Genomic DNA, 57084 nt, shown 5'->3' with positions numbered 1-57084 from the left:
GACGATCGCCATCTTTTTGCCTGCCTTTTTACTGGTTGCCGGGACGCTGCCATTCTGGGAGGCACTTCGCCAAAAGCGTGGCATACAGGGTGCTTTGGCAGGAGTGAATGCAGCTGTCGTGGGGATATTGTTAGCGGCGCTTTATGACCCGATCTGGGTCAGCTCGATTCTGGTTCCTGCTGATTTTGTGCTTGCTGCAATTTTATTTACGATGCTTGCCTATTGGAAAACCCCACCTTGGGTAATTGTGCCAATTGGGGCTTTAGGCGGTATTTTCATAAATAGCTAAATACCATAGTTTTTCATCTGGCTTTTGCCATATGGATCGCTTATATTGTAGTCACGTGACAAAATGACAAAGTGCCCGGATCGGGCGGGGGTAGGAGAGCAATGGGCTTTGAGTTTGTTTTGATCATCATCGGAATTAACATTCTGTATGTATCCTTTTTTACATTACGTTTGTTAATGGTGATCAAAGGTTATCGCGTGATGGCATCCATTTTGGCTATGGTAGAAGTTTTTGTTTATTTGAAAGGATTGGCAATTGTTCTGGATAACCTGGACAATTGGGTGAATCTTGCCGCGTATTGCATCGGTTGGGGAATGGGTGTCTTCATCGGCAGTAAGATCGAGGAGTACTTGGCCTTGGGTTATGTGACGCTGCAGGTGGTTGTAGACTCTGTTGATCTGGAAGTTCCCGTGAAGCTGCGTGAGCAAGGCTTTGGCGTAACCTCCTGGGTTGCGGAAGGCCGCGACGGACACCGCTTGATGATGCAGGTACTGACCAAACGGACGAATGAAAAAAAACTGTGGAAGCTCATTAATGAGATAGCGCCCAAAGCATTTGTTATCTCCTTTGAGGCAAAGCAATTAAAAGGCGGATTCTGGGTTAACCGCCTCCGTTAATAAAAGTAGATAGCAGCCAGCTCTCCTTTTTGGTAAGGATGAGAGCTGGCTGTTTTTTGTTTGTCACTCCTCCGTGCTTGTCCGATTTTGATGAATCCAAACGGCAATCTGGAGGGCGACGGCGTCCTTGAATAGCTGCGGGTCATAGCCAGTCAGCTCCTTGATTCTTGCTAATCGGTAGAGGAGGGTATTTCGATGGATGAACAGCGATTTAGCTGTTTCGGTAATGCTGAGATTGTTTGCGAAAAAGGCTTCTGCGGTCTCGATAAATTTTGGAGTGAGGTGGGCAAAAAGGCGTTGTATATATTTTTGCTTCACATCCGGGTCCATTCGGTCAATGAGTGCAAGCGTTTCAATATCCGCGTAAGCAGTCACCCCTTGTTTTCTGTCTCCGAGCAGCAGGGCTAATTTGGCCTCATCCCGAGATCTCCAAATATTTCGCTGTTCTATGACGGGTGCGCCCAAGCCGATATGAAATTGGATGCCCACATGCTGGAGAAATGCACCTACCTTCCCCAGCTTTCGCTTAAGCACTTGCTCGGGGGTAGCCGAGGAAAGAATGAACAATCGATTTACTTTGAAAAAGCCTACCAGCATGTGCTGTGCGTCGAGCAGCTCTTCAATTTTTTGAATCAGCTCCTGATTTGGGAGAGGATTTTCTTTGATTTGAATCAGGGACACTTGAAAGGGAGATTTCAATTTTACATTCAATAGATTTAATCTTTGCTCCACAGCGTCATAGTTTGGCCCTGATTTCACCAGCTCTTCGAAAATGAATTCCTTCATTCGCTGCTTCCATTCGATCTGGGATGCGAGAAAAGACTGATTGATCATCATCTCTGTAATCATTTTGACCAGCTCGCCGAATTCGAGGATTTCCTCTGGGCGGCCAGTAATGCCGATGACGCCAATGATTTGGTCCTGAAATTGAATGGGCAGGTTTATGCCTGGTCGTGCACCTTTGTACTGCTCCTGATTGTCTCTGGTAATCAGCAGCGGCATTTTTGTTCGAATCACATCCGAGGCACCCTCATGAATTTGGTTCACACGCGCTTGATCGCCGGATGCGATGATGGTGCCGGTGTGGTCCATGATATTGATATTGCGGTTTAAGCGGTTCATGGTTTCGCGGACGATTTCCTGTGCGATTTTCTCAGTCAGCATGGAACCATGCCTCTTTTCTAGGTTTTTATTTATCATATACAAAAAAATCAGCCGGTTGTAGCTGTATTTTTGTATGACGTGAACGATGAATTTCAGTTTTCGCCAGCCTATAATGATGAAAAGGTAGAAATGTAAGCGCTTTACAAAGGAGTGGTTGTAGAGAGTGAAGATAGTCATCGCGCCCGACTCATTCAAAGGAAGTTTGTCCGCACCCGAAGCAGCTAGTGCAATAGAAGCAGGGATAAAAAAGGTGATGCCGGACGCGCAAACGGTTTTGGTGCCGGTAGCGGACGGTGGAGAAGGTACAATGGAGAGCCTGATTGCCTCCACTAAGGGACGGAAAGTAGAGGTAGACGTGACCGGGCCGATGCATGTGCCAGTAAAAGCGGCTTATGGCATTTTAGGAGACCAGGTGACGTGTGTGATTGAAATGGCCAGTGCTTCCGGATTGATTCTGGTTAAACCAGAAGAGAGAAATCCTTTGGTCAGCACTACATATGGCACCGGAGAATTAATCAAGCGGGCGCTGGATGATGGCTGCCGACGGTTTATCGTAGGTCTCGGTGGAAGTGCTACGAATGACGGCGGAATCGGTATGCTGCAGGCTCTCGGGATGAGATTGCTTGATGCGGATGGCAATTCGGTCGGCTTTGGGGGCGGGGAGCTCCATCGCATTCAGCAAATTGATGATCAGCATTTTGATCCAAGAATCGCTGAGTCCACCATTTTGATTGCATCCGATGTACAGAATCCTTTGATTGGACCGAATGGAGCCTCTCACGTCTTTGGTCCGCAAAAAGGAGCGACTGCGGAAATCGTGGAAGCATTGGATCGCTCTCTAAGCAAGTGGGCAGATCTGGTGCAGGCGAAAACAGGGATCTCGCTTCACGACTTGCCGGGCGCAGGTGCAGCAGGTGGAATCGGAGGTGCTTTCCAAGCCTTTTTTCCATCCACGATGAAGCGAGGCATCGATATCGTCATCGAGTACACAGGGCTGGGAGAAAAAATGCAGGATGCTGCCATCGTATTCACCGGAGAAGGACAGATTGATTTTCAGACCGCTTCTGGGAAAACGCCGATGGGTGTAGCGCAGGAAGCACAAAAAAGGGGTATTCCCGTGTTCGTTCTGGCAGGATCAGTCGGCAAAGGGACAGATACGCTGTACGAATTCGGAATCCATAGCATCACTAGTATCATGAGTGGGCCAATGACTCTGCAGGAGGCCATGAACCGAGCTTCTGAGCTCTTGACGAAAACGGTTGAGCAGGTGCTGAGAACCTATCTCGCGGGCTGTCGTTCCAAATAAAAAAAGAAACAGGGGGGTTGCTGCATGCAAATAAAGAAGGCGATTGAAAAAGTGCCCGGTGGGTTAATGGTGGTTCCGTTGTTGTTTGGAGCCTTGTTAAACACGGTTGACCAAATGCATATTCCGGTTGTGATGGACGCGTTACAGGCGATTGGCGTCGCGCCAACCAAAGATGGACATTACGAGTTATTGCGGATTGGCGGATTTGCCGAGGCTCTCTTTAAAAACAGTGCGATTGCTCTCATTGCCTTATTCCTTTTCTGTTGTGGAAGCCAAATGAATCTGCGTGTCGGTGGTAAAGCTTTGAAAAAAGGAGCCCTGCTGACAGCATCCAAATACTTCACGGGTGTCGGTGTCGGTTTCTTGTGGGGATACCTTTCCGGTGATATGATGAACGGATTCCTCGGGTTATCAGCGCTTGCGATTATCGCCGCAATGACCAATGGAAATGGCGGTATGTACGCGGCTCTCACCTCGCAGTACGGTAACCGTTCGGATGTTGGGGCAGTTGCGGTTCTCTCATTGAATGACGGTCCCTTCTTTACCTTGATGGCACTCGGAATGCTTGGCGCCAATTTCCCTGTAATTGCATTTATCGCTGTATTATTGCCGATTGGTATTGGAATGCTGCTCGGTAACCTCGATCAAGACATTCGTGAGTTCCTGAAACCAGGTGAATTTTTGCCAGTACCGTTCTTCGCATTTGCACTTGGTGCCGGAATGGATTTTGCCACTTTCCTCAAAATGGAGGTTCTTCTTGCAGGACTTGCTCTTGGTCTGATGACTACGATTTTGACAGGCTTTACTGGTATAATTGTATTCAAAATCTTCCGTGAAAAAAGTCAGATTGCTCCTATTTCGGAAGCATCTACAGCTGGTAACGCCGTAGGTACACCAGCAGCGATTGCAGCGGCAGCGGCGGTAGCTTCGGGCTCAGGAATGATGTCCGCCGCAGATGCCCAAGCTTATCAAGATCTCGTACAGATCGCTACGGCCCAAATCTCGATTTCTACTCTGACAACGGCTATTCTTTGCCCGGTCGCTGTCATTATCATAGATAACTGGCAGAAAAAGAGAGGGATCGACGGAAAACAGGAGGATCTTACACCGGGAAAACCGATCAATGTGTAGCGAGTAATTTCGTTTGGAAAAGGAGAATGGAATGAAAACGACTCTGCTTTATGGAAAAGAAGGATTGACGATAGATGTGCCGGATGACTCCTTGATCGTTGAACCGAAAAACTTGCCAGGTCTGGAGAACGAAGAGGAAGCGGTAAGACAAGCACTCCAGGCTCCGATCGGTACTCAGCCACTGCGTGACATGGTAAAGGGTACAGACAAGGTAGCGATCGTCATCAGCGACATCACACGTCCTACTCCCAATCATAAGCTGGTTCCATGGATTTTAAAGGAGCTGTCGCATGTTCCGCTGGAAAATTTCGTGGTGATTAACGGGACAGGCACTCACCGGGACCAGACGCGGGAAGAATTCGTGCAGATGCTGGGCGAATGGGTGGTGGACAATGTGCGCGTCATCAACCATCACTGCCACGAAAAAGAAGAACTGGTCAAGGTAGGAGAAAGCCGCTTCGGTTGTGACGCTTATTTAAACAAGGAATACGTCGAGGCGGATTTTAAAATCGTGACCGGATTTATCGAGCCGCATTTCTTTGCCGGATTTTCAGGTGGACCCAAAGGGATTATGCCTGGAATCGCTGGGATTGAGACCATCATGACCTTTCACAACGCCCGGATGATTGGTGACCCGCTGGCAACGTGGGGAAATATGGAGAACAATCCCGTGCAGGATATGGCCCGCGAAGTCAATCGGATGTGCAAGCCCGACTTTATGTTGAATGTTACTTTGAATCGCGAAAAAGAAATAACCGCTGTTTTTGCAGGTGAGCTGTTCGAAGCCCACGATCAGGGCTGTGCATTTGCAAAAGAGCATGCCATGATTCGCTGCGACCACCGCTTTGATGTAGTTATCACGTCAAATTCCGGCTATCCGTTGGACCAGAATCTGTATCAAGCGGTAAAAGGCATGAGTGCTGCACATAAAATTGTCAAAAAAGGCGGAACGATTATTTGCGCTGCGGAGTGCTCGGACGGACTTCCCAACCATGGCAATTACGCCAGCATCTTGACAATGCGTAAGACTCCGCAAGAAATTTTGGACATGATCAATGATCCTTCCTTTAAAATCTTCGACCAATGGCAGGTGCAGAAGCAGGCAGTTATTCAAGTGTGGGCAGATGTGCATGTGTATTCCAGCTTGTCTGATGAAACCGTAGAGCTGGCCATGTTTACACCCACGCGCGACATTACGGAAAACCTGAACGAGCTGAAGAAAAAGTACGGCGAGCAAATGACAGTGGCCGTTCTTCCGCTTGGCCCGCTAACAATACCTTATGTAGAGGAGTAAGATCAGTCTGTCCAGTGTGGCAGAAAGGAGGGGGATTATACGGTGCATGAACAAAAAGTGGAGACGCTACGAAGCTTGCTCAGACAAATGGAAAGAGTCGTTGTAGCTTTTTCCGGTGGAGTAGACAGCACGTTTCTGGTGAGGGTAGCAGTAGATACTTTGGGGGCAGAGAACGTACTCGCAGTGACCGCAGATTCGGAAACGTATCCGACATCAGAGCTAGCAGAAGCAAGAGAGCTGGCGAGGCAGATCGGGGTTCCCCATCAGGTGATCGAGACCTCCGAGCTGTCCATCCCGGGATATGCGGAGAATACGCACGATCGGTGCTACTTTTGCAAGAAAAGCTTGTTCGAGCATCTGCTTCCCATTCTGGAGCGGCAAGGCTATCGGAATCTCGCCTATGGTCTGATTGCCGATGACATGAGTGATCACAGACCAGGGACTCGTGCAGCTCAAGAACTCGGTGTGCGAGCACCATTGCAGGAGGCAGGTCTCTATAAAGAAGAAATCCGTGAGCTCTCGCGCGAGCTGGGCCTCTCTACGTGGAAAAAGCCATCGTTTGCGTGCCTGTCATCACGGATCAGCTACGGTGAGCAAATCACGTTGGAAAAGCTGATAAAGGTCGATCGCTCTGAGGCGTATTTAAAAGGGCTGGGAATCCGGCAGGTGCGTGTGCGTACACACGGTGAAATTGCACGAATCGAAGTCGAGTCTGTAGATATACCGATCGTTCTCCAGCATAAGGAAGAGATAACGAATCAACTCAAAACGTATGGGTATTCCTACGTGACGATGGATTTGCTTGGCTACAAGAGCGGTAGCATGAATCTGGGTGTAGCGAAGACGGGTGCGTGAGATCGTTTTAAAAAATGAAGCTGTTCCTTGGCAGATCAAAACTGCCAGAGGGGCAGCTTTTTTGTTCTCGTAACGTGGCTGCAGTGAGGAGAAGCAGATTTCCATGCTCAGCTCCGGTCTACGTCCTACATGGGAGTGAAACTGTCCGCTCCGAGCCGATTCGCGGGGGATCGTAAAAGTGGTAGTCGCTTCGCAGACTATTCAGGGTTACGATCCTGTTGCCCACGAATCGGCTCTCCGCTAAGTAGGACTTCGCGAGTCGCTCCGCCTGGAAACATGCTTCTCTGGCGGGAGTTACTCATGTTACGTGGCTGCGGTGGGGAGAAGCCTGTTTCCATTCTTCGCTCCGGTCTACGTCCTGCGAGGAAGTGTTGACTGTCCGCTCCGAGCCGATTCGCGGGGGATCGTAAAAGTGGTAGCCGCTACGCAGAGTATTCAGGGTTACGCTCCTGTTGCCCGCGAATCGCCTCTCCGCTGAGTAGGACTTCGCGAGTCGCTCCGCCTGGAAACATGCTTCTCTGGCAAGCTATATCTGCTGCGTCGAGAAATTCACAAAAGAAAAAGCATACATCAATAGAAAGCTCGCAGAGAAAAAGGGAGAAACAAGCGAAGCTCTTTGGAACACCTACCAAGGCGCAGTGGAAAAAGAGAAACACGTTCTTAGCGTCCAACTTTGAGAAGCGTTATGAACCGACCACTTTTGGACGCGGGTTTCGCTTTTGCAATGGAGCCGATTAGGGATGACCCGAGAAAGTGTTCCAAGAAGCTGGAGCGTTTTCTCCCTCTTTCTTCTCACCACTACAGCTCGATTAAGGATATCTTTCATCGTAGCTTTACCAAAACAGTCTTCCAAAAACACGACCAAATCCAAAGCTCGCAGAGAAAAAGGGAGAAAGCAGCGAAGCTCTTTGGAACACCTACCAAGGCGCAGTGGAAAAAGAGAAACACGCCCTTAGCGTCCAACTTTGAGAAACTACTGGAACCGACCACTTTTGGACGCGGGTTTCGCTTTTGGAATGGAGCCGGCCAGGGATGACCCGAGAGAGTGTTCCAAGAAGCTGGAGCGCTTTCTCCCTTTTTCTCCCCAACGCTACAGCTCGATTAAGGATATCTTTCATCGTAGCTTTACCAAAACAGTCTTCCAAAAACACGACCAAATCCAAAGCTCGCAGAGAAAAAGGGAGAAAGCAGCGAAGCTCTTTGGAACACCTACCAAGGCGCAGTGGAAAAAGAGAAACACGCCCTTAGCGTCCAACTTTGAGAAGCCTCTTGAACCGACCACTTTTGGACGCGGGTTTCGCTTTTAGAATGGAGCCGGCCAGGAATGACCCGAGAGAGTGTTCCAAGAAGCTGGAGCGTTTTCTCCCTTTTTCTCCCCACCGCTACAGCTTGAATGAAGAGATCAGTAGGAAAAATCCCCCATTTTCGCAAGAATTTCATGCAATAACCCCTATTATTAGAAAATTGTAAAGAAAAATAATATTTTCTTTAGTCTTTTTCAGTAGTTTTGGGTAGAGCGTTCATACGATACAAATTAGGAAAGAGAGCAAGGGGGAATCTGGTTGATTAGTTTTCATCAAGTGAACAAGCATTATGGCAACTTTCATGTCCTGAGGAACATCGACCTGCATATCAACCAGGGAGAAGTCGTCGTGGTTATTGGCCCGTCTGGTTCAGGAAAAAGTACGATGGTTCGCTGCATCAACAGATTGGAAACGGTTACAAGTGGGGAGCTCGTCGTTGACAATGTACAGGTGAACGACAAAAACACGGATATTAACAAGCTACGCCGCAACATCGGCATGGTTTTTCAACACTTCAATCTCTATCCGCATAAAACCGTAATGGAAAACATCACGCTCGCGCCCGTCAAGGTACTCGGCGTCTCCCAAAAGGAAGCGGACGAAACAGCTCTGTACTATTTGGAAAAGGTAGGGATTCCTGAAAAGGCAGACATGTACCCTACACAGCTTTCCGGTGGACAGCAGCAGCGTGTAGCAATTGCGCGCGGACTGGCGATGCGGCCGAAAATCATGCTTTTTGATGAGCCGACCTCCGCACTTGACCCAGAGACAATCGGAGAAGTGCTGGATGTCATGAAGAAGCTGGCGCAAGAAGGTATGACGATGGTCGTCGTGACGCACGAGATGGGCTTTGCCCGGGAAGTGGCCGATCGCATCGTCTTCATGGACCAAGGCCGAATTTTGGAAGAAGCGACGCCGGATCAGTTCTTTGCCAATCCGAGTGAAGAGCGTGCGCGTTTGTTCTTGAGCCGCATTTTGAACCACTAGAATCTAAAACAAAGAAAGAAAAGGGGTATTCAGATGAAAGCAAACAAGGTATGGAAGAAAGTAGCTGGAATGGGATTGGTGCTCATGCTGAGCGCAACTGCACTAGCAGGCTGTGGAGGCGGTAAGACCTCAGAAGGAGCAGCGCCAGGCGGTCAGTCTACTGGAGCAGCCGGTGCAGGTACAATTGCCAAAATGAAGGAAAGAGACAAATTTGTTGTCGGTGTAAAGTATGACTTGAATCTGTTTGGACTGAAGGACCCGGCAACTGGAAACGTAGAAGGTCTTGATATTGATATTGCCAAGGCAATCGCTAAAAAGGTGCTCGGGGATGAAAATAAAATTGAGCTGAAAGAAGTAACCTCCAAAACGCGGATTCCGATGCTGAAAAACGGCGAAATTGATGCGATTATTGCTACGATGACGATTACGGAAGAGCGCAAAAAGGAAGTTGATTTCTCTGATGTGTACTTCCTGGCTGGTCAATCCTTGCTCGTGAAAAAGGATAGCAGCATCAATGGCATTAAAGACCTGAAAAAAGGAATGAAGGTCGTGACAGCCAAAGGCTCTACTTCCGCTAAAAACATTCGTGCGAGTGCACCGGATGCAGAAATTCTTGAATTCGAAAACTACGCAGAAGCCTTCACAGCGCTAAAAGCTGGTCAAGGTGATGCGCTCACTACAGATAACGCTCTCTTGTACGGAATGGCAAAACAAGATCCGAACTACCGTGTAACAGAAGAAACCTTTACAGAAGAACCATACGGAATTGCGATCAGCAAAGGCGATGCAGAATTCGTAAAAACAGTAAACGAGCTGTTGAAAGAAATGAAAGAAAACGGCGAATACGACAAGATTTATGAAAAATGGATTGGAGAAAAGCCGAAAAAATAATGCTGTTCGACTCCATTACGGATGAGCGGTTGTAATTACCGCTCATTCCCTTATTTTCTTACGCCAGAGGGGGTTCGTAACAGAGATGATTGATTTTTCAATCTTGATTGATCACTGGGATATGTATCTGGAGGGGTTTGGAAATACCTTGAAAGCGAGCCTGCTCGCACTGATTGGCAGCTTCGTTTTAGGAACGATCTTTGCTATCTTCCGCATTTCTCCGATTCGCCCACTCAACTGGATAGGTGCTGCATTCGTGGAATTTATACGTAACATTCCATTGATTCTCGTAGTCTTTCTCTTTTTCGTGGGACTACCATCCATCGGAATTGTGCTAAATCCATTTCTTGCAGGAACAATGGGCCTAACTGTATATACCGCCGCCTTTATTGCGGAGACCATACGCGCTGGAATCCAGGCCGTTCCCAAAGGACAGACGGAGGCTGCACGCTCCTCGGGTCTGACTTACTTGCAAACGATGCGCTACGTTATATTGCCACAGGCGATTAAAGTGGTCATTCCTCCCATGGGAAACCAGTTTATCAATCTGGTCAAAAACTCGTCCGTTTTGGGTGTAATTGCTGGTCTCGATCTGATGTACTTCGGTGATCTGATTGCAGCCGATACTTTTATTACGTTTGATGTGTACATTTTCGTGGGTCTTTTCTATCTAATTCTAACCCTTCCGTTAAGCTCGTTCGTAAGCTACTTGGAACGACGCTTGGCGAAAGGTCGCTAATAAGGAGGGGACACCATGGACTTCATCGGGGCATATACGCCAAGTCACTTGACCTTTCTCCTAGAAGGTTTTTGGATCACCTTGCAGGTGGCATTTCTGTCGATTGTATTTAGTTTTGCGATTGCGATAGTGGTTGGGGTGCTTCGCTACGCGCGCATTCCGGTCGTCTCTCGTATTCTCGCTACAGTAGTTGAACTGGTTCGTAATCTGCCGCTTCTCTTGATCATTTTCTTCACGTATTTTGCTCTGCCAGAAGTGGGCATCAAGCTCGATAAATTTTATGCTGCGGTTTTGGCATTGGTCATTTTTGAGGCTGCGATGCTGTCCGAGATAGTGCGCAGCGGATTAAACTCGGTGGAAAAGGGACAAATTGAAGCCGCTCGTTCCTCAGGACTCAACTATGTACAAACTCTCTGGCATGTCGTGCTTCCACAAGCGCTCCGCCGGATGGTACCACCCATCGTTAGCCAGTTTATCTCGTTATTAAAGGATACTTCGTTGGCGGTCATTATTGCTCTGCCTGAGTTAATGAACCATGCACAGATTATCAACGGACGCAATGTCAATTACGTTATTCCGACGTTCTTGCTCGTGGCGGTCATGTACTTTGTGGTCAACTATGCGTTGTCGATTGTTTCCAAGCGTTTGGAAAATAAGCACGCATAAATTTTTTCTGTGAAAAACGTCTCAACGTTTTTCATAAAAGTAGATGTGACCGCTTGTGGTCAAACACTTTTGTCCCCCGACGAGAGGGGAAAACGGTCATAACCGTTTTGTGCAGATCTCCAATTCTTTGTAAAATAGGAATGGGAGATCTTTTCTTTTCCTTGAGAAAAGGGTTGATTTTGCTAGCCGGATAAGGGAAAAGTATAAGAACGAAGGCTTTTGCTATTGGGTTTGGCGGTAAGCCAGGTTTTTCTCAGAAAGGGGCTATTATGCGCGAGCGTTTATTGATACTATGTGTCATTATGCTGGCATCGGCTTTTTTCGGGGAGATGAAGGTGAATCCCTTTGGGGGTTCTTTTCGCTTCTCTCTAGGAATTGCCGCTTTCTTTTTCGGATTGCTCTGGTTTCAATCCGTACCGGTACTCCTGACAGGCTTTTTAACGGGGACGTTTATTCTCGGGTTTCGCGTAGGGATCGATGTTCTCATCGATTATCGAACGTGGGCAGAAAGCTTTTTTGTACATTTGCCCTCTGCCTTTTATTATTTCAGCTTTTCGCTCTTAATTTATTTCGTTCGCGCGAGAAAGTATTTGGAATATCCTTTATTAGTAGGCTTGATCGGGGCATCGGTAGATTTCCTTTCCAATATCGTGGAGCTTCAAGTACGTCAAATTTTTAGTGATAACCCAATGCTTACTTGGGAGAGCGCTTTCATGCTCCTCTTTTTTGGTGCTCTGCGCAGCTTTTTTGTGGTGGGTCTTTACAACAGTGTCTCGATAAGGCAGGTCAGAGCCGTAGGAGCGGTGCGTCAGGAGGAGCTGGAGCGTCTGCGCATGATCAATACCGAATTGTACGAAGAGGCCTTTTACTTGCGAAAATCGATGACGCAGCTCGAAGAAATTACCCGAGAAAGCTATCAGCTATACAGTCGGCTGCGAGAATCGGAGCATGCGGAATCGCCTACAGCGCTCACGATTGCAGAGCATGTACACGAGGTGAAAAAGGACTCGCAACGAATGCTCGCTGGATTGTCCAATCTCATGGACCAGGAAGACTTGTCTCCCCATCTGCCGGTAGCTGAGCTGTGTGGACTGGTGATCAGAGCGAACCAAAAATACGCAGAAATGCTGGACAAGGAAATTGAGTTCACCTGGAATTGTCAGGTGAAGCTATCGACGAGCCAAATCTACGCGTTGCTCTCTGTACTGAATAATCTGGTAGCCAATGCCGTAGAGGCAATCGATAAAGCGGGAAGTGTGGAATTGTTCGTCAAGCTGGATCATCGTAATATAGTATTTCACGTACTGGACAGTGGGCCGGGGATTCCCCGTGAGGAAAGAGAATGGGTTTTCCAGCCTGGATATACGACGAAATACGATGCGCAAGGAAATTCATCTACAGGAATTGGACTCACGCATGCCAGAGGGATTGTCCAAAGTCTGCAGGGCAGCTTGCATATTTTGCACGATCGGGAAGGCATGACGCATTTTGAGGTGCAAATTCCAACCGATCAACTGCTCAGAAAGGAGGTCGTGTCGTGATCCGTTTTTTTCTGATTGAAGACGATGCGGTCGTGAGAAGAATGTTGGAGCGAATTATTCAGGATAGCGGTCTGGGAGAGATTGTAGGTCAGGCAAGTGATGGGAATCAGGTGTCGATCGATCAGTTATTTGGGGTCGACGTGATTATCATCGATCTTTTGATGCCTGAGCTGGACGGTATTCAGACGATTAAAAAGCTGCAAACAGAAGGCTTTGCGGGCAGATTCATCATGGTGTCGCAGGTGGAAAACAAAGAGATGATTGGTGAAGCGTACCTGCAAGGCATTGATACCTTTATCCAAAAGCCAATCAATCGACTGGAAGTCATGTCTGTCCTCAAGCGGGTAGCGGACTACTTGTCTTTGGAGGCGTCGCTACACACCATTCGCAAGTCACTGCAGATTTTAGATATCAAAGGAAAACAGGAGCCAGCTGATTTTGGCTCGAAGCCTGCTTCTTTTTCAGAGCAGGATGGCTTGGCACAAAGGGCACAGCAGCTCCTGCTCCAGCTGGGAATCGCGAGTGAAGCGGGAGCTCCTGATCTGGTATTGATTATCCAATGGCTGGGTCAAGAGGAGCGCAGGGGAGATCAGCTTCGCGATATTCAGCTAAAGGAGCTGTACTCGCAGATTTTGCTGAAGCTGCATGGTACTTTGGACGAGCAGTCGATGGGAAAAGAAGTCCGTGCGATGGAGCAGAGGATCAGACGAATGGTGCTGCAAGCATTCAACCACTTGTCCTCACTAGGGTTAACCGACTATGCCAACCCTACCTTCGAGCATTTTGCTCCGCGCCTATTTGATTTTCAAGAAATTCGCCAGCGCATGCAGGAGCTTGAGGCGGGCGAAAAAACAACGAAATGCCGGATTAGCGTACGAAAGTTTTTATCTGTCTTTTTTATGGAAGCAAAAGGATAAGCAATCATACCCGAATACAAAAAAGGAAAAAACAGACCGCATGCATGTGTATCAATACGGTTTGCTTTTTCCTTTTTTATTGGCTCTGTTATTATTTGATTGTTGATTTTCATTATTCAATGGAAAGGCAGGATTATTCAGTGGGAGACTCACATAGGCGAGGTTCGCACCGGCATCCTTAGATCTGTGAATTTATGCCCATTCCAAGCAGATTGACACGACCACACAATGCGTTTTATTATTAAGTATGTCCTTAATTAAGGAGGTTCTTAATTGGTTGCCAGAGACACACTCAGCCTCATCTTTGCTGCGCTCGCCGATCCGACGCGCCGAAACATCCTGTCAAGGCTGTCACAGGGGGCCACTACAGTCGGGGAGGTCGCCGAGCATTTCGAGATAAGCGCACCCGCGATCTCCCAACACCTCAAAGTGCTTGAGCGAGCAGGGCTGATCGAACGCACAGCAAAAGCCCAATGGCGGACCCTGACGATGCGCACTGAGCCTCTCAATGAGGCATTGGCCTGGGTCGAGAAGCACCGCCGCGAGTGGAACCAGCACTTCGACGCATTGGAATTGCACCTCAAGTCTATGACTAAAAAGGAGGAACACTGAACATGACCACTGCACCGGAGTTCACCATCACCCGCACTCTGAACGCCCGCCGCGAGCTCGTATGGCGCGCCTGGACCGAGAACAAGGAACTCGCCGCCTGGCTACCTTCGACACCCCTGGAGTCAATCTCCTTCGACGTCCGCAAAGGCGGACGCTACCGCTACACAATGGTTAATAAGGAAACCGGCCAGGAGTATCGCACTGGAGGAGTGTTCCTTGACGTCATTCCTTTTGAACGGCTCGTCTTTACTTGGGGTGACCCCGATGCTCCCATCGAGGACTCCCCTGTCGTGACCCTAACCCTCACCGCACAGGGCGATCGCACCGAGATGATCTTCCATCTACGCGGATTCGCTGGTCACCCCGGCGATCAGTATGTGTACGACGGCTGGTCTAATACACTCGACAATCTGTCGACGCTCCTTCGTGACCAAAAGTAATACACAGTAACAAGAGCAGCAAAAATGAATGGGTTTTTTTACTTTTTTCGTACATTAACGCATCTACTTCTGACTTGCAGATACCAGGATAGCCTGCCTTGAGCCCGGCCGTTGATGGGTTTCGCCCCACTCGCACATGACTTCCATTACAGGTACCAATGTCTTGCCATATTCACTTAACGAATATTCCACTTTCGGGGGGACCGATGGATAAACCGTCCGTGTCACCAGCTGGTCGTTCTCCAGCTCCCGCAAATGCTGCGCCAGCATCTTCTGCGTCACCTCGGGAATCAGCTTCTCCAGCTCGCTGAACCGCTTGGTGGAGTCTAACAAAAGCCATAAGATCGCAGGCTTCCACTTCCCGCCGAGCACGTGAATCACCGTTTCAATAGGACATTTTCTCTCCATTGCTGCCTCTGCGCCAGCTTCCATTCAATCCCTCCTTGCTCAAGCTTACTTTCAAGTAAGTACCCTACATTAAAGTGGGTTCTTACCAAGATTTTAGGTCGGTGCTAAGCTTAAGTCAATCCAGCAAGTGAAAATTTGGAAATCACCAGGAAGAGGGAATGAACGATGAAAATTATTGTTTTCGGAGCAACGGGAAATACGGGAAGAAGGGTACTTGCCCAAGGCGTTAATAGGGGGCATGAAATGACCGCCTTCGTGCGCAATCCCGAGAAGCTTTATGAGCAGCAAGGCGAGCAGATTACGGGGCAAGTGAAGGTGATCTCGAAGGACATCATGGATCCGGAAAGCGTCTACGAAGCTCTCTCGCAGCAAGACGCCGCTATTATCGCAGCCGGTCATGCCGCCCAAGGAGAAGAATTTGTTCGTATCGTGGATAACATCGTCAGCCAGTGTGAAAATATCACACGGTTTTCCGGACGGGTATGGCTAATGGGAGGCGCCGGGCTGCTCGACATTCCTTATACCGATCTGATCGGAAATAATTTGCCCGGGTTCCCGCCCATGTACCAAACTCACAACCGGAATCTGGATCGGCTGCGTCAGACCAAGCTCGATTGGTCCGTCATGTGTCCGGGAACGATGGTCAAATCGGCCGATCTTCCGTCGTCCGTTCGTTTGCATGTGAGCACAGACATTTTGCCCGTGCCTGTTCCAGAGACCATCAAGGACTTCTCCGAAGCCGAAGTTGCCGGCCACCTGTTCAGCCGATTTAAGGAGTTGGATGTCGCTTACGAGGATGTAGCGAACTTTATGCTGAACCACCTTGAGCTTGCAGGGCCGTTTAAAGGCAAAAGAGTCGGTCTCGCTTACCAAAGCGAGCTGCCGGTAAGCTGAGCGCGGAAGGAGACGACCTTGTATGTTCGGATTGCTGCTCGTTTTGCATATACTCTCGACGATTGCTTTCATGGGCTCTGCTTTCCTCATCCCTGCCATTCGCCGGTCCGCGAAAACTGCCAGCCAGCTTCGCTTTGTCTTCGATATCACGGCCAAGCTTTCCTGGCTTCCTAAAATAGGCGGAGCCGCTCTGATCGCGACCGGGATTGGGCTCATGATCATAACCGGCATGGGACTGTCCCAGATGTGGCTGAATGTGTCCATCCTGTTGTCGCTGCTCATGGTGGTCGCGATTGGGGCACTCATCGAACCTCGTTTGAAAAAAGTCACGAAGCTCGTGGCGGCAAGCCGTGGGGATGAGGTTCCTGCCGAGTTCTCCCACGCGATGAAAAAGATCGCGCCGCTAGAGTCGGCGGCGCAGCTGCTGATGATTGCAGTTATCGTGCTGATGGTCATCAAGCCGTTATAGGGGGGCAGATAAAGCAATCTTATTAATCTGGGAGCTTACCTTCAATTTTCCAGCCGCTTGAAGATAAATGGAAAAGGTATCTAATAATCTTGCCGTCAGTATTCTCGATTGCAACCAATAAACCATCTGGCCTAGGCAATATATGAAGGATTTCGCTATCTGGGAAAATACAGGTGGTTATAGGGGTTAATATCGGTACTAACATATTTTCTAACCATATTCTCTCTCGATACCAAAGTGGGGCAGGAATGGGCGGAGGATACCCAGTGACAGGTACTCCGAGGTCATTTGCCATTTGTTTGGGATTACAAGAAAGCTTGCGTCTTGCACCAATGGCTGCAACGAAGCGAAGGCAAAACTCGACGGTAGTGATTACTTCATCGTATTTCAAAGTGCCGTTAGCATAACGAATTTCTACTGTCTTGTTATCGAACCATGCAGCAATGTTGATACCACACCGATGGGATTGAGGACGCCCTCTATGTCGAAGAGCCGCATCCCCAGGGGCGGAAAGATACTGATCCCTCATTTCCCAGGTGACAGGAGGGCAGTATACCAGCCGATCTTCACTCGTATTAAATAAGTATTTCACTGATTCTTGATATTGCAACGCAGCATCGATAAAATCGGGAATTGCTTCTTCCCCCCAAGGCTCCATGCTAACGTGGACGTGAAGTCCGCAATTCCAATTTATCCTCGCTTCTGTCGCAATGAGCCTCAACAACATCTCGTTGATTTGTTCCCGATCTTCCCACTGAATGGGGGGAGTTTGAAGTTCGCTGCCCGACTCTTCGCCGGTATCATCAATTTGCAGTTCATCCAAAGCCATTGTCCAGCCTGGTAAGAGCTCGACTACCTCGGGTTTACCCCCAACAAATTCAATTTCGACGCCAAAGTAAAGGTCTTTCCAATCCATAATAAAGGGCTTCATAATCCGCCAACCTCCCTGTTTGTGATTGTCACGTTTTTTAGGGGAGAAGGCGGCGGAGCACGGGATTAACGAGGGACTTTTTTTCTTGTCAAGGAAAACGCCTCCTGAATAACAGTTTAGAGTATATAGATATTATAATCCGACATGAATTGGGATCACAAACCTGTCTAGTTCGATAGTGGAACAAACACAAGTGAAGCTGCCAGTAATCATTCGGCAGCTTCGTTATGCATTGAGGGAACCATTCCTCCACATCGGTAAAACCAAATTTCACATTTTACTATACTGTGACTTATCTTTGTTATCATGAACTGTGACAAGATGTTAATCGTTTGGAAGGAATTAGTAATTCTTGATAAAATAAATATGAAGACGATCAGGTAATAAATTTGTACACATAAGGAGATAAAACTATGGCAAAAAACAAATTACTAAGAATGGACAATGTTGGCATCGTTGTAGAATCCCTTGATGACGCAATCTCTTTCTTCGAGGAGATTGGCTTGAAGCTCGAAGGGCGAGCTACTGTCGAAGGGGAATGGGCTGGTCGCGTAACCGGGCTGGGTTCACAGTGTGTAGAGATTGCAATGATGGTTACCCCAGATGGCCACAGCCGACTTGAACTTTCGCGATTTCTCACCCCACCTACTATATCAGATCACCGAACTGCTCCTGTAAATGCCCTCGGTTATCTACGCGTCATGTTCACCGTTGAAGACATTGACGAAATGGTATCCAGACTCACTAAGTATGGTGCTCAGCTCGTTGGCGAAGTGGTTCAGTACGAGGACTCGTATCGGCTCTGCTACATTCGTGGAATTGAAGGACTTCTAATCGGTTTGGCGGAACAACTCGGTAATAAATAAGTGACGTTTAAAAGAAGACTAAACTGAAAAATAGTCGGGTGCATCATATAAACACCGCATTCACGCTCCGGGTCTGGGCGACCCTCGGTTCCGGAAACAAGGAACGAGGAAGTAATTGCCGGGACACATCCGCACCGACTAACCGCGGCCTGCAGCAAGCTGCCTTAACTCGGTGGGACTTCGTGATGCATGAACTTTAACGGAAATCAATGTAAAACCAAATTAAAGGGACTCAACTAACGGAGTTCAATAGTTCAGTAAAAGGTAAAAAACCCACATGTAGTTTGTGGGTTTTATTTTGGTTAAAAATCAACAACAACGTTTAACAGAGCCATATATTTAAACCTGTGCCTTCGAAAAAAGCTCCGAAAATGCACCGTACAATCCTGTACCTCCGTACTGCTGCTGATAGTCCTCGATTGGGCTGTCTCGAACGATTTGCCCATTCATCAAAAAGATGGCGCGATCTGCGATGGCATCGGCTACCTGCAGCTGATGCGTAGAAAAGATGACCGTCTGGCCTGCGAGCTTGATTTCCCGCACCAGATCCACAAATCCATCCATCCAATACGGATCGAGCCCATTCGTTGGCTCGTCGAGGATGATGAGCGCAGGCTTAGCCAAAATCGCTTGAGCAAACAAAAGGCGCTGCTGCATTCCTTTGGAAAACTGGGAAACGCGTTTGTTGCGATGCTCGTGTAGCCCTACTGCCGCCAGCACGTTTTCTGCTTCTTCTGCGGAACGACTGCGTAGCGAGGCGTAAAATTGTATCGTTTCACTGGCAGTGAGCCCTTGGGAAAAAGTAAAATGATCGGGCATATAACCGATTTGCTGCAAGTAATCGACGCGCTGCTCGTTCCAATTCAGACCATTGAGCTGAATCGTTCCGGAGGTAGGACGCAAAATCCCGACGATCATCCGCAAAATCGTGCTTTTTCCTGCACCATTACCGCCGCACAAAGCGACGACCTCTCCTGGCTCAATCCGCAGACTAAAAGGATGCACGATCGTTTTCCCCTGGATCGCTTTTTCTACCTGGTTAATCTCCAGTCCAAATACGTCCACGTTTCTCACCTTCTTTCCCATGCTTTGATGGCGATATAGAGTGTGACGCCAATCCAGGCCAGGCAAAGTGCAACGAAGCACATATCTCCCAGCGGGGAATCGACCCAGTACATCCACTTGTAGTACTCAGGCCCAAAAATCGAGCCACCCCCAAGCCGGGCAACAGAGAAGACACGGACGAACTCTGCCGGATTCAGCAGGGTGACGATTTGAAGAATGGGCTTGATCCACGTGTACGGAACAAAGCTGAGCAGGGAAATGAGCAGCGTAGGCCAAGCTAAAATGTAGAAAAACCAGATGCTAACGCCCATCGTCAAAGCCTGCCAACGGTTCCGACTCAGTGCCCCGATCAACAATGCAATCCCGAGAAACAACAGAATAATACAGAGCGAAAAGACGAATAGAAACAACAGGGTTGTGGCCGAAAAGCTTTTCCCGAGCAATGCGCCAGCAAGCCCGGAAAGTCCGTAGCCAAAGGAAACGATCGAAATGAGGACGACCGCTTGCCCGAGGTATTTCCCCAGCAAAAAAGAAGAGGTGGTCATCGCATATGTGGACAATAGCTGCCAGCTTCCTTCCTCCTTTTCTGCGGTGAGAGAAAAGGAGGAGAGGAGCATCGTCATCAGGGGCAGCAGGTACAAAATCAGGTTAAGCATCGTACCGGTCGTATACGTGTAGCCTTGCATATAGGATTGTGACTGGATGACGAGCAGTCCGAGACTAAACAGGGAGAACAGGGCCATAAACGAGTATGACCACGGATTGCGGAAGCCTACCTTCACTTCCCGTTTGGCAATCAGATTGATGTGCACGTTCTCCACGTCCTTATACTAGTGTTTTGATTGAGCGCTGCTGTCTGCCGCTGGTGTGCTCTCAGCGTGACCGTCAGTAGAATGTCCATCCGATTGTTGTCCTTCGCCAGAGTGACCGCTCTGCTGGTGCCCACCAGTGGAATGGCCGTCCTTGTTCATATGATCGCTCATGCTGCGTTCCCACGTATGTGCTTTCAGGTCTGTGACAACACCCTTTTTCTGCTCTTGCACGAATGATTCTGCTGCTGCTTTATCTTTAAAGGAGTAGATGCCATAGCTCATAGGAGTTTTGAACGTTGCGTCATAGGCGAAGGCAGCCTGATCTGCTTTCGTCCATTCAGCTGTATAGTAATCACGAACAAACTGGACATCGACTGTTTCTGTGCCATTTTTCTCGGTCCATTCATGCATGCAGCCGATATCATCGAATTTCAGAACCTTTCCATCCTTGAGAACGATTTGGGTGGCATTGTGGTCGTTTGGAACGTGCATGTGACAAATATCACATTTGTCTACACCCTCAGCAATCTCGGCTGGCTGTGCTTCCTGTTTGCCGCAGCCCATCATCATGAGGCTAATTCCTACAATTGCACCTAATGTTGTTATCCATTTTTTCATTGCTTTCTCACTCCTGTATAAATAATTGAACTGCTCCCGAGCAATAAGAGTGCTCCTAAAATACCTGTCAACCAGCTACTGCCTCCACCGACATCATGAGCCTGAGAGTCGGGTGGACTCATCAGTGGAGCGGCATCGCGAATGGTCGTGCCCGTCCCGTTGGTAAAGAGTCCTTCGAGAAAAACGAAGCCCGGTGCCTGGAAAAACAACTGGTAGGGAGGAACAGCATCCGTCAAACCGAGGTAAAAGGGATTCATTTCATAAGGGAGATCGCTGCGAGCATCACCGTCAACGTCTAGCCCTTGCAAATTATCCCAGTAGTTCCCATCCAGTCGATCAGTCGTACTATCCTGTGCCTGTGCCTGAATGACGTTGGAGACAAACACGTTTTCAGTCAGTACATTGTCACGCGAGTTAAGGAGCTGCATCCCGATAAAATTGAGTTTTAGCTGATTCTGGCGTACCGTAATTCCCTCCGATCGCTCCAAATAAAGACCGACCCGGTTGCCTTCAATCTGATTGCCCAAGAGTTTCGAATTCGTCACCTCATAGAGGAGAATTCCTTGAGAGTTGGGGTTTTTTTGCTGCTTGAGCAGTTGATTGCCTAGAACAGCAGCTTTGGTCGTCTCCATCAGCATGGCGCCCGTCACGTTTTCGCTCCCGGTATTTTCCAAAAGGATGGTGTCTGAGGTTCCCATGAAATGATAGCCGTACCGCGATTTCTCTACGTAATTTTGCGTGATCTCATTTCCATTGCTTCGCTCCACATAAATACCGTCAAAGGCGTTCGTGACCTGATTGGATATGATCCGGTTCTGGTGTGAATCGTACAAGTCGATTCCATTTCCCTTTTGCGCAATGACGTTACTCTTTGGTGCCTCTTGGCCTTTTGTCAGGTGCTTGCTGTGATCGTGTCCCGCGTCGCTTCCTGCGCCTTTCTCTTTTACCTTGCCGATGACTTGAATGTTGTGCAGCGTATTAGAGCTGGCCTGGCGTAGCTGTATGCCTGTGCCCATCGTTTCGATGACGATATTCTCCAATACGTTTTGATTGCCCCTGATTAAAAGGGTTGCATCCTCACTGTTAATCCGTTTGTCTACGATTTTGATTCCCTGGATCGTGACTTTGTCGCTCTGGATCGTGACAGTAGCTTCTTCACTGGGATTTGTAATTTTCACATTCCCGTTTGCCAGCAGGACGAGGGGCTTGGTTATGCGTATCGGTCCCTCATAATCCCCCTCAGTTATGGTGATGGTATCCCCGGGGCGGGCCTGATCGAGCATGGCTTGCAGGGTGTTGCCGGGTTCTGCTGCTCTTATGCCAGCTGGAACCAGAAAATGGATGAGTATGGCCATGCTTGCCAGTGTCAGATAGCGGAAAAAACTGCGGCTTTTCCATCTCCAAATCAGGGTTCTTCCCCCTTTCCGCTCCTTGTTTGAGCCACTTTTAGCATAGCAGTCCGTCTCCGTTTTCGGATGACTCAACCGGGCTATAAAACGTGTCAAAAATCGCAACGATTTTACAAAAATGGAAATGATGAGAGGAAAAAGTGAGTTGGCAATGAGCGAGGAATGGGTTCATAATGAGAAGAAATTGTGACAGATGGAGGAGGGGACGAGGCATGGATGCGACGATCGAAAAGGCACTGCATACGATGCTGGAAAATTGGGAGCGGATGAAAAAGAGCCACGAGGATGACGCCGAGGATGATGCAAACACATTTGAGGCTTCCTTTTATCAGTTGATGGAGCAAATTCGGAAATGGTTTGGACAACTGGAATCAAAGCCAACGACACTGGACGATGCCTTGCTGTTGCCGGATATGGCAAAGCTGGAAGAACAGCTGCCCGTGGAAATCCTGTTGAACTTCGAGACAGAGCTGGAGCTGATCGTAGAAGGAGAGACGAGGATCGAGGACGAGAAATACGACTAGTGGAATACGAAGAAAAAGGGGCTCCCAGGAAGCCGGTTAAACCGACCTCATGGACAGCCTCTTTATTGAATTACGTTTACCTTGTAACGAGCTCAAGCGTACCTTGATTCTTGTTGCTTTTGCCTCCAATCATATCGACCAAGGTCGTATAAGACAGATAGATACGGCCCTCTTTGATCAGAGCATTCTTAGGCAGCGTATAGGGCTGTTTGTTTACCGTTGCGTCTGAACCCGTGAGCGGAATGATAATCGTGTTTTTTCCGTTTTCAATCAGCGCTACTCTCTGTTCCGGTTGCCAGGAAACCGTGTAGCCTGCTTCTTGAAAAAAGCTGCGAACGGGTAACAACACATCGTCCTTGACTGAGATGACAGCAAAAGGCACGGGCTTGCCATTCAGCGTAGCAGGCGAAGAAGAGTCTGATGTGGATGCGGCAGGGGTTAGAGGTGCAGCGGTAGTAGCACCTTCATCGCCTACTTCCAAAAATTCAGTGGAAACGGCCTGCTCATTGACCTTCTCTTCGGTGAACAGGAATGGCTTGTATTCCCAGTTTGCAAACATTTCGATCTGATCGTCATAGTGAGAGCTCATGCTGCCGTCTTTTTTGACGAAGCCTACCTGACCAGGGGGAGTGATAGCTACTCCTGTTGGGCCTTGCTTTGTCAGCTCAAGATAATGGTTTTCGCTACCTCTGTTCATATCGAGAATTTTCTTCGGCGTTCCCAGACCATGCGGCATACCGAGGAAGGTTTCCCCGCCAAAGCTGATGGTGCGGATCGGGGTCAGCCAGCTATTCATGTCTTTCTTTTCTTTTTCCAGCTTATCCAGTGCCTTAGTAAGGCTTGTCAGCAGAAATTGCTCCTTGTCTACGCCTTGTAGCCAGTCGTATTCGACAGGAAGCACAGCCTCGTCGCCTTGCAGGACTCGCAGGAGCAAGCCGGTGCTCGTGTACAGACTGACCATGCTGCCCGCAGAAGCGTAGGCATCACCCAAGGTCGGTTTAAATACATTCTCAGTGAAGGTAGACCACCAGGCTTCAAAAATCGTTTGACCGACACTATCATAGTTGCCGTCCTCGTTCTCATCCAGATTCAGGTTGTTCCATTTTGATAGATAGTCATAGGCTGCTTGAAAACGCGGGTCCTTGTCGAGGTTGTTCTGCAATGCCTTGAGCAGATACGGCTTGAACTGCGTCGTTTTCAGGTTGACCATACTGGAGTAGTAATTGAAATCATTCAAGTCTTCTACCTTGATTTGGTCGCGATTTTGGATTTGCGAAATATATTGCAGGACGCGGTGATCGCCGCCCCAACGGAAGGATTGCTCGTTATTTTGCCATTCAGGTGTAGGCTTGTTGTTCCAGTTGGCGACGAAGCCTGCCTCCGGATTCACCACATGCGGATTGTTGGCTGTGTCCTGGAAGCCTTTCCACTCATATTCCCCAGTGCCTGGGGTAGGCAGGCGCAAATCGACGCGAGCATCCCGAATCGGATATTTTCCCACGTGGTAGTACCCGATATTCCCGGTTTTATCTGCATAGAACCAGTTGAGCGACATTGTGAATTTGTGTGCCGCATCCTCGAACTCTTTGATGTTTTTTGCCCAGTTGGCTTGTACATAAGCAGACCAGCTTTGAGCTTCCGTTCCGCGGAATGTCCATGCTTTATTGTACGCGGTGTTGTTTTGTTCATCAAAGAAAATGACGGGACCATGTACAGTAGAATAAAATTCTTTCGTTTCTTTTCTGGTCGTCCCATCCTCAGCACGTACCTCAAAGGTTTCAACCTTTTTCTTCATATCTACCCACTTGCCCTGAAACTCATATTGATGCGGGTTTTGCGGATTGAGCTTTTCAGTAAAAATATCAACGACATCACCGTAGCCCGCTGTCGCTGTTAGGGCGAAGTTGTCATTTGCCCCGAACATAATGAACGGATAGCCGATAAAACCCGAGCCTTCTATATTGATGCCAGGTCCGTGCAAGCCCACCTCATATAAAAAGCCTGGAGCTGAAAAGTCTACCTGTGGACCGCTCATGAGGAGAGCGTTGCCAGAGGCTGTCTTTTTCGGACCGATGAGCAAAGCGTTGCTGCCGACCTTCAATGGCAAGCCCAGTTTATTGGAATCGCTTTCAAAATTCTCCCGAGCAGCAGTGAGCTTCTTTGCTGCCTGCATGACATCCCCGGACGGTTGCTTGGTGCTACTGCTCGTATCCGCTTTGGCAGTCATCGCAGCAGCGGTTTTGTTGCCAGGTGCACTGGTAGGGGCAGCCAGATCGTTCTTCCAGACGATATCGTTAAACATTTTTTGTGCGGTTTCCTTGCCGTATTGCTTTTCCAGCTGGGCTACGATCCCCGCGTTTTTCAGTTCTTGCTCTTGGTAAAAGGGTCCATCTCTGCAATCATTGTTTCAATTTCTTGATTGGTATAGCCATCTCTGCGCATGAGCTGATCACGTGCGAAATACTTTTCACCGAAGATTTCGGCTACTGTACCTTCGTTGCCTCTGCGGAACATTTCTAATTGGAAGAGGCGGTCCTGTGCCATAACGTAACCATAAGAACGATATAGATCCTCAACGGTACTCGCATAAATATGTGGAACTCCGTAATGATCCCTGACAATTTTGGAGATCCCATTCTTTGGCGTTTGGGCTTGCTCGGCAAAAACAGGCGTAATAGCAGAAGACAAAACGATTGCACTGGTCAGAAGCACCGCTAGTCCTTTTTTCTTCAAAGTGAACACCTCATTTTCTTTATCTAGTTGTTATAACGCTTTCAAAAATGGCTTGGATCTATCAGTTTTTTGTACAGTGAAATGCGTAGGGTGGGAATTTACTGAGAATAAATAAAAGCAAGATACATCCTTCCTTTCTGGTGCGAATTTATAATATGACGGATATATTACGCATTATAAATTTTTCGTATGTTAAGATCAACTAAAATTCTAACAATTTCGACTATTATTTCCATTAAAATTTAGTATATAGATAGAGAATTTTTTCAAACTGGCCGAAACGTATGAGAAGACCGAATGAGAATTGGAAATGGACGTATTCTATGTATAGGTAAATCATGGACACCTGCATTTCGGGAGGGAGTAGCCAGATGACAAATACCATTTTATTAGTCATTGTACTGATCGTGATTATTTTGCCACCGCTGGTCTTTTTTAGTTATATGTACATGTTGTCGAAGCAGCCGAAGCATTCCATCATTCGTTCTCATCCGTTTTTGGGGTGGGTGCGTTACTTGCTTGAAAAGCTCGGCCCGGAGTTTCGCCAGTATTGGTTTGATAACGATGCGGAGGGCAAGCCATTTTCTCGTGCGGACTTTGTCGGTATGGTCTATGCAGCAAAATACCGGACCGATTTGATTTCATTTGGCGGCAGACGGGATTACGAGAAGCCGGGCTTTTATTTGTCCAATGCCATGTTTCCCAAATTGACAAGTGAGCTGCGGGTCAATAACGAGAAGACGGTTCCGGGAAAAAAGTATGTCATTACCGCCGAAGGGTTGTTTACGCGGAGGGAAAAATTCATCTCGGGGGAAGTTTCGCCATGGCTTTTGCATGATACAGATGTTATTGTAGTTGGCGAAAATCGCAGGCATCCTTGGCGGCTTACAGGCATGTTCGGCGCATCTGCGACCTCGTATGGGGCGGTCGGTGAAAATTATATTTTGTCTACCGGGAGTGGGGCGCATATGGCTGGCGGATCATGGATCAATACCGGGGAGGGCGGAGTGGCGGAGGTGCACCTGTCTACAGGGGTGGACATCATTTCGCAGATCGGTCCTGGCATGTTTGGCTTCCGTGATGATACCGGCCATTTTTCAATCGAAGAGTACAAACGCAAGGCTGAGATTCCAAATATCAAGGCATTCGAGCTGAAGTTTCATCAGGGGGCAAAAATCCGGGGCGGACACCTCGAGGGCACGAAGGTCACGGAAAAGGTAGCAGCTGCCCGATTGGTTCCAGTTGGAAAAACAGTGAATTCACCCAATCGGTTTGAGTTTTTGACCAATCCCGAGCAGGCATTGCGCTTCATCGGAACGCTGCAGGAGGCAGGGGGAAAGCCTGTCGGGGTTAAAATTGTCGTAGGTGATCCGAAGCGCCTCGAGCCGTTCTTTGCGAGCATGGTGGAGCTGGACATTTATCCCGATTTCATTACGGTGGATGGCTCTGAGGGCGGCTCCGGTGCGACGTTCAAGGCGATGGCAGATGGCATGGGGTTGCCGCTGTATCCGGCCTTGATCATCCTCGACGATACAGCGAGGAAGTTCGGGGTGCGCGATCGTATCAAAATCTTTGCATCCGGAAAGCTGGTTACACCAGACAAGGTAGCTATTGCGCTTGCGCTGGGCGCAGACTGTGTCGGTTCGGCGCGCGGCTTCATGATGGCAAACGGCTGTATTATGGCAATGCAATGCCATACAGGAAAGTGCCCGACAGGGATTACAACAACCGATTCCAAATACCAGGAGGCGCTTGCCCCCGAAGAAAAACAGTGGCGCGTCATGAACTATATTTTGCAGCTACGAGAAGGCTTGTTTTCATTGGCTGCCGCCTGTGGCTTGGAAAGTCCGCGAGAACTGAGACGAGAGCATGTTGTGTTTACAAACGAGAGCGGAGAGAGCGTGCGGGTGGCTGATTTATTCCCGTATCCGGCGGTATCGAGGTAAGACGGTAGTTCTGTGTTCCTCGTCTCCCCTACAGCAGGAGCAAAAAAGCGGGTGGCAGTAAAATGCCCCCGCGTCTTGTCTTTTTTAACGTATAAGAGTTGATAAGCACAAAGCTTATAAACTCTGGAGCGCATGATAGCTTTCCGCTAAACGCGGTCGTTCCTCCTTGAGGAAGCCTTGATAGAGGTTTTCTTACGTAGTAGAAATCGTTTTTTGCCCAGGCTTCCAATCCATCGGGCACAAGCCGCCAGATTGAAGTGCTTCGATCACGCGGATAGTTTCATCTACGCTTCGGCCAACTTTAGAATTGGAGATGACAGAGTATTGCAGGACGCCTTCGGGATCAATGATAAAGCTCGCACGCAGCGGCGCTTTGCTTGCCTCGTCCAGTACACCATAGGCGAGAGTAACTTCCTTGCTGTAATCAGAAGCGAGCGGGAAAGAAAGCGGTCCGATTCCTTCACTGGATCTCATCCAAGCTTTATGTGTATGGATGCTGTCGCCACTTACGCCAAGAACTTCGACATTCAGGTCTGTGAATTCCTTGATCCTCCGATTCAGGCTCAAAATTTCCGTCGGGCAAACCTTGGAAAAGTCAAACGGATAAAAGAACAAAAGAAGCCATTTGCCGCGATAGTCTACCAGGCTTTTTGGCAGGGGAAAGCCGTTGTCAAACGTAACAGTGTCCATCGTAAAATCGGGTGCAGGAAGTCCAATGCGTGCTGTCATCGTAATCTCTCCTCGTTTGAGCTATCTTATATGTAAGGTTCTGGTATTAAAGTAACATGGATAATAATTGTAATCAATATTAAATTAAAATAATTACAAAAAATAATAGCACTTTACGAGTGTCCAAAATAGCGTTAAAATGGGTAAAAATAACAAAGTTAATAAAAAATCAGGCTATTGTACACCTTCCTTCTAATCCAATTGAGCTATAGGGGTACTACTTTCCTGATTTTTTTTATACCCAAATTACGTGCAGCCGCGGCTCGATCAAAAGACCAGGTATTGCTGTAATGAAGAATGGATGGGTGCGAATTCTTATGAAAAATCAAATTTACCTTCAGCGGAAAAATAAAATCGTGATAGAGAGAGGAAGCCATGAGCTACCTGTCTCTTATTTGGCTGCGGCCCTGCGAAATATCGAGAGTCTCGGTTATACGTTTGCGCTCGAGCTGTTGGAGAGAATCCGGACATTATCTGAAGGCGAGTTCTTCACGTTGTATTCTACTGTCGTATCTGTACTCAAGGAAAAGGTAGGTGCATCCAGGCGCTTCAAGCCGATGTATCCGAATTTTCCCAAGCAGGTGATGGAAGCGAGCGAGGGAGAGCTGTACCTGCAAGCGATACGTCATTATTTGACATGGCAGCTGCCTGTGCATGAAGTGAAAAAAAGACTGCCGCTGCTAAAGGAATCCCGGCTGAAGCTGATCGAGCTGGGAACAGATGGAGAGCTTTTGCAGGTTGGGATGAATCTGCTGCGTGCGAAGAGCTCGTTATCTATGCAAGACAAAGAGGATTTGGAAGTGCTGCTTCAGGAGTATGAAGGAATCGCTGAAGCTCTGCCCCCCGAAATTCCGCACAAGGAAAATGTTGCGATTGTTGCGAGCATTTTGCTGAAGTATGACAAGCTTCCTATTACTTTTTTTGCGAACTACTGCAAGACAGCGACTGATGTGCTGCGAATTGCAGTTGCGCTGTCCGATGGGGATGTGAGCCTGGCTACCCCAACCAAATTCCGCAAGTTCAGACGTTCTGAACGCCGCTTGCTCCTGCGGCTCCTTGAAGCCAGTCCGAATCTAGTCGAAGATATGCTTCGCTACAAAAATAGATGGATACGACTCGGTGAAATTTTGCATCCATTTGAATATAAGGATCGGTACCCCAAAACGGCAGAAGCGTTTGATATATTGCGCAATAATCGTAAGGTCGAGACGATGGGCAGCAAGGTTGAGCAAGCCTTGGCTTTTAGAAATGTGGAGGAGGCTGTGCAGCTGCTCGAGCAAAGGCCAGGAGAGTTCGCCCGGAGATTGGATCATTTGCTTCGTCTGTCTGAACATGGGGATGCCGTGCTTGGCTCATTTGCACGGATCGCTGCTGATGTATCCACACCTGTGCTGCTGCAGGTAATGAACCACTTTGTAAAACGGGAAGCCTACGGAGAATGGCGGACCTTTTTCCCAAAAGGAGAAGTGGCTAAAGTACAGGCGATTTCGAATACGCTTGAGCGTCTGGAGGAAGCCGTTCAGCAAGAAGCGGCGACCATTTGCCGTGAAGTCCTCTTGGAGCGGTTCGCAGCTTTGCCGCCACTCGGAAAAGTCTATATCGATCCGCGCTTACACGAGCATCTCGTCCCCTTTTTCCCAGCGATCAGCGAGCAAGGCGCTTCGCACGCTGGTTCGCGGCTCCAGAATGGCGATCCCGGAAGGTGGGACCATCCGCTTTTTTACATGGTGGAGGGAAGGGCAAGTAAACGGTGTGCCTACAGGCCGCGTCGATGTCGATTTGTCAGCGGTGCTCTATAGTGCGAAATGGAAGTACCTGGAGCATATTTCCTATACCAATTTGCGCTCGGCGAAGTATCAGGCATATCATAGCGGGGATATCGTGAAAGCTCCCAATGGTGCCTGTGAATTCATCGATTTGGATATTGAATCGATCATTCGGTATGGCGGGCGGTATGTCGTGATGTCGCTGAATTCATTTACCAATCAGCCGTATTGCGAGCTGCCGGAATGCTATGCAGGGTGGATGATCCGCACAGCGCCACAGTCAGGGGAAATTTTTGAACCACAGACCGTTCAGGATAAGGTCGATCTCGCGTCCAATACTACGATCAGTATTCCCGTCATACTCGATTTGGTAGAACGCAAAGTGATCTGGACGGATATCGCCCTGCGTTCGCACCCCCGCTATGTAAACAACGTGGAGGCAAACGGCGGCGGGATGGAATGGATGGGGAAAGCACTTACCACGCTGGTGAAGCCAACGCTCCATGAGCTGTTTTCGCTTCACGTCGCCGCACGAGGCACACTGACAGATCAGGAGGAAAGCGCAGATACCGTGTTCTCGCTAGACAATGGAATCACGCCTTTTGACACCGAGATCATCATGGCAGACTATTTATAGAGTTTGTAGATTTGTAAAAAGAAAGCACAAAAGCCAGCTTCGTCGAGCTGGCTTTTTACTGTTCTACGTCATTAAGCTTTTCCGTTCCTCCACAGCAGGCCCTAAGACCACTTATCTAAAAGCTATGTCGCCCGCGCCCAGATCGCAAGCGATACGGTTTTTCCAGGATTAATAAATCGATGCGGAGCAGTGCTGCTGAATCCAATGCTGTCGCCCTCGTACAGATGGTATTCCCTCTCTGCCAGCAGCACCTTTAATTCTCCCTGCAAAATATAGCCGCATTCTTCGCCGGAGTGAGAGATTTGCTCCTGCTCCAGCGTTTCACCTGGCTCGATTTCGATCAGCAAAAACTCGATTTTTCCTTCTTGCAGGGGAGTGAGCACATGGTATTTTGTCATCGTATTTTTCAATTGAATGATCTTGTGCATGCCTTTGCGGATGAGAGGCTCATGGTCATCCTTTAATCGAAAGAAGTGATTGATTGGAACATCTAAGGCAGAGCATATTTTCCAAAAGGTACCCACCGTGGGGTCTACCAATCCGCGTTCGATTTGTGATAGGAGGCTCATACTCAAACCGGTCTTATCTGCGAGATTTTGCAGCGTCAATTGCTTTTGTTTACGGATTTCTCTTAATTCTGCTCCGTTAAACATGTCGTATCAACCCTCTTTGCGTAAAGACTCGGAAGTGAGGACAGCAGTGATTTCGTGTACGCGTCCTCGGGATGCGAAAAAATATCCGCGACGCTTCCTGTTTCAACGATCCGTCCCTGTTTCATAACGGCCATGCGATCACACATATAACGAATGACAGCCATGTTGTGGGAAATGAATAGATACGTAAGATTACGCTCGCGCTTTAGCTCTTGCAGCAGATTCAGGACATGTGCCTGAACAGAGACGTCGAGTGCAGAGGTCGGTTCGTCCAAAACAACAAAGGTGGGGTCGGTAATCAATGCCCTGGCGATCGCGATGCGCTGGCGCTGTCCACCGCTAAATTCATGCGGGTAGCGATTCAAATGCTCCACTTTAAGACCTACGCGGGTAATCAAGGCATGCAGCTTTTCCGTACTCGCCTTTGCTGCCCGCTCGGCAGGAGGGAGTGCCAGTAATGGCTCCGTAATAATCGCTTGAATCCGCATGCGTGGGTCCAGGGAGGATTGCGGGTCCTGAAAGACGATTTGCATTTCTCCTGGCTGTAAGCGGGAAAATTTGCTTCCTTGCCAAAGCGGACTGCCTTTATATAGAAGAGAGCCGCTTGTGGGGTGCTCCAGACCGGTGATCATTTTTCCCAGCGTGCTTTTCCCCGACCCTGATTCCCCGATCAGCCCAAACGTTTCTCCCTGAGCGATGGAAAAATCGACTTGTGAAACAGCGAGAAAGCTTTGCGCGCCTTTTTTATATTCCTTGCTAACACCTGATACCTCTAGTAATGAATTCATCCGGTTTCTCTCCCCCAGCACGATACTTCATGTGTAGCTGATCCCACCTGTACAAGCTCCAAGGTAGGGTGATCCTCTACACAAATGGGCAAGGAGCGGGAGCAGCGAGAAGCAAAGACGCAGCCGGGCGGTCTGTTCCGCAAATCAGGTGATTCGCCAGGAATGGCCAGAAGCGGTTGATCCGATGTCGCCAAATCGGGCAGGGCACCGATCAATGCCTTAGTATAGGGATGCTGCGGCTGATGCAATACTTCATCTGTCGTTCCTGTCTCTACGACTTCGCCGGCATACATCACTACAACTCGCTGGCAGACCTGTGCGACGACTCCCAAGTCATGTGTGATGAGCATAATGGAAGTGCCGCGCTTCACAGCCAGGTCCTGCATGAGCCCCAGAATCTCACTTTGAATCGTCACGTCCAGCGCGGTCGTAGGCTCATCAGCAATCAACAGATCAGGAGGGGCGGACATAGCGAGGGCGATGACGACCCGCTGCCGCATCCCGCCGCTCAGCTCAAACGGGAATTTTCGGGCAACGAGGTGCGGTTCATTGATCTGCACCTCCGCGAGACTGAGTACAGCTTGCTGGTACGCTTCCTTATATGAAATCTTTCTGTGGCGATGAATCACTTCTGCAAGCTGGTCACCAATGCGCATCGTAGGATGCAAGGCAGTCATCGGCTCCTGAAAAACCATGCCGATCTCTTTGCCACGAAGAGCCTGTAACTCTTTCTTTTCAAGGGAGAAGATGTTTCTTCCTTTATAGTGAATCGAGCCTGATGAAATCGAGGCGTTTTTTTCCAAAAGTCCAAGGATCGTCAGAGCAGTAACGGACTTGCCTGAGCCCGATTCACCAACGATCCCGACGATTTCTCCCTGATTGATGGAGATGGATACATTTTGCAGCGCTTTGATTTTATCCTGCATGGATGAAAATTCAACCGTTAAGTCTTTGATTTCCAGCAACATATGCTTGCCCTCCTTTTAAGAACGGTTCGCTTTTGGATCGAGAATGTCCCGAATTCCATCACCGATCAGATTAAAGCCGCAGGAAGCAAGGAACAGTGCCAGACCAGGAAATGTTGGATACCACCAATAATCGAGAAGGTATTTCCAGCCGATACTGATCATTGCGCCCCATTCCGGGGTCGGAGGCTGTGCACCCAAGCCGAGGAAGCCGAGGGTAGCGACTAACAGAATCGCGTCGCCGATATCCAGTGTGACCTGAATGACGACGGGTGAGAGAGCATTCGGAATGATATGGCGTGCAATAATACGCCAAGGCTTGATCCCAAACGTGACAGCGGCTTTCACGAACAGCTTTTCACGCAAAGATAAGGTTTCGGCGCGGGCTAGCCGCACATAAACTGGAATTTTGATGATCGCAATAGCAAGCATCGCATTTTGCAAATTGGGACCGAGCGTTGCAGCGACTGCCATGGCCAAAACGAGCGAAGGAAAAGCAAGCACGATATCCATGAAGCGCATGATGATTTGATCCAGCTTTCCTCCGAAATATCCGGAAATGCAACCGATAACAGTACCAATGAGTCCTGCCCCAAATACGACCGCTACCCCTACACCAAGTGAGAGACGAGCGCCGTACAGGATGCGGGTGAAAATATCTCTGCCTACTTCATCTGTGCCAAACCAGTGATCGCCGCTTGGAGGAGCAAATCGCTCGGCGATATTGATTTTGGTGGGCTCATAGGGGCTGATGAGGGGTGCAAATACAGACAGCACCAAAATAGTCAAAAGAAGCAACAAACCAAAGAGAGTTAGCGGATTTCTGCGGATTTTGTACCAAAAGGGGTTGACCGCTTTCGTTGCTGTCACTGCTCTTCCATTTTCCGTTTTCGCAGCTATACCAGACACAAGTTGGCCCCCTTTCTATTCCTTGATTTGCGGATCAAGCGCGTAATAAGTGAGATCGACGAGCAAATTGATAATCACGTAGCCGAACGAGATGACAAAGGTAAAGCCCATGATTGCCGGGAAGTCGAGAAAGGCGATCGATTCCACGACGTACTTGCCCATACCAGGCCAGCTGAAAATCGTTTCGGTCACGACAGCTCCGCCCAAAAGCGAGCCAAACGAAAGACCGACAACCGTAATCGTAGGAATCAGGGCATTTCGCAGAGCGTACCGGAATAACAGCACAGGTCCGTGAATTCCGTTCGCGAGAGCTGTACGAATGTACTCCTGACCGAGAACCTCCAGCATACTGGCGCGTACTTGTCTGGTGACGATGGCAAGCTGAGCAAAAGCGAGTGTGCAAGCAGGCAGAATGAGGTGCCACAAGCTGTTTGTAAATGAGGCCCAATTGCCAGTCAAAAGGCTATCCAGCAAATAGAGCCCTGTAATAGAGGGGGGCGGCGTAATCATCAAATCGATACGTCCGCTGGAAGGCAACAGATTGAAGAACTTGTAAAAAATCAAAATGCCGATCAGCCCGCTCCAGAAAACGGGGGTGGATATACCGGCAATCGAGAAGAACCGTCCGGCATGATCCCAGTTTGTATCTTTTTTGACAGCGGAGAGAATACCAATCGGAATCCCGATCACAATCGCAATGATAAAGGCGGTTAAGGCAAGCTCCAGCGTAGCAGGGAAAAATTTGATCAGATCATCGACGACAGGCTGTTGTGTGCGAATGGAATTGCCGAAGTCACCTGCAACAAGTCCCTCCATGTAAGTAAAATATTGGACCCAGACCGGTTGGTCTAGGCCCAATTGACGGCGGACTTCCTGCAGTGTTTCCTCACTGGCTCGCTGCCCCACCATCATTCGTGCCGGATCGCCAGGGATGACGTGCGAGAGGAAAAAAGTAATGAGCGTCACTCCCAAAAGGACCAGGACGAGCATGGCGAGTCGTTTGACGATGATTTGTCTCATGAGGAAAGCACTCCTTCAAGCGGCTTTATTTGGACATTTCGGCCAGGTTGTAAATGCCCTCCAGCATCGGATTGTAAACAAAGCCTTTGACAGACTTGCTTACCGGAAGCAAGAAATCCTTTTGATACAGATACAGGTATGGCGCTTCATCAATCACGATTTTTTGGGCTTCTTGATAAATTTTTTCGCGTTCGGCTTTATCGTTGATAGACGCGGCTTTGCGGACCAGCTCGTCCACCTTGTCATTTTTATAGAAGGCACGGTTGCCAGCGAGACCGAAGTTGTTGGAATCAAACCAGTAGTTCATAAACATGTACGGATCACCGAAGTCAGGGCTCCATACACCCATGGCGAGGTCAAATTCGCCTTTGTCAATCATTTCGCGGGAAGTTGCGTACGCGATTTTCTTCAGGTTCAGCTTGACGCCGATATCAGAGAAAAAGGCTTGCAGGGTCAAGGCTTCGGTTTCCCACCATGCTTTGTTGTCAGAGTACAGCAGGTCGATGCTCAGGTTGGTCGCCCCTGCTTCAGCAAGCAATGCTTTTGCTTTTTCTACATCGCGCTTGTATTGATGGGCGGATTCGTCGTGACCCCACAGACCTTTTGGAATCGGTCCGCGCATTTGGGTAGCGAAGCCTTCCTGTACAGATTCGGTCAGCGCGTCGTAATCGATCGCGTAGTTGAGAGCCTGGCGTACCTTTGGACTTTGCAGGGCTGGGTTGCCTTTAGTGGAGTTGACGTAGATGTAATCCACAAACAGGCTAGGCTGCTGCAAAACTTCCAGGTTTGGCTGATCCTTGATCGCTTTTAGCTGTTCGTTGGGTATACCTTCGGCGATGTCGAGCTCGCCTTGCTCTAGCTGCAGGCGCTGTGCTGTTGAGTCTGGGATGATTTTAAAGAAAATATTTTGAAGTGCGGGTTTGACTGAGGAGTTAGGGTTTGGAGAAAGCTTGATGTACTCGCCTTTTCTCCATTCAGAGAGTTGGTAAGGGCCGCTGCCCATGGTGTTGTTCGCGAGAAAGTTTTGGCCTAGGTCACCGTTTTGCTCTTTTTCCATCACTTTTGGATTGACGATACCGCCATAGTTGGCAGCCAGTGTGGAGAGAAACGGTGGGAAGTTCTGTGAGAGAACGAATGTAACGCTTGTTGGCGAGTCTACCTTCACTTCTTTAATCACGTTGTAGACATCAGCCGGGCCTTTTTTGATTTTGAGTGTACGATCAAAGGTGAATTTGACTGCTTCAGCCGTTACAGGTGTTCCGTCAGCAAAGGTGTTTCCTTCGGTAAGGGTGAACGTCCAGCTGAGGCCGTCCTCGCTTACCTTCCATTCTTTTGCCAAGCCAGGCTTTACTTCTGTGGTGCCGCCATCGTACTCTACGAGACGCTGGTAGGTAGGGTAGGTGATTTTCCAGGCACTGTTGTCAAAGGTGACGGCGGGATCCAGTGTGCCTTGGTCGGCAGTCATCCCTACGAACAGGGTGTCAGCAGGAGTTGTCGATTTTGCCTGTGCGGGCTCTGCCGGTTTGTTCTCCGCCGGCTTTGTTTCGCCTTGGGATTGACTTGCTGGCGTACTGCTACAAGCTGCCGTCACCATGGTGAGGATTAGCAGAAGGGTAGTGAATAAATAAGACCAGCTACGCTTCAATGAATTCGACCCCCAAATATATTATATTTAATTATTTTTTAATATATTGTAAAAATTCTATTTATTCAACCATTATTTTTTCCATGGACAAGATGCCGCCATAAATTGGTCTTTGGTGCGTTTGCTGTCCCCAGCTGCGGGTGCCGTATTCAAAATGCCACCATTCTTTTGCATAGTTGACAAAGCCTGCGCTAGTCATGAGATGGTAAAGCAGACGACGATTGTCGCGGATCACGATTTCATTTTCGGTCGGCTGCGAAAGCTCTTCGTAATGCCTGGTCGCAGCAGCTTCTGTGAAATCGTCGAAGTCCGTACCCATATCCAGCCAGCCATCTGGTCCGGCAATAGTCAGATCTACAGCTCCTCCCGAGAGATGAGGAGACGGCTTGGTAATGTCAGTTGTGGGCAGGGCGACAAACTTGCGCAGCTCTTCGGCGAGTGCAGCGCCCTCTTGCCAGCCCTTCAAGAGCAGTGATTGACGAAATCCTTCATATAGGGATGCCTGTACCTCAAAGGAACGCCACCCGTCCAGTATGACCAACTCATAGCCGCTGGGCAGCTGTTCGGCAGCGGAAGCGAGTCTTCGGGCAGCTTCCTTTCGCAAGTACGCTTCTGGTGTTGTCCCCGCATACCCCAGGCGATAGTAAGCTGGATAAACGGAGATTCTTGCTGATAGGGTAGAGAGCGGGACCATTGCCTCGCCGCATTCTTTTACCGGAAGTGTGCTGGGTAGGACATGATCAGTTAGTTTCGGGATTGGGGGAGATATCAAAAAATTCACCTCCTTTGGATGGCTTTGGCAATATGGTAGCCGAAAAATAGTTTTTAGTAAATTGTAATTTTATTTAATTTTCTGCAATATGATGATTTTCGGATAGAGAGGCGTGTCTTTACACTCCAGTTTTGTTTGTTTCTCAGCTTTTGCTTGAATCCCGACCAGCATTTGCTATTATTAAAACAAGTGCTTGTCATAGAATGAAAAATGAATTGAATACGATACAAACAGGTCCTTGTTACTGCGAAAAAGCTTTTCCCGGTAGCAGGGTTAAAAGGGAAGATTGGTGAAAAACCAACGCGGTCCCGCCACTGTAAGAGAGTAGCTATTCTTCATGGCAACGGCGCCATCCACTGCCCACAAGGGAGCGGGAAGGAGAAGAATAGCGATGATCCTCAAGCCAGGAGACCTGCCTGTTCTTGTTTTTGCACTGCATTCCTTCGGGTTAAAGGAAGAGGTGAGGATCGGTGAAGTATGCTATCCACACGCTTTGTTTTCCTTACACGATAAGAGGAGAACAAGGCGTTTTTTTATTTCGATGAGGGGGTGGCTTTGATGAGTCAGCAAGACAAAAAGCGGGGCTTGCTTTTGGTTTATACAGGTGACGGCAAGGGGAAAACGACAGCAGCTATCGGGCTGGCTGTACGAGCGACCGGCCGTGGAAAAAAAGTATTGATGATTCAGTTCATTAAATCACCAGAACGGACGTATGGAGAAAAGATCATTTTTGATCGGCTCGGGATCGAGATCGTGCAAAAGGGAGTTGGCTTTACTTGGACAAAGACTCCGGAAGAGCATCGGGCAGCTTTGCAGGAAGCGTGGAGCTTTGCGCGTGAAAAGCTGATGGGCGGCGAGTACGACGTAGTCATTTTGGATGAGTTGAACAATGCGCTGGCGATTGATCGTTTTCCAATCGATGATGTGCTGCCACTATCAGACGTACTGGAGACGATCCAGGGTCGTCCGAGTCACATTCACCTCGTAATCACAGGACGCAGTGCCAAACAAGAGATCATGGACATGGCCGATTTGGTTACCGAAATGAAGCCGGTCAAGCATTACTACGATGAGGGGATTCCAGCTGTGCTGGGGGTTGAATTTTAATGGGTATTCTCGAAACCTACGGACACGGCGGCGATTTACTGTCGGCAGCCCAGCGCTTTGGTGTAGCCCCAGGAGATTTCCTCGATTACAGTGCCAATATTAATCCGCTGGGAATGCCAGTTAGCGTGACGGAGACGCTGTTGGCTTCGCTGTCTGCGATCGTCCGTTATCCAGATCCGGGACATCGTTCCTTTCGCGGGGCCCTTGCTTTGCATCTTGGACTGGGTGAGGAGTGGCTTTTGCCCGCGAATGGAGCAGCAGAGGCGATGGCTTTGGCAATATTGGGACTCAAGCCGCAAACTGTCGGTGTTGTGTATCCTTGCTTTTCGGAATATGAGCAACTTTCCAAGCAGTTTGGCGCGCGTGTGATCGGTTGCTATGGAAAAGAGGAAAATGGCTACAAGCCGGACCACGAAGAGCTGCATCGTCTGCTTGAGAAGGCGGATCTGGTGTTTATCGGGTCGCCGAACAATCCGACGGGGATTTTGTATGAGCCGGAGGAGCTTGTGCAAATCGCGCAGTGGTCCACTGAGACAAACACTTGGCTGATTGTAGATGAGGCGTTTCTCGATTTTGTCGCAACGGAGCGGCAATTTACGCTAGCGACACAGTTGGAGCAGTATCCGAGGGTCATCCTGATGCGCTCGATGACGAAAATGTACGCGATTCCAGGCCTGCGCCTCGGCTATGCCATCGCCCATCCAGACGTGATCGAGCAGATGCGTGAGAAGCAGGTGAGCTGGAGCGTCAATTCGTTGGCTTTGCTTGCAGGTGAGCTATGCTTAAAGGAGCATGAGTACGAGGAAAAAACACGCCAGCTGGTTGCCAAAGAGAGAGCGTATCTGTCAGAAGCAATTACGCATGAGCTAGGGTGGAAGGTATGGCCTGGTGAAGCGAACTTTCTTTTGCTTCGTTCACCGAAGCATTTGCCTGCAGAGCAATTGCAAGCGCGGCTCGGCAAAAGAAGAATCCTGATTCGCAGCTGTGCCATGTATCCGGGGTTGACTGAGCATGATGTGCGTATCGCAGTCCGCAGCCGAGAAGAAAACGAAAGACTGATTGCTGCTCTGTGCGAGGTCGCGGCGGAAGGAAGTGGACACGCTTGAGTCTGATTGTAGTAACAGGCGGTGTCCGTTCGGGAAAAAGCCGTTTTGCAGAGGAGCTGGCGCAGGCTTCGGGCAAGCGTGTTCTGTATGTAGCAACAGGTCAGGCTTGGGATGACGAAATGCGTGCCAGAATCGAGCTGCACAAAAAGCGCCGTCCAAGCGACTGGGGCTGTATGGAGGTAGGCGAGCGCCTATCTGAATATGCAGACGCAAGTGCTGATTATGATGTCGTATTGATTGACTGCCTCTCCACGTGGGTCAGCAATCTGTTAATGAATATTGAGGAAGCAAAATGGCGCAGCGAGCAGCACACAGCGGCTCTCTTGCAGGAGGCGGAAGCTTGGCTCAGGCAGGTTCAGGCATCCAGCCAAACGGTGATTGCTGTCACTAGCGAGGTAGGGCTTGGCGGTGTCGCCATGAATCGGCTGGGAAGATGGTTCGCCGATGTGCTCGGGGATGTCAACCAGATGAGTGCTCGTCAAGCGGATGTCGTCTATGCCGTCTTGTCTGGAATACCGTGGAGGATCAAGGGATGAATGCTTTTTTTCACGCCATCTCCTTTTTTACCCGGATTCCGGTTCCATGGCTGCGACCCTCTGAAGCTGCCTGGAAAAAGAGCGTCAACTGGTACCCGGCTGTCGGCGTAGTAATCGGACTTTTGCTATGGGGTGTGCACCAGGCAGGTGTGCACTTGTTTAGTCCGTGGCTCGCTGCCATTTTGACACTGGGTGTCTGGATTTATGTAACAGGTGGCCTTCACCTGGACGGCTGGATGGATTTGGCGGACGGGCTTGGCAGCAGCAGGCCGCGTGAGCAGGTGCTCGCGATCATGAAGGACAGCCGCGTGGGTGCGATGGGCGTCATCGCAGCGATTCTGCTGCTGCTGATCAAAGCGGGGGGTGTAGCAGAGCTGGCACATCCCGGCTGGGGAATGTTTCTGCTTTTTGTCCCGTTTGCCGCCCGTACGCACGTATTGCTATCGATTCGACTGTGGCCTTATCTATCCGCCGACAAAGGGATTGGAAAAGGAATTAGTGAAGGTCTTTCGACTTTTTCGATGATCGTCAGCTATGTTCTTTTGCTCGGGGCTGGCTGGTTTTTGGGCAGTTGGCATGTAGTTGCAGCTATTTTGATGTCCCTTTTATTTGCGCTTCTTTTTTCTCGCTCTGTCGCCAAAAAGCTGGGCGGGCTAAACGGAGATTGCTATGGAGCTGTGATTGAAAGCAGTGAGGCAGTGATGCTCCTGGTACTTGTGGGGAGCTGGTGGACATGAAGTTGATTTGGGTTCGGCATGGAGAGACGGAAATAAATCGACAGAGCCGCTATTTGGGGCACAGTGACGTACCGTTACATGAGCATGGAAAAACGCAGGCATTGGAGCTGGCGTCTCGACTACTGAACATAATCGAGCTTCCCAAAGCATTGTATACAAGTGACTTGCTTCGCTGTGTCCAGACAGCAGAGCCGTTATCGGCAGGATGGCAGCTGACCGCGATGACAGTGCCTGCCTTGCGCGAATTGTCGTTTGGGAAATGGGAGCTTTTGACCTATGACGAGATCATGCAAAGGGATTGCGAACATGCTTCGAGGTGGTACGAAGACCCCTACAGGCAGTGTCCACCGCAGGGCGAGAGCTTGGAGCAGCTGGGCAAGCGAGTGGACCAATGGCTCAACGATTTATTGCAGAGTGCGGAACATTCAGAGGGTGACACCATTGTTATTGTGACGCACGGGGGTGTAGTCCGCTGGATTCAGGCGGCTTGGGTACATCAAGACCCGAGTGCATACTGGAAAATGGATGGATTGAAGCATGGGGAGGCACTGCTTATGAGCTGGGATGGGCAGCGGCTGATTCACGAATCCCTGTAGAAGTGAGAGAGGGACAACATGACTGAAATTTGGATACTCTGTGCTGCCTACCTGATTGACAGGGTAGTGGGCGATCCGCGGAGCTTGCCCCATCCCGTCGTTATTATGGGCTGGTGGATTACGCGGCTGGAGCGTGTCATTCGGGCAGGCGTCAAGCGAGAGTCACATCTGAAAGTAGCGGGCGTACTGTTCCCGCTCCTGATCGTTTCAGGCAGCTACATTACGGTGTGGCTCCTTTTATGGGGTGCCTCATTCGTGCATCCGCTGCTCTCGTGGGCGCTGGCAGCGTGGCTATTGTCCACGACCATTGCGACCAAAGGACTCGCCGATGCGGGTATGGAGATCGCCCGTCATCTGCTCACTGGCGATATGGTGGCGGCAAGACACTCGCTATCCATGGTCGTGGGCAGGGATACCGAGCAGCTGGATGAACCGCAAATTTGCCGTGGAGCTGTAGAAACTGTAGCGGAAAATATTGTGGATGCGATTGTCTCCCCATTATTTTTTGCCGCGATCGGTGGTGCTCCATTGGCGATGGCTTACCGAGCCGCGAATACGCTGGATTCGATGGTCGGCTATAAAAATGAAAAATATAAAAATCTCGGCTGGGCATCTGCCCGCTTTGATGATGTATTGAACTACATACCAGCACGACTGACAGCAGGTTTATTGATTGTTGCAAGCTTGTTGATGCGGCTGGACTGGAAGCAGAGCTGGGCGATGATGAGACGCGATGCCCATCTTCACCCCAGTCCCAACAGTGGCTTGCCTGAAGCGGGTGTAGCAGGTGCTTTGGGCGTCCAGCTAGGTGGGCTGAATTACTACCAGGGAGTGCCGTCGAATCGGGCGAAGCTGGGCGATGCGCACAGACCACTTGGAGCGCAGGATATCAAGTCGACGGTTCATATGATGTATTTCGTTTCGTTGCTTTGTCTGGTTGTATGTATAGCCATTACAGCAGTGTTAGATAGCGTGTGAGCAAAAGGGGGAGGACCTTATGAGCGGCAAATTGTTTGTGATCGGATTTGGCCCGGGGAGCTTTGAGCATATCACCAAACGGGCTCGGGAAGCGATTCAGGAAAGTGATGTAATCATTGGCTACTCGACGTATGTGGACTTGATCCGCGGGCTGTTGACAGATCAGGAAATTGTAAGTACAGGGATGACCGAAGAAGTGACGCGTGCGCGCGAAGCGGTGCGTCAAGCAGAAGAAGAAGGCAAAAAGGTAGCCGTTATCTCCAGTGGAGATGCAGGTGTGTACGGGATGGCAGGTCTGGTCTATGAGGTGCTCGTAGAAAAGGGCTGGACTGAGGCGACAGGCGTACCGATTGAAATCGTGCCGGGGATATCCGCGATCAACTCCTGTGGTGCGATTCTCGGGGCACCGATCATGCACGATGCCTGCACGATCAGTCTGAGTGACCACTTGACTCCGTGGGAGCTGATTGAGCGGCGGATTGACGCAGCAGGGATGGCTGATTTTGTGATCGCCCTGTACAACCCGCGCAGTGGACGACGGACACGCCAGATCGTGGAAGCGCAGCGAATCCTGCTTCAGTATCGTTCGCCAGATACTCCAGTCGGTATCGTCAAAAGTGCGTATCGGGAGCGTGAGCACGTCGTTATTACCACACTCGCCCAAATGCTGGAGCATGATATCGGCATGCTGACGACCGTAATCATCGGGAATACGTCCACGTTTGTATACGATGGCAAAATGATTACCCCGCGCGGATATCAGCGCAAATATACGCTATCAGCAGATGAGCAGCCACTGAAGCCGCATCAGCGCTTGCGGGTGGAGAATGAACCTTGGTCACTGGAAGCAGCAAATGATACGCTCGCGTCCACACCAGCTACTCCTGCTACCCCTGCAAAGGATAGACCCGTGATGGTCGATGCAGAACCAGTAAAAGTGGTACCGACAAGCACAGCGACAGGAACAGCTGTTTTGGAAGCGCCACCGGCTGTAAACGAGGAATCAGCGGTTCCAAAAGCACAGCCAGCCCCATTTGACTGGGCGATGCAAGCACTCACGGCGATCAACGCAGCCAAAGGAATTGCTACAGAGCCAGCTGCGAAAACAGCAAGTCGTCCTGTGTCCTCGTTTCAACCGGAAATGATTTTTGAAGTTGCAATAAGTCCTGGTGTGGCAAACAAAAAGATCACGCCGCAGCAGATGATGGCAATCGCAGAAGTGGCAGGTGAAAGAGGAGAGATCGAATACACCCCTCATCACCAGATGATTTTGCGTGTTCCTACGTCCAACCCCGAGAGTGTGACCGGAAGACTGCGCGAGCTGGGACTTATTTTAAGTCCGATCGGGGATGTTTTGCAGGTGAAGGCGTGCGACTTCTGCGACGGGGAGAAAAAAGACAGTATCCCGTATGCGGAGGAGCTGGCACAAAAGCTGGGCGGCAAGGAAATGCCGAAGGAAGTGAAAATCGGCTTTAACGGATGCGGGATGGCATGCTACAGAGCCGTACAAGAGGATATCGGGATCGTGTTCCGCAAAGGCAAGTTTGACCTGTTCCTCGGTGCCAAAACGGTAGGGCGCAATGCTCACTCAGGTCTTCAAGTAGCCGAAGGAATTTCAAAAGAAGAAATCGTGCCTCTCGTCGAGCGAATCGTTGCAAGGTTCAAAAAAGAGGCATTTCCAAATGAGCGATTCCACAAGTTTTTCCAACGCGTGGGTGTAATCGAAGGCTACAAATGGCGCGAGCCTGCCAAAGAAGAAATCGAGAACGCGGCTTGCGGAGACTAGGTTCAATCCAGCAATTCATAACTGATAAGAAGATGAGGAGGAACTACCATGGACGCAGTATTATTCGTAGGTCACGGGAGCAAGGACCCAGAGGGCAATGAAGAGATTCGCCAGTTTGTAAACTCGCTCGCACCTGAGCTGGATGTTCCGATTATCGAAACATGCTTTTTGGAATTCGCACGTCCTGACATGCTGTCGGGCCTCCATACATGTGTAGCGCGTGGAGCGACACGCGTAGCTGTTATTCCGATCATCCTGTTCTCTGCAGGTCATGCCAAAATTCACATCCCGGCGGCGATTGACGAGGCCAAGGAGCTTCACCCGCATGTGCAGTTCATCTATGGACGCCCGATTGGCATTCATGATGAAGTGATCAACATTTTGACGACGCGTATGGAGGAAGCGGGCTTTGCTTCCGGTGAGGAGCATGAGGATCTGGCTGTGCTCGTGATCGGACGCGGAAGCAGTGACGCAGACGCCAACAGCGATATTTACAAAATGTCCCGACTGTTCTGGGAGCGCTACAAGGCAAAATGGGTCGAGACGGCATTCATGGGTGTGACCTATCCGCTCTATGATGAGGGAGTCGAGCGCTGCCTAAAACTGGGGGCAAAACGCATCGTGCTGCTGCCGTATTTCCTGTTTACGGGCGTATTGATCAAACGAATGAGCGATCAGCTCGAAAAATTCCGTGAGCAATACCCAGATGCACAGTTTGAGATGGCTGAGTATTTCGGGTTCCATCCGTTACTAAAAGAAGTGCTCAAGGATCGTGTCGAGGAAGCTCTGCATGGCGAAGTGAAGCTCAACTGCGACACCTGTCAGTACAGACTGGCGGCGATGGAGCATATCGACCATCACCATCACCACGACGATGAGGATGGGCATGGACATCACCACCACAATCATCATGGGCACCACCATCACCACGATCATGATCACGACCATGATCACGACCACGACCATGACCACGACCACAAGCACGACCACAAGCATGACCACGTAACCAAGTAGGAGGGACGTTAGGATGATTCTGGTACTGGCTGGGACGAGCGATGCACGCGAGTTGGCCCTTTTGATCAAAGGCAGCGGATACGATCTGTTGACAACGGTCGTGACTGACAATGCTGCCAAAAGCATGGAGGAGGCAGGCGTTCCTGTTCAGGTAGGACGCTTGACTGCCGACGATATCCAGCAATTGATTGTCGAGAAAAGCGTGCAATGCGTGGTAGATGCCAGCCATCCCTTCGCTGAGGAAGCCTCCAAAAACGCGATGGCAGGTGCCAAGGGTGCTGGCGTCCCATACATTCGCTATGAACGGGAAAGCTTGTCTTCACCCGGCAGTGAAAAGCTGATTGTCGTCGAGGATTATGCGCAGGCAGCTGAGCTTGCCGCTGACAAACGGGGCGTCATTATGCTGACGACTGGCAGCAAGACTTTGAAAACCTTTACGGATCGCCTGCTGAGCCTGCCTGAAACGACACTGGTAGCGCGGATGCTGCCACGACTAGATAATATGGAAAAATGCGAGGAGCTAGGCCTGGAGCAGAAAAACATCGTTGCAATGCAGGGGCCTTTCTCCAAGGAATTAAACAAAGCGCTCTACGATCATTATGGGGTGACACTTATGATCACCAAAGAGAGTGGAAAAGTAGGCGCTTTTGATGAAAAAGTAGAAGCGGCACTGGAAATGGGCATCGAAACAATCGTTATCGGCCGTCCGAAGATCGATTACGGAACCAAGTACTCCGATTACGAAAGTGTACTGAACCAACTAAAAGAAGCCGTTAAATAAATCAGAGGAATCAGGTACGTAAAAACGACTGGAGGAACTAAACCATGGATTTCAAAACGGATTTCAAACCAATGACTGTACAACCACAAGAGATCGAGGAAATGAGCTTTCAAATCATTACAGATGAGCTAGGCGAGCATCCTTTTACAGAAGAACAATATCCGGTTGTTCAGCGCGTGATCCACGCTTCGGCTGACTTCGATTTGGGACGCAGCCTCGTTTTCCACCCGGATGCGGTGAAATCAGGGATTGAAGCGATTCGCAGCGGGAAAATCGTCGTAGCGGACGTGCAAATGGTACAAGTCGGAATCAGCAAAAACCGAATCGAAAAGTTCGGCGGAGAGGTAAAAGTATACATCTCTGACCGCGATGTAATGGAGGAAGCAAAACGTCTGAATACGACGCGCGCGATCATTTCGATGCGCAAAGCGATCAAGGAAGCAGACGGCGGTATCTTTTGCATCGGGAATGCGCCTACTGCCCTCCTGGAGCTGATTCGCATGGTAAAAGAAGGCGAAGCGAAGCCAGGTCTGGTTATCGGGATGCCTGTTGGTTTCGTATCCGCTGCAGAATCCAAGGAAGAGCTGGCGAAGCTGGACATTCCATTCATCACAAACATCGGGCGCAAAGGCGGAAGCCCGGTAACTGTAGCGGCACTGAATGCGATTTCCATCATGGCGGAGAAGTTGGGATAACGATATGGCGGCCAAAGCAGCAACGGACGAAAAAGAGGCAAAACCCCTCCGCCATGGTTATACGACGGGATCATGTGCAACGGCGACGACCAAGGCTGCTTTGATAGCGCTGATTACACAGGAGCAGCAAAGTGAAGCCACAATTCGTTTGCCGATTGGCGAGTACGTCACCTTCCAGATGGAAAACTGCGAATTCACGCCAGAAAAGGCTACAACGGGGACGATCAAGGATGGTGGAGACGACCCGGATGCGACGCACGGTGCTTTGATTTTGAGCACGGTGGAATGGTCGGACGAGCCTGGAATCATACTCGATGGTGGAATCGGCGTAGGACGGGTGACCAAACCAGGGTTGCCCGTTTCCATCGGGGAGGCGGCAATTAATCCTGTCCCGCGCAAGATGATACGTGAAACCGCTCAGGCAGTTCTCGATGAGTATGAAATCGAGCGCGGAATCAAAATCGTTATTTCTGTACCGTCGGGCGAGGAAATAGCCAAAAAAACATTAAATGGACGACTCGGCATACTCGGAGGCATCTCCATTTTGGGGACGCGCGGAATCGTGGTGCCGTTTTCCACTTCTGCTTACAAAGCGAGCGTGGCGCAAGCAGTAAATGTCGCCAAGGAAGCAGGTTGTGATCATATTGTGCTTTCGACGGGCGGCAAGAGCGAATCGTTCGGGATTGCGACCTACCCGGAGCTGACTGAAGAAGCTTTTGTGGAGATGGGTGATTTCGTCGGTTTTTCGCTTACACAATGCAAACGAAAGCAGATGAAAAAGGTCACACTGGTCGGGATGATGGGCAAATTCTCCAAGGTGGCGCAGGGCGTGATGATGGTTCACTCCAAAAGTGCGCCTGTTGACTTCGGATTCCTCGCCCAGATGGCGAGAGATGCTGGAGCGCCGCAGGAGACCATCGATGAGATACTGGGAGCCAATACAGCCTCGCAGGTAGGCGATCTGATGGCGGATACCCCAGCCTTTTTTGAGATCATGTGCGCCAATTGCTGTCGTGCGGCACTGAGAGAGGTTGGCGGCGGCATCGCGGTCGAAACCATCATCATTACAATGAAAGGGTCCCTGTTGGGAAGGGTGACGATCGATGACACAGACAATGAAAGTGATCGGGATCGGGGATGACGGACAAGCGAGTCTGCTGCCGTTGTACCGGACATGGATAGAAGAGTGTGAACTGTTGGTCGGAGGAGAGCGGCACCTCGCCTTTTTCCCGGAGCATACAGGTGAAAAACGTGTGCTAAAGGGAGGGCTCACAGCAATGGTAGAGGAGCTGCGTACGGAGACGCGCAAGACGGTCATCCTGGCTTCTGGTGATCCTCTCTTTTACGGGATCGGCAGCCTTTTGGCCAAGAAGCTGAACGTAGAGATCTATCCGCACCTTAGCTCCATCCAGCTCACTTTTGCCAAAATGGGCGAAGCATGGCAGGATGCTACACTCGCAAGTGTACATGGACGCAGCATCAAAGGTCTGGCACAGCGAATCGACGGCAAAGACAAAATCGCGCTGCTGACTGATCTGGAAAACTCGCCGTCTGCGATTGCCCGTTACCTGCTTTCTTTTCAGATGACCGAATACGACGCGTTCGTAGCTGAAAATCTGGGGAGTGCAGAGGAGAAAACAGGCTGGTATTCGCTTGAGGAAATGGCGGACAGCATATTTTCTGATCTGAACGTCGTGATCTTGAAAAAGCGTCGTCCAAGCCCGGTATGGCCATTCGGAATTGCGGACGAGGAGTTTTCCCAGCGCAAGCCAGACAAGGGCCTGATTACGAAAAAAGAAGTGCGCATCCTCAGCATCGCTCAGCTGCAATTGCACGCCAAAAGCACCGTGTGGGACATCGGCACCTGCACAGGCTCAGTCGCGATCGAAGCAGCGCGTATTGCACGGGAAGGCGCAGTATACGGCGTCGAGAAAAACGCAGATGATCTGGAAAACTGCCGTCAGAACATGGCAAAGTTCCGTACTGATTTGACCGTAGTAAATGCGCGCGCACCAAAGGGCTTGGACGAATTTCCGGACCCGGATGCCGTCTTTATCGGTGGCAGTGGCGGAGAGCTGCGTGAGCTGTTGAATATTTGCTGCACGAGACTTCGTCCTGGCGGAAGAATCGTCGTCAATGCAGCTACGATCGAGACGTTGTATGAAGCGACACAAGCCTTTGCAGCAGAAGGCTTCGAGACATCGGTGACACTGGCGCAGCTATCGCGCAGCAAGCCGATTTTATCTTTGACGAGGTTTGAGGCACTCAACCCGATCTATATCATCACCGCCTGGGCCAAGCAGGAGGAAGAACAAGGAGGAGACAGCAAGTGAGCAAGATCGGAACACTGTACGGACTAGGAGTAGGTCCTGGCGATCCTGAATTGATTACCGTCAAGGCATTTCGCCTGTTGCAGCAATCGCCTGTCATCGCGTACCCGAAAAAACGGATGGGTAGCAAAAGCTACGCGCACCAAATCGCGGAGCTGTATGTTCAGCCAGGTGACAAGGAAATGCTTGGACTGGTATTTCCGATGACGCGTGACAAAGAAATTTTGGAACGCGAATGGAATAAAACCGTCGAGATCGTCTGGGAGCGTCTATCTGAGGGCAAGGATGTCGCTTTTGTAACCGAGGGCGACCCGATGTTTTACAGCACGTTCATCCACATGATGCGTGTTATGCATGAAGAGCATCCAGAGGTACCTGTTGTGACGGTCCCTGGTGTTTCCTCCTTCCTGGGAGCGGCATCCCGCTTCAATCTTCCACTTGCAGACGGGGATGAACAGATCGGAATCATTCCGGCCACAGAAGACAAGGAAGCGATGCGCAAAGCGATTGAGAATCACGATACAATCGTTTTCCTCAAGGTAGCAAAGGTTCTGCCGATGATCATCGGATTGCTGAAAGAAATGGGTCTGGCAGAAAAAGCGGCTGTGGCAACCAAGGTTACGTCCGCAGAGGAAATGGTTTGGACGGACATGCGGGAGCTGGAGCGCGCAGAGCTTAGCTATCTTACACTGATGGTGGTGAAAAAATAATGAAACTGTACATAGTAGGAGCAGGTCCTGGAGACCCGGATTTGATTACCGTAAAAGGCTTGAAGCTTTTGCAAAAGGCGGACGTGATTTTGTATACCGATTCACTCGTAAATGAAGAGCTAGTGGCGCTCTGCAATCCTGACGCGGAGGTACTGCACAGCTCCGGTATGGCACTAGAAGAAATGGTAGAGCTGATGGTAGACAGAATCAGCAGCGGTAAGACCGTTGTTCGCTTGCATACCGGTGATCCGTCTGTTTACGGAGCGATCATGGAGCAAATCGCACTGCTCAAAGCAGAAGGCATCGAGGTTGAGATCGTGCCAGGTGTCAGCTCCGTGTTTGCAGCAGCAGCGGCAGTCGGCGCTGAGCTGACAATTCCAGAGCTGACGCAGACACTGATCCTTACTCGTGCTGAAGGACGCACACCAGTGCCAGAGCGGGAAAAGCTGCGTGCGCTGGCTGAGCATCATTGCACACTCGCTTTGTACCTCAGTGCGACCTTGACCAAAAAGGTTGTGCGCGAGCTGGTCGAAGCAGGCTGGAGCGAGGATACGCCAGTAGCTGTTGTGCAAAGAGCGAGCTGGCCGGATCAATTGATCGTCCGTACGACGCTGAAAAATTTGGACGAAGACATGGGCAAAAACGGCATCCGCAAGCACGCGATGATTTTGGCAGGCTGGGCGCTCGACCCGGATATTCACGAAAAGAGCGAGCAGTACCGTTCCAAGCTGTATGACAAAACCTTCACACACGGCTACAGAAAAGGTGTGAAAGAGGTATGATCATCGAGCTGAAAGAAGGCGAAATCCCTGCGATTCAGCAAACGGGAGATTATGCCATCGTCGCGATTACAAAGCACGGCGTAGAAATGGCTCGCGATCTGAATCAAAAGTTTCCGGGGACGGATCTGTACTACATGAGCAAGTTTGCTCGTGGCGACGAGGAAGCGCGAGGCATTCAGCTTTTTTCCAACAGTGTGCGGATGCTGTTTCCTGCCCTTTGGCCAGCGTACAAGGGGCTCATTATCATTATTTCTCTCGGGGCGGTTGTGCGGATGATCGCTCCGTTGCTCGAGGATAAAAAGAAAGATCCGGGAGTTGTCGTTGTTGATGATCGCGGAGAGAATGTCATCAGTGTACTCTCCGGCCATTTGGGCGGGGCGAACGAGCTGACTCATGAAGTGGCAGCTGTCATGGGCGCACGTGCGATCATTACGACGGCATCCGATGTGCAAAAAACAATCCCTGTCGATCTGTTCGGACGCCGCTTTGGCTGGGAATGGGATTCCGATGAAAAGCTGACCCCTGTGAGTGCTTCCGTTGTAAATGAAGAGCAAGTAGCCGTCGTGAACGAATCAGGCGAACGTGATTGGTGGATGCATGATACACCGATGCCGCCGTCGATCAAGGAGTACCCGTCTATCGCGGCAGCGCAGGCTGCTTCGCCAAAGGCAGCTCTCGTCGTTTCCCATCGGTTGCTTACTCCTGAGGAACAGACGATTTTGGACAACGGCGTCCTGTATCGCCCGAAGGTTATCGTGCTCGGCATGGGCTGCAATCGCGGAACATCCGCAGACGAAATCGAGGCTGTTATCAAGGAAACACTGGATGAGCTGCAATTCTCGATCAAAAGCGTCAAGGCACTTGCAACGATCGAGCTGAAAAAAAACGAAGAGGGCCTGATTGCCGTTTGTGAAAAGTACGGCTGGCCGTTTGTGTACTATTCTCCTGAGCAATTGAATCAGGTGGAAATCAGCGACCCGTCAGACACGGTATTTAAATTTACGGGAGCGTACGGAGTAAGTGAGCCGGCAGCCAAGCTGTATGCGGGAGTAAGCGAGCTGGTTCTGACCAAGAAAAAATCGGGCAATGCCACGATTTCTGTGGGGCTGATGCCTTATCACGAGGAGGGACGCTCATGACTGACAGTCGCCGTATCGTTATCGCCGGAACAGGCAGTGGAGCAGGCAAAACGACTGTCACCATTGGTCTGATGGCTGCTTTGAAGCGAAAAGGTCATACCGTACAAGGATTCAAATGCGGTCCAGACTACATCGACCCTACGTACCATACGGCAGTGACGGGCAGAGCATCCCGCAATCTGGACAGCTTTATGCTTTCTCACGACATCGTACGGGAAATATTCGTTCGTGGCAGTGCCGGAGCGGACATTTCTATCATCGAGGGTGTCATGGGCATGTACGATGGCAAGGAAGCGACCAGCGACAAAGGAAGCACTGCCGAAATCAGCATTTTGACAGAGTCTCCTGTATTGCTCGTAGTCAATTGCCAAAGCATGGCGCGTAGTGCAGCAGCGATTGTCAAAGGCTTTCAGCTGCTCAATCCGCAAGCGAGAATCGTGGGAGTCATCGCGAACAAGCTCGGCAGCGACGGACATTTTAAAATCATCAAGGCAGCCATCGAGCAGGAGTGCGGGATACCTGTCGTAGGCTATCTGAAGCGGGAAAATGAACTCGAAATTCCCGAGCGCCATCTCGGTCTGGTCCCATCCGTCGAGCGTGGCGAGCTGACACCGCTTTTTGACAAACTAGCTGATTTGATTGCGGAGAGCGTAGACGTAGAGCTGATCTGGGAGCTTGCCAAAGCAAAGCCACTGCAAGCCGAGCCGAAGCTGTTTGCTCCAAAAGAAGCCACTGCTGCCGTAACGATTGCGGTAGCCAAAGACCCTGCGTTCCATTTTTACTATCCGGAAAATCTGGAGCTGCTGGAGGCTTACGGTGCCAAGCTGGCCTTTTTCTCGCCGCTTGCTGGGGAAGGCGTGCCTGCTCATGCAGACGGACTGTACATCGGGGGCGGATTTCCTGAGGAGTTTGCTGCCCAGCTTTCGCAAAGCGAAGAGGTCCTGAATTCGGTGCGCACAGCCATCGAGAAAGGTCTACCGACGCTTGCCGAGTGTGGCGGGTATATGTTCTTGACGGAAGCGATTGTGACGACAGACGGGGAGCGTTATCCGATGGTCGGCCTGATTCCAGGTCAAGTCACGATGCAAAAGAAGCTGGCAGCACTTGGCTATCGCGAGGTACGTGGAAAAGAGGGCAACTTCCTGATCGGTACAGAAGAACAGGCAAAAGGTCATGAGTTCCACTATTCCACCTATTCGACAGAAGCAGAGCTGCCTCACGCCTACGAGACGAAAGGACTGCGGGGAACCAAGCCGGAAGGGTACGCCGAAGGGAATTTGGTCGCAGGCTATACACACCTGCATTTTGGCTCGAATCCAGAGCTGGTAAAAAGGTGGCTGAATCGCTGCGTGGAGGTGGGGGCGCGTGCATAAAAGCCTCCCGCTGATGATTCAGGGCACGAGCTCGGATGCAGGAAAAAGTGCAATCGCGACAGCCCTGTGCCGCATTTTTGCCCAGGATGGCTACAAGACGGCTCCGTTCAAATCGCAAAACATGGCCTTGAACTCATACGTGACCTTGGACGGAAAAGAAATCGGGCGAGCACAGGGTGTTCAGGCTGAAGCAGCGGGGGTTCTTGCCACGACAGACATGAATCCGATTCTGATCAAGCCGACCCGCGACTCCGAATCGCAAATTGTGGTGAACGGCGAGCCATACAAAAATATGAAAGCCTTTGCTTACCGTCAGGAATTTTTTGACGAGGGGCTTCGCATTATCGAGGAATCGTACCAAAGACTGTCTGCCTCCTATGAGCGGATCGTGATTGAAGGAGCTGGCAGTCCGGCTGAAATCAATCTGAACGACCGTGAGCTGGTCAACATGCGCGTCGCCCGCTTGACCAATGCTCCCGTCATTTTGGTAGCGGACATTGAGCGTGGCGGCGTTTTTGCCAGTCTCGTCGGAACATTGCAGCTGCTGGAGCCAGCTGATCGTGATCGAGTCATCGGGGTGATCATCAACCGTTTCCGCGGAGATGTGACACTTTTGCAGCCAGGTCTGGACTGGTTTGAGGAGTATACAGGCAAGCCTGTGCTTGGCGTGGTACCGTTTATTCCCGATTTGTGGATCGACGCGGAGGATTCTCTGATCCTGCACAAATATCAGGGACAGCGAGAGACACCGCGAGAGATTGATATCGCTGTGCTGCGCTACCCGCGCATTTCCAACTTTACGGATGTCGACCCGTTTTTTGTGGAGCCAGATTGTCGGATGCGCTTTGTGACGAGGGCAGAAGAGCTCGGGGAGCCTGATCTGATCGTGCTGCCAGGAAGTAAAAATACGCTGGAGGACCTGCAATTTTTACGCGATACCGGACTCGCAGCGATGGTCCAGAAGCTCCATCAAAGCGGCAGAAGCTATGTTGTCGGCTTGTGTGGCGGGTATCAGATGCTGGGTGAGTCCATCCACGATCCAGAGGGCGTAGAGTCTCCGATAAAGCAGCTCGATGGTCTGGGATTGATCCCGATGATCACGACGATGGAGAAAAAGAAAACAACCGTCTTGTCCCGGGGTGAAGCTGTTTTTGCAGGCGAGAGCGTAACGGTCGAAGGCTACGAGATTCACATGGGACAATCCGTTTATAAAACAAATGATGCTCCGTTTATTCAAATGGAGGAGCGAACAGAAGGGTATTGTCAGGAAGAGAGTCAACTGATCGGAACCTACTTCCACGGCTTGTTTCATAATGATCGGCTCCGGACCCTTTTGCTGAATACAATCAGGGAGAAGAAGGGACTTGCGCCAATCGAGGATCGACCATCCTTCGTTGCCCTTCGGGAGCAAGGCTACGACCTTTTGGCTGATACCGTTCGGAGCCACGTGAGATTGGATGTTATCGAAGAGCAGATGAGGGCTTATCAGGAAAAAGAGGTGCGTATATGATGGCTAGCATGGAAAAACAACATAGAACGATAGAACCAGTGGACCACGAGGCCAAAGAGCAGGCAAGATTGCATGTGGATCAATTGACCAAGCCGCTTGGCAGCTTGGGACGCTTGGAGGAGCTGGCAATCGAGCTGGCTGGCATGACGGGGCAGGCGTTTCCCGTAGTGACGCCACCTGGGATTCTTGTCTTTGCAGCTGACCACGGTGTTGCGGTGGAGGGCGTATCTGCCTATCCGCAGGAGGTCACAGCGCAAATGGTCCTGAACATGGTTCATGGCGGTGCTGGCATCAACGTTTTTGCCCGCCAGATTGGTGCACTCCAAAAGATTGTGGACGTAGGAGTGCTTGCTCCTGTAGAAGCACATGGTGTATACAGCAAACGAATTCGTGCAGCCTCAGGCAATTTTCTACGGGAAGCTGCGATGTCAGCAGAAGAAGCCGAGCGCTCTCTGGCAGTCGGAATCGAAATGGCGGAGGCCATCATCAGCGAAGGCGCAAAGGTATTGATTGTCGGTGAGGTAGGCATTGGCAACACGACAGCATCGAGCGCCGTTTTGGCTGCTTTGACGGGTGCAGACCCACAGGAGATTGTCGGACGTGGGACTGGACTCGACGACGCTGGCTGGCAGCGCAAAAAGGCGGTTGTCAGAGAAGCACTCGCTCTGCACAAGCCTGATGCCGACAGACCGCTTGACGTTTTGGCAAAGGTCGGAGGGCTGGAAATCGGAGCGATGGCAGGTGCTATTCTGGGTGCTGCATCCAGACGTGTTCCCGTCTTGCTGGATGGCTTTATCGCGACGGTAGCGGCTCTTTTGGCTGTGAAAATCGATGCAGGTGTCTCCGATTACTTGATCGCTGGGCATCGCTCGCAGGAGCCAGGTCATGCCTTTGTACTCCAGGCACTTGGCAAAAAGCCGCTGCTTGATCTGCATCTGCGTTTGGGCGAGGGAAGCGGAGCAGCGGTGGCTTTCCCGATTGTCGAAGCAGCCACCCGGATGATCAAAGAGATGGCGACATTTACATCCGCAGGAGTAAGTGACCGATGAGAGAAGTAGGAAAAGTATTTCTCGTTGGTGCTGGCCCTGGTGATCCCAAGCTGATTACGGTAAAAGGAATGGAATGCTTGCAGCAGGCAGATGTCGTCGTTTATGATCGGCTTGCGAACCCGGCTTTGCTGGAGTACGCTCCCAAAACGGCTGAGCGCATCTACTGCGGCAAGCTGCCTGATCATCATACGATGAGACAGGAATCCATCAATGAGCTGTTGGCAGAAAAAGCGCTGGAAGGAAACATCGTCGTACGGTTAAAAGGTGGCGATCCGTGCGTATTCGGACGCGCAGGGGAAGAGGCAGAGCATCTAGCAGAGCGAGGAATCTCCTTTGAGCTTGTGCCAGGGGTAACAGCAGGTATCGCGGCTTCTGCCTATGCCGGAATTCCGGTGACACACCGTGATCACGGCTCATCCTTTGCAGTCGTTACCGGACATTTGCGTGAGGATAAGCCGGAGCTTGCGGTTGATAAGTGGCGCGCGCTTGCGGGTGGAATTGATACAGTTGCATTTTACATGGGTGTTGCAAATCTTCCGATCATTCGCACACAGCTTATGCTTCATGGGCGTGATCCGCAGACTCCTGTAGCGGTGATCGCATGGGGAACGCTCCCGAATCAAACAACCGTAACGGGCACGTTAGCAGATATTGAGGAGCGGGTTGCTGAGAATCCGCATATTTCCAACCCTGCGATTATTTTGGTCGGTGACGTCGTAAAAATGCGCGATAAAATAAACTGGTTCGAAGCAACGCTCGGTGCAGAGTCAATCGCGAACAGCTAGCTTGTAGACCAGCCTGTCTGAAAAGGAGGGACCCACGATGCCATACTATCCAATGATGGTTCAGCTGCGACAAAAGCGTTGTCTGGTTGTTGGCGGCGGTCAGATCGCCGAGCGAAAAATCGGCAGTCTTCTGGCTGCTGGTGCCGATGACGTGACAGTGGTCAGTCCCTCTGTTACGGATACGATTTTGACGTGGTGCCATAGCGGTAAAACGGTGGTTCATCTCCGTTCTTTTGAACCTGCGGACGTACAGGATGCTGTTATCGTCATCGCAGCGACGAATGACTCAGCAGTTAATCTCGCTGTTCACGACGCCTGCCTGCCACATCAGTGGATCAATATCGTAGATCGGCCCGATTTGTGCAGCTTCACGGTTCCCTCTGTTGTAGAGCGCGGAGATTTGCAAATCGCCATCTCTACCGGAGGTCACAATCCAGGCTTGTCCAAAAAGCTGCGTCGACAGCTGGAGCAATGGATTGGTCCCGAGTACGAAGCGTACACGCGTTTTCTAGGAGAGATGAGGAGACAAGTACTTGCCCTGGATCTGAACGAGACAGACAAACGATCCATCCTGTCCGAACTCCTGTCCGAACGCTTTTTACACTGGACAAAAACAGGTGAAACCGAGTGCAGAGACCAAGAGGCGGCAGCACTTCTGAATAAAAAGAGGCCTCGCGTATATAAAATGTACCCTATAGAGTAGACACGTTAAAAAAGTCTACCTATAGGGTACTTTTTTGTATACTTGAGAAAAACAG

Annotated in this window: 57 protein-coding genes, 1 pseudogene and 1 riboswitch (1 of these 59 only partly in view); of the genes and pseudogenes, 41 read left to right on the top strand and 17 right to left on the bottom strand. The window is 50.1% G+C overall.

Going from position 1 to position 57084, the window contains the following annotated elements:
- Window positions 1-289, top strand: partial view of a chromate transporter gene (locus tag SB752_RS25560; RefSeq protein WP_410718306.1) — the 3' portion only. 917 nt of this gene lie to the left of the window's left edge; only the last 289 of its 1206 coding nucleotides appear in the window; its start codon lies off the left edge, out of view; its stop codon occupies window positions 287-289.
- A 101-nt stretch (window positions 290-390) separates the two neighbouring features.
- Entirely contained in the window at window positions 391-906 is a 516-nt protein-coding gene (locus SB752_RS25555; protein ID WP_212964143.1) for a DUF2179 domain-containing protein, read from the top strand.
- A 63-nt stretch (window positions 907-969) separates the two neighbouring features.
- Here the strand turns inward: SB752_RS25555 and SB752_RS25550 are convergent, their stop codons facing one another.
- The gene (locus tag SB752_RS25550) at window positions 970-2070 is read right to left on the bottom strand and encodes a CdaR family transcriptional regulator (RefSeq protein WP_410718305.1); all 1101 of its coding nucleotides are present in this window, start codon (window positions 2068-2070) and stop codon (window positions 970-972) included.
- Window positions 2071-2233: 163 nt separating this feature from the next.
- Between SB752_RS25550 and SB752_RS25545 the strand changes: the two genes are divergently transcribed.
- The 13 genes from SB752_RS25545 (at window position 2234) to SB752_RS25485 (ending at window position 14753) form a co-directional block, all read left to right on the top strand.
- Window positions 2234-3376, top strand: a complete 1143-nt coding sequence (locus tag SB752_RS25545; protein ID WP_410718304.1) for a glycerate kinase — start codon at window positions 2234-2236, stop codon at window positions 3374-3376.
- Between the two features lie 24 nt (window positions 3377-3400).
- The gene (locus SB752_RS25540) at window positions 3401-4507 is read left to right on the top strand and encodes a 2-keto-3-deoxygluconate permease (RefSeq protein WP_410718303.1); all 1107 of its coding nucleotides are present in this window, start codon (window positions 3401-3403) and stop codon (window positions 4505-4507) included.
- Window positions 4508-4538: 31 nt separating this feature from the next.
- On the top strand, window positions 4539-5801 hold the full coding sequence (larA, locus tag SB752_RS25535) for a nickel-dependent lactate racemase (protein WP_410718302.1): 1263 nt from the start codon (window positions 4539-4541) through the stop codon (window positions 5799-5801).
- Between the two features lie 42 nt (window positions 5802-5843).
- Window positions 5844-6656: an ATP-dependent sacrificial sulfur transferase LarE gene (larE, locus tag SB752_RS25530; RefSeq protein WP_410718301.1), complete on the top strand. Its 813-nt coding sequence runs from the start codon at window positions 5844-5846 to the stop codon at window positions 6654-6656.
- 307 nt (window positions 6657-6963) lie between these two features.
- Window positions 6964-7134 carry a hypothetical protein gene (locus SB752_RS25525; RefSeq protein WP_410718300.1) on the top strand — a complete coding sequence of 57 codons (171 nt, stop codon included), beginning with the start codon at window positions 6964-6966 and terminating at the stop codon, window positions 7132-7134.
- Window positions 7135-8218: 1084 nt separating this feature from the next.
- Window positions 8219-8947, top strand: a complete 729-nt coding sequence (locus tag SB752_RS25520; RefSeq protein ID WP_410718299.1) for an amino acid ABC transporter ATP-binding protein — start codon at window positions 8219-8221, stop codon at window positions 8945-8947.
- A gap of 33 nt (window positions 8948-8980) precedes the next feature.
- Window positions 8981-9838 (top strand): transporter substrate-binding domain-containing protein, encoded by an 858-nt coding sequence (locus tag SB752_RS25515; protein ID WP_410718298.1) that lies wholly within the window; start codon window positions 8981-8983, stop codon window positions 9836-9838.
- 85 nt (window positions 9839-9923) lie between these two features.
- Complete coding sequence (locus SB752_RS25510; protein ID WP_410718297.1) at window positions 9924-10577, top strand: amino acid ABC transporter permease; 654 nt, start codon at window positions 9924-9926, stop codon at window positions 10575-10577.
- A 15-nt stretch (window positions 10578-10592) separates the two neighbouring features.
- Entirely contained in the window at window positions 10593-11243 is a 651-nt protein-coding gene (locus SB752_RS25505) for an amino acid ABC transporter permease (protein WP_103106821.1), read from the top strand.
- Window positions 11244-11512: 269 nt separating this feature from the next.
- The gene (locus SB752_RS25500; RefSeq protein ID WP_410718296.1) at window positions 11513-12784 is read left to right on the top strand and encodes an ATP-binding protein; all 1272 of its coding nucleotides are present in this window, start codon (window positions 11513-11515) and stop codon (window positions 12782-12784) included.
- Window positions 12781-13701 carry a response regulator gene (locus SB752_RS25495; RefSeq protein WP_410718295.1) on the top strand — a complete coding sequence of 307 codons (921 nt, stop codon included), beginning with the start codon at window positions 12781-12783 and terminating at the stop codon, window positions 13699-13701. Before SB752_RS25500 ends, SB752_RS25495 begins: the two co-directional genes overlap by 4 nt.
- A gap of 273 nt (window positions 13702-13974) precedes the next feature.
- The gene (locus SB752_RS25490; RefSeq protein ID WP_410718294.1) at window positions 13975-14313 is read left to right on the top strand and encodes an ArsR/SmtB family transcription factor; all 339 of its coding nucleotides are present in this window, start codon (window positions 13975-13977) and stop codon (window positions 14311-14313) included.
- A 2-nt stretch (window positions 14314-14315) separates the two neighbouring features.
- Window positions 14316-14753, top strand: a complete 438-nt coding sequence (locus SB752_RS25485) for an SRPBCC family protein (protein WP_410718293.1) — start codon at window positions 14316-14318, stop codon at window positions 14751-14753.
- Window positions 14754-14816: 63 nt separating this feature from the next.
- Here SB752_RS25485 and SB752_RS25480 read toward each other — a convergent pair whose 3' ends face one another.
- Window positions 14817-15185, bottom strand: coding sequence for a winged helix-turn-helix transcriptional regulator (locus SB752_RS25480; protein ID WP_410718292.1), 369 nt, complete (start codon window positions 15183-15185; stop codon window positions 14817-14819).
- A gap of 141 nt (window positions 15186-15326) precedes the next feature.
- Between SB752_RS25480 and SB752_RS25475 the strand changes: the two genes are divergently transcribed.
- Window positions 15327-16055, top strand: coding sequence for an NAD(P)-dependent oxidoreductase (locus SB752_RS25475; RefSeq protein WP_410718291.1), 729 nt, complete (start codon window positions 15327-15329; stop codon window positions 16053-16055).
- Between the two features lie 22 nt (window positions 16056-16077).
- A complete protein-coding gene (locus SB752_RS25470) occupies window positions 16078-16524 on the top strand; it encodes a DUF2269 family protein (RefSeq protein ID WP_410718290.1) in 447 nt (148 codons plus the stop codon).
- 22 nt (window positions 16525-16546) lie between these two features.
- On the opposite strand, the gene SB752_RS25465 is transcribed toward SB752_RS25470, so the two are convergent.
- A complete protein-coding gene (locus SB752_RS25465; RefSeq protein ID WP_410718289.1) occupies window positions 16547-17455 on the bottom strand; it encodes an amidoligase family protein in 909 nt (302 codons plus the stop codon).
- Between the two features lie 413 nt (window positions 17456-17868).
- On the opposite strand from SB752_RS25465, the gene SB752_RS25460 reads away from it, so the two are divergent.
- On the top strand, window positions 17869-18321 hold the full coding sequence (locus tag SB752_RS25460; protein WP_165100507.1) for a VOC family protein: 453 nt from the start codon (window positions 17869-17871) through the stop codon (window positions 18319-18321).
- 339 nt (window positions 18322-18660) lie between these two features.
- On the opposite strand, the gene SB752_RS25455 is transcribed toward SB752_RS25460, so the two are convergent.
- From SB752_RS25455 to SB752_RS25440, 4 genes are read right to left on the bottom strand one after another with little or no spacing between them, the layout of a single operon-like run.
- Window positions 18661-19407: an ABC transporter ATP-binding protein gene (locus SB752_RS25455; RefSeq protein ID WP_410718288.1), complete on the bottom strand. Its 747-nt coding sequence runs from the start codon at window positions 19405-19407 to the stop codon at window positions 18661-18663.
- Window positions 19392-20198, bottom strand: a complete 807-nt coding sequence (locus SB752_RS25450) for an ABC transporter permease (protein ID WP_410718287.1) — start codon at window positions 20196-20198, stop codon at window positions 19392-19394. Before SB752_RS25450 ends, SB752_RS25455 begins: the two co-directional genes overlap by 16 nt.
- Window positions 20199-20216: 18 nt before the next feature.
- Window positions 20217-20816: a nitrous oxide reductase accessory protein NosL gene (locus tag SB752_RS25445; RefSeq protein ID WP_410718286.1), complete on the bottom strand. Its 600-nt coding sequence runs from the start codon at window positions 20814-20816 to the stop codon at window positions 20217-20219.
- Window positions 20813-22321 carry a right-handed parallel beta-helix repeat-containing protein gene (locus tag SB752_RS25440; RefSeq protein WP_410718285.1) on the bottom strand — a complete coding sequence of 503 codons (1509 nt, stop codon included), beginning with the start codon at window positions 22319-22321 and terminating at the stop codon, window positions 20813-20815. The genes SB752_RS25445 and SB752_RS25440 overlap by 4 nt, the downstream gene beginning before the upstream one ends.
- A gap of 116 nt (window positions 22322-22437) precedes the next feature.
- Between SB752_RS25440 and SB752_RS25435 the strand changes: the two genes are divergently transcribed.
- A complete protein-coding gene (locus SB752_RS25435) occupies window positions 22438-22749 on the top strand; it encodes a hypothetical protein (protein WP_410718284.1) in 312 nt (103 codons plus the stop codon).
- Window positions 22750-22825: 76 nt separating this feature from the next.
- Here the strand turns inward: SB752_RS25435 and SB752_RS25430 are convergent, their stop codons facing one another.
- Window positions 22826-25087 (bottom strand): penicillin acylase family protein, encoded by a 2262-nt coding sequence (locus SB752_RS25430; RefSeq protein WP_486304122.1) that lies wholly within the window; start codon window positions 25085-25087, stop codon window positions 22826-22828.
- A gap of 23 nt (window positions 25088-25110) precedes the next feature.
- Window positions 25111-25482, bottom strand: coding sequence for a penicillin acylase family protein (locus SB752_RS25425; RefSeq protein ID WP_410718282.1), 372 nt, complete (start codon window positions 25480-25482; stop codon window positions 25111-25113).
- A gap of 371 nt (window positions 25483-25853) precedes the next feature.
- On the opposite strand from SB752_RS25425, the gene SB752_RS25420 reads away from it, so the two are divergent.
- Window positions 25854-27428, top strand: coding sequence for a glutamate synthase-related protein (locus SB752_RS25420; RefSeq protein WP_410718281.1), 1575 nt, complete (start codon window positions 25854-25856; stop codon window positions 27426-27428).
- 192 nt (window positions 27429-27620) lie between these two features.
- Here the strand turns inward: SB752_RS25420 and SB752_RS25415 are convergent, their stop codons facing one another.
- Window positions 27621-28157, bottom strand: a complete 537-nt coding sequence (locus SB752_RS25415) for a peroxiredoxin (RefSeq protein WP_410718280.1) — start codon at window positions 28155-28157, stop codon at window positions 27621-27623.
- A gap of 317 nt (window positions 28158-28474) precedes the next feature.
- Here SB752_RS25415 and SB752_RS25410 point away from each other — a divergent pair.
- Window positions 28475-30560: pseudogene (locus tag SB752_RS25410) on the top strand (TerD family protein).
- Window positions 30561-30682: 122 nt separating this feature from the next.
- On the opposite strand, the gene SB752_RS25405 reads toward SB752_RS25410, so the two are convergent.
- The 7 genes from SB752_RS25405 to SB752_RS25375 form a co-directional block, all read right to left on the bottom strand.
- Window positions 30683-31213, bottom strand: coding sequence for a cupin domain-containing protein (locus tag SB752_RS25405; RefSeq protein WP_049737237.1), 531 nt, complete (start codon window positions 31211-31213; stop codon window positions 30683-30685).
- Entirely contained in the window at window positions 31192-32001 is an 810-nt protein-coding gene (locus SB752_RS25400; RefSeq protein WP_410718279.1) for an ATP-binding cassette domain-containing protein, read from the bottom strand. Before SB752_RS25400 ends, SB752_RS25405 begins: the two co-directional genes overlap by 22 nt.
- Window positions 31998-32969, bottom strand: a complete 972-nt coding sequence (locus SB752_RS25395; protein ID WP_410718278.1) for an ABC transporter ATP-binding protein — start codon at window positions 32967-32969, stop codon at window positions 31998-32000. The genes SB752_RS25400 and SB752_RS25395 overlap by 4 nt, the downstream gene beginning before the upstream one ends.
- Window positions 32970-32984: 15 nt before the next feature.
- Complete coding sequence (locus tag SB752_RS25390) at window positions 32985-33875, bottom strand: ABC transporter permease subunit (protein ID WP_410718277.1); 891 nt, start codon at window positions 33873-33875, stop codon at window positions 32985-32987.
- Window positions 33876-33890: 15 nt separating this feature from the next.
- Complete coding sequence (locus SB752_RS25385; protein WP_410718276.1) at window positions 33891-34895, bottom strand: ABC transporter permease; 1005 nt, start codon at window positions 34893-34895, stop codon at window positions 33891-33893.
- 25 nt (window positions 34896-34920) lie between these two features.
- Entirely contained in the window at window positions 34921-36540 is a 1620-nt protein-coding gene (locus SB752_RS25380; RefSeq protein ID WP_410718275.1) for an ABC transporter substrate-binding protein, read from the bottom strand.
- A 61-nt stretch (window positions 36541-36601) separates the two neighbouring features.
- Window positions 36602-37312 carry a M15 family metallopeptidase gene (locus tag SB752_RS25375; RefSeq protein WP_410718274.1) on the bottom strand — a complete coding sequence of 237 codons (711 nt, stop codon included), beginning with the start codon at window positions 37310-37312 and terminating at the stop codon, window positions 36602-36604.
- A gap of 215 nt (window positions 37313-37527) precedes the next feature.
- Window positions 37528-37746, top strand: a riboswitch (cobalamin riboswitch).
- Window positions 37747-37870: 124 nt separating this feature from the next.
- On the opposite strand from SB752_RS25375, the gene cobO reads away from it, so the two are divergent.
- From cobO to SB752_RS25275, 20 genes are read left to right on the top strand one after another with little or no spacing between them, the layout of a single operon-like run.
- Complete coding sequence (gene cobO, locus SB752_RS25370) at window positions 37871-38419, top strand: cob(I)yrinic acid a,c-diamide adenosyltransferase (RefSeq protein ID WP_410718273.1); 549 nt, start codon at window positions 37871-37873, stop codon at window positions 38417-38419.
- Window positions 38419-39525: a threonine-phosphate decarboxylase CobD gene (cobD, locus tag SB752_RS25365; protein ID WP_410718272.1), complete on the top strand. Its 1107-nt coding sequence runs from the start codon at window positions 38419-38421 to the stop codon at window positions 39523-39525. Before cobO ends, cobD begins: the two co-directional genes overlap by 1 nt.
- A complete protein-coding gene (gene cobU / locus SB752_RS25360) occupies window positions 39522-40061 on the top strand; it encodes a bifunctional adenosylcobinamide kinase/adenosylcobinamide-phosphate guanylyltransferase (protein WP_410718271.1) in 540 nt (179 codons plus the stop codon). Before cobD ends, cobU begins: the two co-directional genes overlap by 4 nt.
- Window positions 40058-40798 (top strand): adenosylcobinamide-GDP ribazoletransferase, encoded by a 741-nt coding sequence (gene cobS, locus SB752_RS25355; protein ID WP_410718270.1) that lies wholly within the window; start codon window positions 40058-40060, stop codon window positions 40796-40798. The genes cobU and cobS overlap by 4 nt, the downstream gene beginning before the upstream one ends.
- On the top strand, window positions 40795-41394 hold the full coding sequence (locus SB752_RS25350) for a histidine phosphatase family protein (RefSeq protein WP_410718269.1): 600 nt from the start codon (window positions 40795-40797) through the stop codon (window positions 41392-41394). The genes cobS and SB752_RS25350 overlap by 4 nt, the downstream gene beginning before the upstream one ends.
- Window positions 41395-41412: 18 nt before the next feature.
- Window positions 41413-42372, top strand: coding sequence for an adenosylcobinamide-phosphate synthase CbiB (cbiB, locus tag SB752_RS25345; protein ID WP_410718268.1), 960 nt, complete (start codon window positions 41413-41415; stop codon window positions 42370-42372).
- Between the two features lie 19 nt (window positions 42373-42391).
- Window positions 42392-44158 carry a precorrin-3B C(17)-methyltransferase gene (cobJ, locus tag SB752_RS25340; RefSeq protein ID WP_410718267.1) on the top strand — a complete coding sequence of 589 codons (1767 nt, stop codon included), beginning with the start codon at window positions 42392-42394 and terminating at the stop codon, window positions 44156-44158.
- Window positions 44159-44206: 48 nt separating this feature from the next.
- On the top strand, window positions 44207-45172 hold the full coding sequence (locus SB752_RS25335; protein ID WP_410718266.1) for a sirohydrochlorin chelatase: 966 nt from the start codon (window positions 44207-44209) through the stop codon (window positions 45170-45172).
- A 13-nt stretch (window positions 45173-45185) separates the two neighbouring features.
- Window positions 45186-45953 carry a precorrin-6A reductase gene (gene cobK, locus SB752_RS25330; protein WP_410718265.1) on the top strand — a complete coding sequence of 256 codons (768 nt, stop codon included), beginning with the start codon at window positions 45186-45188 and terminating at the stop codon, window positions 45951-45953.
- A 44-nt stretch (window positions 45954-45997) separates the two neighbouring features.
- Window positions 45998-46648 carry a precorrin-8X methylmutase gene (locus SB752_RS25325; protein WP_049737252.1) on the top strand — a complete coding sequence of 217 codons (651 nt, stop codon included), beginning with the start codon at window positions 45998-46000 and terminating at the stop codon, window positions 46646-46648.
- 4 nt (window positions 46649-46652) lie between these two features.
- Window positions 46653-47789 carry a cobalt-precorrin-5B (C(1))-methyltransferase gene (locus tag SB752_RS25320; protein ID WP_410718264.1) on the top strand — a complete coding sequence of 379 codons (1137 nt, stop codon included), beginning with the start codon at window positions 46653-46655 and terminating at the stop codon, window positions 47787-47789.
- Window positions 47752-48981, top strand: coding sequence for a precorrin-6y C5,15-methyltransferase (decarboxylating) subunit CbiE (gene cbiE, locus SB752_RS25315; RefSeq protein ID WP_410718263.1), 1230 nt, complete (start codon window positions 47752-47754; stop codon window positions 48979-48981). The genes SB752_RS25320 and cbiE overlap by 38 nt, the downstream gene beginning before the upstream one ends.
- Window positions 48978-49688: a precorrin-2 C(20)-methyltransferase gene (gene cobI / locus SB752_RS25310; RefSeq protein WP_410718262.1), complete on the top strand. Its 711-nt coding sequence runs from the start codon at window positions 48978-48980 to the stop codon at window positions 49686-49688. Before cbiE ends, cobI begins: the two co-directional genes overlap by 4 nt.
- Window positions 49688-50470 carry a precorrin-4 C(11)-methyltransferase gene (gene cobM, locus SB752_RS25305; protein WP_410718261.1) on the top strand — a complete coding sequence of 261 codons (783 nt, stop codon included), beginning with the start codon at window positions 49688-49690 and terminating at the stop codon, window positions 50468-50470. The genes cobI and cobM overlap by 1 nt, the downstream gene beginning before the upstream one ends.
- Complete coding sequence (locus SB752_RS25300; protein WP_410718260.1) at window positions 50467-51609, top strand: cobalt-precorrin 5A hydrolase; 1143 nt, start codon at window positions 50467-50469, stop codon at window positions 51607-51609. The genes cobM and SB752_RS25300 overlap by 4 nt, the downstream gene beginning before the upstream one ends.
- A complete protein-coding gene (locus SB752_RS25295; RefSeq protein ID WP_410718259.1) occupies window positions 51606-52982 on the top strand; it encodes a cobyrinic acid a,c-diamide synthase CobB in 1377 nt (458 codons plus the stop codon). The genes SB752_RS25300 and SB752_RS25295 overlap by 4 nt, the downstream gene beginning before the upstream one ends.
- A complete protein-coding gene (locus SB752_RS25290; RefSeq protein WP_410718258.1) occupies window positions 52975-54492 on the top strand; it encodes a cobyric acid synthase in 1518 nt (505 codons plus the stop codon). Before SB752_RS25295 ends, SB752_RS25290 begins: the two co-directional genes overlap by 8 nt.
- Window positions 54489-55541 (top strand): nicotinate-nucleotide--dimethylbenzimidazole phosphoribosyltransferase, encoded by a 1053-nt coding sequence (cobT, locus tag SB752_RS25285; RefSeq protein ID WP_410718257.1) that lies wholly within the window; start codon window positions 54489-54491, stop codon window positions 55539-55541. Before SB752_RS25290 ends, cobT begins: the two co-directional genes overlap by 4 nt.
- Complete coding sequence (cobA, locus tag SB752_RS25280) at window positions 55538-56326, top strand: uroporphyrinogen-III C-methyltransferase (RefSeq protein ID WP_410718256.1); 789 nt, start codon at window positions 55538-55540, stop codon at window positions 56324-56326. Before cobT ends, cobA begins: the two co-directional genes overlap by 4 nt.
- Window positions 56327-56363: 37 nt before the next feature.
- Entirely contained in the window at window positions 56364-57029 is a 666-nt protein-coding gene (locus tag SB752_RS25275) for a precorrin-2 dehydrogenase/sirohydrochlorin ferrochelatase family protein (protein ID WP_410718255.1), read from the top strand.
- Window positions 57030-57084: the final 55 nt, after the last annotated feature.

Source organism: Brevibacillus sp. SIMBA_040 (assembly GCF_046535075.1).
Taxonomy (GTDB): Bacteria; Bacillota; Bacilli; order Brevibacillales; family Brevibacillaceae; genus Brevibacillus.
This window is presented reverse-complemented; position numbering and strand designations above follow the sequence as displayed.

What these genes read in the sequence shown, in the direction of transcription:
- SB752_RS25555 (WP_212964143.1), top strand. Translation starts at nt 391, where the DNA reads ATGGGCTTTGAGTTTGTTTTGATCATCATCGGAATTAACATTCTGTAT.
- SB752_RS25550 (WP_410718305.1), bottom strand. Translation starts at nt 2,070, where the DNA reads ATGCTGACTGAGAAAATCGCACAGGAAATCGTCCGCGAAACCATGAAC.
- SB752_RS25540 (WP_410718303.1), top strand. Translation starts at nt 3,401, where the DNA reads ATGCAAATAAAGAAGGCGATTGAAAAAGTGCCCGGTGGGTTAATGGTG.
- larA (WP_410718302.1), top strand. Translation starts at nt 4,539, where the DNA reads ATGAAAACGACTCTGCTTTATGGAAAAGAAGGATTGACGATAGATGTG.
- SB752_RS25515 (WP_410718298.1), top strand. Translation starts at nt 8,981, where the DNA reads ATGAAAGCAAACAAGGTATGGAAGAAAGTAGCTGGAATGGGATTGGTG.
- SB752_RS25510 (WP_410718297.1), top strand. Translation starts at nt 9,924, where the DNA reads ATGATTGATTTTTCAATCTTGATTGATCACTGGGATATGTATCTGGAG.
- SB752_RS25505 (WP_103106821.1), top strand. Translation starts at nt 10,593, where the DNA reads ATGGACTTCATCGGGGCATATACGCCAAGTCACTTGACCTTTCTCCTA.
- SB752_RS25500 (WP_410718296.1), top strand. Translation starts at nt 11,513, where the DNA reads ATGCGCGAGCGTTTATTGATACTATGTGTCATTATGCTGGCATCGGCT.
- SB752_RS25485 (WP_410718293.1), top strand. Translation starts at nt 14,316, where the DNA reads ATGACCACTGCACCGGAGTTCACCATCACCCGCACTCTGAACGCCCGC.
- SB752_RS25480 (WP_410718292.1), bottom strand. Translation starts at nt 15,185, where the DNA reads ATGGAAGCTGGCGCAGAGGCAGCAATGGAGAGAAAATGTCCTATTGAA.
- SB752_RS25475 (WP_410718291.1), top strand. Translation starts at nt 15,327, where the DNA reads ATGAAAATTATTGTTTTCGGAGCAACGGGAAATACGGGAAGAAGGGTA.
- SB752_RS25470 (WP_410718290.1), top strand. Translation starts at nt 16,078, where the DNA reads ATGTTCGGATTGCTGCTCGTTTTGCATATACTCTCGACGATTGCTTTC.
- SB752_RS25465 (WP_410718289.1), bottom strand. Translation starts at nt 17,455, where the DNA reads ATGAAGCCCTTTATTATGGATTGGAAAGACCTTTACTTTGGCGTCGAA.
- SB752_RS25460 (WP_165100507.1), top strand. Translation starts at nt 17,869, where the DNA reads ATGGCAAAAAACAAATTACTAAGAATGGACAATGTTGGCATCGTTGTA.
- SB752_RS25455 (WP_410718288.1), bottom strand. Translation starts at nt 19,407, where the DNA reads ATGGGAAAGAAGGTGAGAAACGTGGACGTATTTGGACTGGAGATTAAC.
- SB752_RS25445 (WP_410718286.1), bottom strand. Translation starts at nt 20,816, where the DNA reads ATGAAAAAATGGATAACAACATTAGGTGCAATTGTAGGAATTAGCCTC.
- SB752_RS25435 (WP_410718284.1), top strand. Translation starts at nt 22,438, where the DNA reads ATGGATGCGACGATCGAAAAGGCACTGCATACGATGCTGGAAAATTGG.
- SB752_RS25420 (WP_410718281.1), top strand. Translation starts at nt 25,854, where the DNA reads ATGACAAATACCATTTTATTAGTCATTGTACTGATCGTGATTATTTTG.
- SB752_RS25415 (WP_410718280.1), bottom strand. Translation starts at nt 28,157, where the DNA reads ATGACAGCACGCATTGGACTTCCTGCACCCGATTTTACGATGGACACT.
- SB752_RS25405 (WP_049737237.1), bottom strand. Translation starts at nt 31,213, where the DNA reads ATGTTTAACGGAGCAGAATTAAGAGAAATCCGTAAACAAAAGCAATTG.
- SB752_RS25400 (WP_410718279.1), bottom strand. Translation starts at nt 32,001, where the DNA reads ATGAATTCATTACTAGAGGTATCAGGTGTTAGCAAGGAATATAAAAAA.
- SB752_RS25395 (WP_410718278.1), bottom strand. Translation starts at nt 32,969, where the DNA reads ATGTTGCTGGAAATCAAAGACTTAACGGTTGAATTTTCATCCATGCAG.
- SB752_RS25385 (WP_410718276.1), bottom strand. Translation starts at nt 34,895, where the DNA reads ATGAGACAAATCATCGTCAAACGACTCGCCATGCTCGTCCTGGTCCTT.
- cobO (WP_410718273.1), top strand. Translation starts at nt 37,871, where the DNA reads ATGAGTCAGCAAGACAAAAAGCGGGGCTTGCTTTTGGTTTATACAGGT.
- cobD (WP_410718272.1), top strand. Translation starts at nt 38,419, where the DNA reads ATGGGTATTCTCGAAACCTACGGACACGGCGGCGATTTACTGTCGGCA.
- cobS (WP_410718270.1), top strand. Translation starts at nt 40,058, where the DNA reads ATGAATGCTTTTTTTCACGCCATCTCCTTTTTTACCCGGATTCCGGTT.
- SB752_RS25350 (WP_410718269.1), top strand. Translation starts at nt 40,795, where the DNA reads ATGAAGTTGATTTGGGTTCGGCATGGAGAGACGGAAATAAATCGACAG.
- cbiB (WP_410718268.1), top strand. Translation starts at nt 41,413, where the DNA reads ATGACTGAAATTTGGATACTCTGTGCTGCCTACCTGATTGACAGGGTA.
- cobJ (WP_410718267.1), top strand. Translation starts at nt 42,392, where the DNA reads ATGAGCGGCAAATTGTTTGTGATCGGATTTGGCCCGGGGAGCTTTGAG.
- SB752_RS25335 (WP_410718266.1), top strand. Translation starts at nt 44,207, where the DNA reads ATGGACGCAGTATTATTCGTAGGTCACGGGAGCAAGGACCCAGAGGGC.
- cobK (WP_410718265.1), top strand. Translation starts at nt 45,186, where the DNA reads ATGATTCTGGTACTGGCTGGGACGAGCGATGCACGCGAGTTGGCCCTT.
- SB752_RS25325 (WP_049737252.1), top strand. Translation starts at nt 45,998, where the DNA reads ATGGATTTCAAAACGGATTTCAAACCAATGACTGTACAACCACAAGAG.
- SB752_RS25320 (WP_410718264.1), top strand. Translation starts at nt 46,653, where the DNA reads ATGGCGGCCAAAGCAGCAACGGACGAAAAAGAGGCAAAACCCCTCCGC.
- cbiE (WP_410718263.1), top strand. Translation starts at nt 47,752, where the DNA reads ATGACACAGACAATGAAAGTGATCGGGATCGGGGATGACGGACAAGCG.
- cobM (WP_410718261.1), top strand. Translation starts at nt 49,688, where the DNA reads ATGAAACTGTACATAGTAGGAGCAGGTCCTGGAGACCCGGATTTGATT.
- SB752_RS25300 (WP_410718260.1), top strand. Translation starts at nt 50,467, where the DNA reads ATGATCATCGAGCTGAAAGAAGGCGAAATCCCTGCGATTCAGCAAACG.
- SB752_RS25295 (WP_410718259.1), top strand. Translation starts at nt 51,606, where the DNA reads ATGACTGACAGTCGCCGTATCGTTATCGCCGGAACAGGCAGTGGAGCA.
- cobT (WP_410718257.1), top strand. Translation starts at nt 54,489, where the DNA reads ATGATGGCTAGCATGGAAAAACAACATAGAACGATAGAACCAGTGGAC.
- cobA (WP_410718256.1), top strand. Translation starts at nt 55,538, where the DNA reads ATGAGAGAAGTAGGAAAAGTATTTCTCGTTGGTGCTGGCCCTGGTGAT.
- SB752_RS25275 (WP_410718255.1), top strand. Translation starts at nt 56,364, where the DNA reads ATGCCATACTATCCAATGATGGTTCAGCTGCGACAAAAGCGTTGTCTG.